Below are 57671 nucleotides of genomic sequence, written 5' to 3'. Positions count from 1 at the left end.
ACCGTGTTGGGCACGGATGCCGAAGGCCGATTGGTGCAGGCGGCTTCCGATTACGTCCGCGTGTTGTCCGAGACGTTTTCCGAGGAATCGGTGTCGGTTGGGCCGGGGGTTTCGGAGTAGCCTTATTGCGGGCTGCGTCGAGTCGCCCCAAAAGCGAGGCGAGGCGACGTCCGTTGGGACCGCAACAGGCAAGATCACGCGTGCTTCCGGTGGCGCGTGCCGTTGGTCCGTTCGGTGGTTGAAAGTCCGGCCAGCGGAGGATTGGCTTTCGGCCATCCGCCTTTCTGGTCAAACCGCAAATCCGCCCCTGGTCGCTGTTTGGCACCTAAAATTATGCTTTGATCCGTTGACCGTATTCATCGTGAAGGGCGATTCGAATTTGTGGCGAAAAAGAAGAACATCACCATCTCGTCTCATGTGAGTTTCAAGAATTCGCAGGGCGTCGCTGCGGAAGGGTCGCTGGTTCGATTGTCACGGCAGGCGGTCGTCTTTGAGGTCTACAATCCGTATTCGATTGTCCAACTGTCAGAGGTTCTGACGGAATTGACGATTCATCAGGGCGATCGTGCGACCTACAACGGTCGAGCCGTGATCACCGGTCTGCTGAACACGGGTTTGATCCTGATTGTCTCGGCATCCCTGGTGGATCCCTGGAGCGACCTGAACAATTTGGGGCCCGGCCACTTGCTGCGCTCTTTCGTGCGAGATTTTGTGCAGGATTGGGAGGACGCCAATGCGCGTGTGGGAGCCCCGTTTCGGTTGGCCGTTACCAGTCTGAGAAATTACTTGCAGGAGCTTCGACGCTGGTTGGAACATTGGGAAACCGAAGCCTCGATCAGTGCAGAATCGGATGTCAATCGGGTGTTGGACTTCGTCCAGGACGTTGACCAGGAGATTGCCCCGCGGTTCGCCGAGCTGAACGGTGAATTCGAGCGGGTCAGCCGTGAAGTCTCACGCCGCGACCTGCCGTTTCACCGGGCGTTTGCCCAGCGCGAATTGCACCCGTTGTTGATGGCGTCGCCGTTCATGAATCGGGCTTTCAACAAACCGCTCGGTTATGCCGGCGACTACGAAATGGTTCGGATGATGTTGACCGAGCCCTGGGAAGGAGCCAACACGTTTGCCAAACTGGTCAACGCCTCGGCGTTGCGGCACGATGCTCCGGCGGCGCACCGTAATCGCATCGAAATGTTGCACAACGCATTGGCACGAGAAGCCTACCGGGTGCTCGCTCTTCGCCAGCGAGAGCAGTCCGGTGACGGTCGCGGCGCAAATCGACTGCGGGTCCGCGTCTTGAATATCGGTTGTGGTCCCGCCGTGGAGATCGATCGATTCGCCAAATCAGATCCGGCTTCGGCGCACATGGATTTTCGCCTGGTGGATTTCAACGACGAGACGTTGCAGTTTGTGCAAAGGCATCTGATCCCGGAGGTCAAACGGGTGCGTCCTGAAATCGAGATCGCAACCGAGCAGCGCAGCGTTCACGAGATTCTGAAAATGTCTCACGAAGGAGGTCATGAAGGCGCCTTTGCCACCCAGTACGACGTGGTCTACTGTGCCGGACTGTTTGATTATTTGCGGGATGCGACCTGTGGATACCTGCTGGAACTGTTCTATTCTTGGGTCGCTCCGGGAGGCATGGTGTTGGTGACCAACGTGACCCCATCGCATTCCTCGGTCGCCATGATGGGGATGGTTCTGGACTGGAATCTGGAGCTGCGAACGATGGACGACATGCGGGCACTGGCGCCGGACATCGGTGAGCAAAACGCCTACGTCGACGCGACGGGTGTGAATGTGTTTCTTGAGATTCGCAAGCCCGCGTCCTGACGAGTCGAAGCTGCATGAAGACCGAAGTCGCTCACCGACGAGACTACGGCCGACCGGATGACAACCCGGAGTTTGTGCTGCAGGAGCGCGATCGGCGATGCCGAATCGCTGACATCGCGTTGGCCCTGGGCGTCTTGCTGATGCCGCTGGGGGCCGTGTTGGACTGGAACCTGTATCCGGATCAATTCCTGCCCCTGCTGGCAAGTCGTTTCCTGGTGACCGCGATGTTGGCGATCGGTTTGGCGACTCGACGCTACTGGTCCTCCGGCCGACTGTTTGAACCGGTCAGTTTCTTTTTGATTCTGGTCCCCGGCCTGTTCATCTGCTGGATGATGTACCTGACCGACGGCAGCCAGTCCCATTACTATTTTGGGCTGATTCTGCTGATGATCATTGTCCAAATGCTGGGTTTCCGGACCGGCGAAGCTCTGGCCTACTGCGGGATTTCGATCGCCGCTTACCTGGTCGCGGTCTACGCGGCCGAAGGATTCCAGGATCCGATCAGCGGCGAAGTCATCCAGGCGGTTTTTTTCCTGATCGTCTGCGGGACGGCCTGTGTCGCCGTGTGTTGGGCCAACCGTCGGAACCGGTTCGAAGCCTACTGTTTGAACCGCGATCTGGCGTACGAGCAAGAGTTGCTGCGGAAATCAATGACCCAGTTGCGGGAAACCGAACAGCGGCTTGTGCACAGCGAAAAGATGCGGGCCATCGCGGGCGTCGCGGCGGGTTTGCTGCACGAAATCAACAATCCGGTCAACTACGCGTTGATGGCGATCAAGGTCTTGAAACGTCGGATCGTCAGCGATCCCGATGCCCAGGAGACGCTGTCCGACGTCGAATCGGGAGTCGCCCGCATCGGGAACATTGTTTCAGATCTGCAGTCCTTCGCTCATCCCGAGCAATTGACCGTGCAGGCACCTTTCCGCTTGCGTGATGCCGCCAACACGGCGATCCGCTTCTTAACGCACGAACTTCCGGACGGCCGGGTGGTGTTGGACGAAAACACGCAGATGGATGCCATGGTCCACGGAGCGCAAAGCCAGATCGTGCAGGTGTTGCTGAACCTGATCTTGAACGCGGAGAAATCGATGCAGCCGGTACCCGGGCGGCCAACCGCAACGCCGCGGCCGGATCCAGCCAAACCGCAGTCGATCATCATCCGGGCGGTGCCGCGCGACGAGCGTCTCTTTATTTCGGTGGTCGACTACGGGATCGGAATGGACGAAGACCATCTGAAGATGGTGAAGCAGCCCTTTTTTACGACCCGTTCCGGGGAAGGACTGGGGCTGGGTTTGGGGATTTGCGAGACGATCGTTCGCTCCCACGGCGGAACCATGCAGATCGAAAGCGAAGTCGGCGTCGGGACGACCGTGACATTCGACTTGCCTTTGGTCTCCGAACCTTCGGATTCCCATCCCGAACGTGAGGCCCAAGATTCTTCGGGTGGGAACGCGGAAAATGTGTTTCAATCGCGTGCCCAAACGGGGACCACCCCTACCGGATGGATTTGATCCGCCGGTATGGTGCTGGCCGTGTGGCGACCTGACTTGCATCGCCGATGCATGACGGGAAGAAGCGATTCCAAACTCCAGAGCCGATCGATGCTGCCCAACGACGAGAAAGAAATCTTGTACGTCGACGACGAGGCGACGGCGCTCAAATACTTTGGCCAACTGTTTGGCACCGAATTTCGGATCAGCCGTGCCGCCTCGGGGGAGGAAGCCTGGGACTACATCCGGCAAAACCCCGATCGGATTGCCGTGCTGATCACCGATCAGCGGATGGGCCCCGTCAGCGGCGTGCAGCTGATGGAACGGGTCAGGACGTGTTATCCGCGGATCGTGCGTATCCTGATCACCGCCTACACGCAGTTGGATTACGCGGTCAAAGCCGTCAATGAGGGCGGTGCCTTTCGGTATTTGACCAAGCCGTTTGACGAACAGGAAATGATCGGCACGCTGACGCGGGCGTGTGAGTTTCACCAGTTGATGGTGCAGCGTGATCGTTTGATGGAAGAGAAGCTGAGCGTGCTGCACCGTTTGGTGGTGATGGATCGCATCCGCGGGCTGGTTGCCGCGGTCACGGGGATGAACGGACGCGTCCGCGGTGCCTGGCCGGCTCTAGCCAGCTACATGGCCCAGTCGCCGGTCAAAGAACGCATCAAGGTGCAATTGGACGAGATCGCGGAGTTGGATCTGTCCGCCCTGGCAAAGCGGGAAACCAGGGAGATGGTCGATGCGATCACGACATTGCTGAAAGAAACCGTTGGCGTCTCCACCGGGGACGCCCCGAACGTGGACGCCGCGTCGATCGCGCGCGAAGTCGCTGAGGCAAAAAAGATCGAGCTGTTGCAGGATGACTTGGACCTCGCGGTGACTGCCAAATCCCCGTGCCCGATCGAATCGGATGCCGGCATGCTGAAGCAACTGTACGAGATCCTGTTGCGTCGGCTCTCGGACGTGCAGGATCAGCCGTCGAAAATCGATTTCTCGGTCCACGAGCGTGCGGACGATGTGGTCATCGAAGCTCGAGGAAGCTTCCGGTCATTGAACGAAGACCAATTTGCATCATTGTTCGCGGCGGCGATTCCGATTCACAAATGGCCGATCGGATTGGACATGGACCTGTTGAGCGCTTTCCTGATCGCTCACCACCTGGGCGGCCGGCTCCGCGTCGAACCGCAACCTCCGTCCGGACCTGGCATCAAGGTCACCCTGCCGAAGACAATCCCGGTGGTGTTGAAAGCCGCTCAAATCCCGACGGTCCAGGCGGAGTGGTTTGATGCCGTCTACACCTGCATGGAAGCTTGGGAACAAGAAATCGCAGAATAGGGTTCTATGAAAGTCGCGTTTTTCAGTGTCAAGAGCTACGACGAGTCGTCTTTCGAAGCGGCCAATCGCGAGTTCCCGCACCAGATCCGGTTTTTCGAAACCCGGTTGACCCTGGACACGGTAGCGGTGGCCGATGGATGCCAAGCCGTTTGCGTTTTTGTCAATGACGTCGTTGACCGGGACGTGCTCAAGGCCCTCAAAGAACGCGGCGTAAGCATCATCGCGCTTCGCTGTGCCGGTTTCAATAATGTCGACCTGCATGCCGCGTCCGAATTGTCGATGCGCGTCGTGCGCGTCCCCGAATATTCACCGCACGCTGTGGCCGAGCACGCCGTCGCGCTGTTACTGGCACTCAATCGCCACCTGCACCGGGCCTACAATCGGGTGCGCAACGGTGATTTCCGTCTGGCCGGACTTCTCGGTTTTGACCTGCACGGCCGAACCGTTGGCGTGGTCGGGACGGGAAAGATCGGGTGTTGCGTTTGTCGGATCCTGCAGGGATTCGGATGCCAAGTGCTCGCCAGCGACCCGCACCAGAATCCCGAATGTGTTGAGATGGGGGTCCGCTACGTCAGCAACGACGAACTGTTTCGCCAGTCTTCGGTGATCATGTTGCAGTGCCCTCTGGTTCCCCAGACCCATCACCTGATTGATGCCGATGCGATCGAAAAGATGCCGTGGGGCGTGATGTTGATCAACACGTCACGTGGCGCCGTCATCGACACGGGGGCCGTGATCGAGGGGCTCAAAAGTGGGAAAGTCGGATCGCTGGGGATCGACGTCTATGAAGAGGAAGCGGCATTGTTCTTTGAGGACCTTTCCACTCAAGTGATCACCGACGACGTGTTCGCGAGGTTGTTGACCTTTCCCAATGTGTTGATCACGGGGCATCAAGCGTTCTTCACCGCCGAAGCGCTGAAGACGATCGCGGAAGTCACGCTTCGCAATCTAAGCGACCTGGAATCCGGCGAAGAATGCGACAACGAAGTCACCGTCGAGAGCTGATCGGTGATCGCTCTCCTTCTCGGCAATGCGATCGGCAATGGTGCAAACAAATTCGAGAAAAAACTTCACCCTCCCGCAAGGAGGTCGTGCAGCTTTCTGAGTCGGCAAAAGACGTGTTTTTTGAGATCACCCTCCCTCCGGGAGGGTCAAAGGCGAGGCACGAGCCTTTGGGGAGGGTGTCGTCAAGAATTCGCCTGAAATACAACGACCCCGGACGAGCCCTCCCCGCGTCGTCGCGGAGCTCCTCCGCGACCCTCCCGGAGGGAGGGTGAAGTAGTAAAGCTGCACGACCTCCTTGCGGGAGGGTCGGAGGCGAGGAACGAGGCTCCGGGGAGGGTGTCTTCGTGAACCCGCTGAAATCAATCGTGCCGGACAGCCCTCCCCGCGTCGTCGCAAGCTCCTCCGCGACCCTCCCGGAGGGAGGGTGATTCAAAGCTGCACGACCTCCAAGCGGGAGGGTAGATTTCAGAAGGACTCCCCTCGACGGAATCGACGTGCAAGAGCAGCGCCGTTGAAGCACCAGGGCAAAAAAAAAACGGGACAGATCCTCAAACGAGAATCTGCCCCTCGTCGGTGCAGCGGAGCGCTTCGCTGCAGCCAACATCTCGGGATGGGAACTTAGAGCCTGCCAACCTTGGGGAAGGGCTCCATCAGTATCTCGATGGGTCAGAGCGGCCAACGTGGTCGGCCGAACGACCGGGGCCCGTAGGATGCTCGGAAGACTGGTCCGAGCATCAAGGGTTGCCTCGGTCGTTGGTTCAACAGGCGAGAGGGATCACTCTTCCGCTGCGGGGCGTTCGGCCCCGCGATCGCCACCGCCACGGCCACCACGACCGCGTCCACCCGGGCCGCCAGGACCACCGGGGCCGCCCGGTCCACGGCCGCCGAATCCGCCGCGTCCTCGTTCGGGGAAATCAAAGGGCTCGCCCTTCATCTCTTCGAACTCTTTCTTTTGGTCCGGGGTCAGGACCGCCATCATCGCCTTTTCGACTTCCTTCTGGTTGGATTCGAACAGTTCGCGGATCTTGTCGCGGTCGCCGGACTGAAACAGTTCCTGCATCTTTTCACGCATTTTCGCACGAGTTTCTTCGCCGGCGTTTTGCAGATCTTCTTTCTGCGCCGCGGTCAGATTCAACTCCTTTGCGACACGGTCGTTCATCAGGGCGCCGATGCCTTGGGATTGGACCGACAGCTCTTTCAGACGATCCATTTGGGGCGGCAACAGGACTTCTTCCAGCTGTGCGTTGACCTTTTCTTCGGCCTCTTCACGCTGTTTCCGCATGTCCTCCATCCAGGCCTGGATCTTTTCGCGGTTCTCTTCACTTTGATCGCGGAAGTCAAAGTCGGGGCGCTCGGGTCGCGGCATCTCTTCAGCCACCTTGGTGAGCGCTTCCTTCTGGTCGGGCATCAGCTCGAGTTCTTCTTGGACTTCTTCCATCCGAAGCAGTCCGATCAAGCTGCCGCCGCCGCCACGCATGCCGAATCCGCCGGGACCGCCAGGACCACCGAAGCCGCCCGGTCGGCCTCCGCCGGGACGCCCACGTCCGGGACCGCCGCGCTGTGCCATCACGTCGCCAGCGACCATCGCCATGGCCGCCGCGAACACCAACACCAAGGGGGTGCGAGAGATTTTCATGAAACTATGTTCCCAACAAATCGAATAGAGGAGGGAGCGGTCGTCTGTTGGACCGCCTTGCTGCCGGCACGGATTGAAACACCAGTCTGCCGGATCGCCATTACCTTAATGAAACCACGCTGCCGTCGCAGGGTTTCACCGTTAGATGGGATTTTTAAGCAAAAATTAGCCGCCCGGGCCCCGCCCCGTTGGCTGGCTGGACGGCGTCGCCCGTCCACGGAATGCTGGTGAATCGCGAATCCGAGGTCATGACGGACTTACCAGAAAGTGCCTGGCTGGACCGCGAGCCTTTTAATCCAGAACACCGCGATTTGCGGTGCAATGAGCGGCAAGGCGCTCGCCGCCGGTTGATGCGAGAAAACCCGCGGCTAACGCCGCGCGGCTCACGCAAAGAGTCGCTGTCCGGCTAGCGGACCACCGGATTCCGCTGCAGCTCCTGTTGGGCTCGCTGCAAGAACTGCAGCGCATCGATGGGCGTGATCTTGTCCAGGTCCAGTCGCTGGATCTGGCTGAGCACCGGGTGATCGGCGAACCCGAACAGCGTCAGTTGGTAGTTTCCGCCGGACTTTTGGTGCCCTCGGGGCGGCGAAATCGTGGGCCGGTCCAGGGCGTCGCGATGATCCAATTCCAGCTGCGCCAGAACGTCCTTGGCACGTTCGTTGACTTCGCCTGGAACCCCCGCCAACCGAGCCACGTGGATCCCGTAACTCTTGTCCGCCCCGCCGGGAACGATCCGGTGCAGAAACACCACTTCGTCGTTCCATTCCTTGACCGCAACGTTCAGGTTGGCGACCCGCGGCAGGGACTCCTGCAGCTGCGTCAACTCGTGGTAGTGGGTGGCAAACATCGTGCGACAGCCGATCTGCTCATGCAGGTGTTCGGTGATCGCCCACGCCAGGGACAGTCCATCGTAGGTGCTGGTACCACGGCCGATCTCGTCCAGGATGACCAGCGACCGGGAGGTCGCGGTGTTCAGGATTCGTGCCGTTTCCACCATCTCCACCATGAACGTGCTCTGTCCCCGGCTGAGTTCGTCGCTGGCGCCGACTCGGGCGAACACCCGGTCCGCAATTCCGATCGTCGCCGACTGGGCCGGGACGAAGGAACCGGCTTGAGCCAGCAGCGTGATCAACGCGACCTGGCGAATGTACGTGCTTTTCCCGGCCATGTTGGGGCCCGTGATCAGCAAGATCATCCCGGTCTCAGGAGAGTGGACGCAGTCGTTGGGGACGAATTCACCTTGCGGCAGTGTCAGGTCCAGCACGGGGTGTCGCCCGGCTTCGATTCGCAAAACCGAATCTTCCGTCATCGACGGTCGCACCCAATTTCGCTGGGCGGCGACTTCGGCCAGCGCCGCCAGCACGTCCAACTCCGCCATCGCGTTGGCAACTTCCTGCAACACCGCCAGATGTTGATGCGTCAGGTTGCGCAGTTCGGCAAACAGCGATTGCTCACGCGACGAAGCCTGCTCATCGGCTGCCAGCACTTTTTCCTCGTACTCTTTCAGCTCCGGCGTGATGTACCGTTCGCAGTTCTTCAGCGTTTGCTTGCGAATGAAGTCTTGGGGGATGCGGTCCTTGTGCGCATTGGTGACCTCCAGGTAATACCCGAACACCTTGTTGTAGCCGACCTTCAAGTTCGGGATCCCGGTCTGGTCCATCTGACGCTGCTGGTACTGAGCGATCCACTGCTTGCCGCCGGCCGCCAGTTCTCTCAATTCGTCCAGTTGCTCGTCGAAGCCGGGACGGATGAAGTTCCCGTCGGCCGCGTTGAGCGGGCATTCGTCGGCCAGTGCTGACTGGAGCGTTTGCAACAGATCGGGACAGAGGTGAAGGTGCGACTCGATCACGGCCAGCCGTCGCGGCTTTCGGTTCTGCAGTTTGGCTTTCAACTCGGGTAGACCTGCGAGCGTCCGGGCGACCTGTTGAAGATCGCGGGGGCCGGTGCGTCCCGTGGCGATCCGCGCCAACAGCCGTGTGACATCGAAGGTCTGTTTCAACGTTGACCGCAGCTCGGATCGCAATGCGGCCTCGGCGACGAATTCTCCAATCGCATCGTGACGTTCTTCGATCCGCGGAATCTCGATCAGGGGAGCGGCGATCCAATCGGCCAACCACCGAGATCCGGCGGGGGTGCAGGTCAGATCGATCGCATCGACCAACGACCCCTCTCGCGCGGACGTGCGGAGCGTGCGGGTGATCTCCAAGCTGCGTCGCGTGGAGGCATCAATCTCCAACACTCCGCTGCGGTGGTGGGCGGCGATGGAGCGGAAATGGTCCAGCCCGCCGGGTTGCGTTTCCTGCAAGTAAGTCAGCGCGGCGCCGGCGGCACGCACCGCAGCCACGTCGTCGTCGCGAAAACCAAAACCCTCCAGCGACCCGACCGAAAACTGTTTGCACAGCGATTCCCGCGAAGTGTCTTCCGCAAAGCTCCATGCCGGCCGAGCGGTCCAGGACCAGGGCGCCGTCGTGTCCGGTGAGAAGCTGGCGTCGTCTTCGCGGTAGATGACTTCCGCCGGGCCAATCCGCGCCAATTCGTCTTCGATTCGCGAAACCGGAAAGGTGCCCGCGCAGAAGCGACCGCTGGAAAGCTCCGCCCAGGCGATGCCGGCCATCGGTTCCCCGATCACCTTGGATCCTTTCCGCGGCGTGTGAATCACCACGGCGGCCAGATAGTTCGCCTCGCGGGGGTCCAGCAGCCCGTCGTCGGTCAGCGTGCCGGCGCTGACCAGCCGCGTGATCTCTCGTTTGACCAGACCCTTGGCCTGCTTGGGATCTTCGACCTGTTCACAAACCGCCGCGCGAAAACCCGCCTGGATCAATTTGCACAGGTATTGGTCCAGCTGATGGTAGGGAAACCCGGCCATCGCGGTCGGATTTGCGCTGTCCTTGTCCCGGCTGGTCAGGGTCAACCCCAGCACCCGGGCGGCCTGCTTGGCGTCGTCAAAGAACAGTTCGTAGAAATCACCCATGCGAAACAACAGCAACGCGTCGCCGCACGCTGCCTTCGCTTCGTGATACTGTTTCATCATCGGAGTCATGCGGCCAATCCTACCCGGCTGGCCGCCGAGGCAACAGCCTGGGCGGCGGCTTGTCGGCGGGCAACCTGGCAGCCGGTCGCGACACGCGGCTTCTGGTGCCGATTAGGGAAACCGTGCCGTCGACCGAGCCGTCCCACGCGGCCCCGCGGTGGTGCAAATGCATTACAATTCCCGCATGAGTGCTACCACCGAATCGCTTGCCCTGCTGTCGCCCGAACTGCTTGCCAAACTGGAGCGGTTGGAGCTGGTGTCCCGAAAGGTTTTTCGTGGGCGAATGAAGGGAGAACGGCGAAGCCGGCGCAAAGGTCAAAGCGTTGAGTTCGCCGATTTTCGCAACTATGTGGCCGGCGACGATTTGCGGCTGATCGATTGGAACCTGTACGCGCGATTGGACCAGCTGTTCTTGAAGCTGTTCCAAGAAGAGGAAGACCTGCACATCTACCCGCTGGTGGATGTCAGCGAGTCGATGAATTTCGGGACGCCCACCAAGTTGCACGTGGCCAAACAGCTTGCCGCGGCACTGGGTTACGTCGGCCTGTGTCGCGCGGATCGAGTCAGCGTGCAAGCTCTGGGAAACCAGGGACGCCGGGCTCCCGTGCTGCGAGGACGGAGCGGACTTTGGAAAATGTTGCAGTACCTGGACAGCGTGACCAGCGGGGACAACGTCTCCTTGCATGACGCGATCAAGGATTTCTCGTTGCGCAATTCTGGCACCGGCGTGGTGATCTTGATCAGCGACTTGATGGACAAGGGCGGTTATGAATCCGCCCTGCGAATGCTTGTCGGCCGCCGGATGGACGTGTTCGTGATGCACGTGCTGTCGCCCGAAGAAATCGATCCTCCGCTGCGTGGTGATCGTCGATTGATTGACGCCGAAGACGGGGACGAAACTGAAATCACCATCAACGCTTATGTGTTGAAGCGGTACCAGGAAACGCTTCAATCGTTCATTTCATCGGTGAAAACGTTTTGCTCGCGACGGAGCATCGTGTACCTGCCGGTGCGGACCGATCAGCCGGTTGACGACGTGATGACCCGCTACCTGCGGCAGCGGGGGGTGGTTCGATGAGCTGGATTTCGACCTTGGATCGCTGGCAGTGGGCGCTGTTCGCCGCGGTGCCGATCGGCATCATCCTGCTGTATTTCCTGAAATTGCGTCGCGAGCCGGTGGAGATTCCCAGCACGTACCTGTGGAGCCGCACCGTCGAGGACTTGCACGTCAACAGCTTGTTCCAACGCATCCGTCGCAACCTGCTGTTGTTCTTGCAACTGCTGGCGGTGGCGCTGGCGGCTTTCGCCCTGTTGCGGCCCGGAATCCGCGGCCAAACCTCCGCCCAGCCGCGATCGATTTTCCTGCTGGATGCATCGGCCAGCATGATGGCGCGCGATACCGAGGGGCGGCAGAACCGTTTTGAGACCGCGCGGAAGATGATCCGCGACCGCATCGATGCGATGGATGACCGCGAGACGGCGATGTTGATCACCTTCAGCGACCGTGCCGAAGTCCTGCAATCCTTCACGTCCGATCGCAATCGCCTGCGAGCTGCGTTGGATCAGGCCCAAGTCACCAATCGGCCGACCGACATCATTGGTGCCCTGGAAGCGGCCGACGGGCTGGCCAATCCACGCCGCAGCAGCACCACCGGTGACGAAAACGATGTTCAGGTCGCCGATCCGCAGCCCGCCGATCTGCTGGTTTACTCCGACGGCGGCTTTCGCGATGTCGAAGGCTTCGACGTCGGTAACTTGAAACCCGTGTACCGCAAGATCGGTTCGGATCAGGCGCGAAACCTGGCCATCACCGCATTCAACGCCGACCGCAACGTCGAACAGGCCGGGGCCGCCAAAGCCTTTGGGACGATCAACAACTTCGGTGCCTCGGAAGAAACCTGCAACGTGTCCCTGTACGTCAACGGTCAATGGCGGGATTCCGCATCGGTGACGTTGGGCAGTGGCGAGGAAACCGGACTGTCGTTCTCGTTGGCCGACCAGGAGGACGCAGCGACGCTGGAAGTGCGGCTGGAATCCTCCACCGGCGGTAGCGACCAGCCGTTTGAAGACGACCTGTTGATCGACAATTACGCCTACGCCGGGCTGCGTCCGCTGCGCACGGTCTCGGTCTTGGTGATCACGACCGGCAACAAACCGTTGCGGCTGGGGCTGTCGACCGATAACGCCGCAAAGATCTGTGTCCCCACGTTCAAATCGCCGGACTACCTGCAAACGCCGGAGTATGCGGGCCGGGCCGAAGCTGGTTTGGACGACTTGATCATTTACGACCGTTGTCGCCCGGAAGCCTTGCCGAACACCAACACGTTTTTTATCGGCGCGCTTCCCAGCGATCAGTGGTCCTGGGCCAGTGAGCCGGGGCAAACCATCCTGGTCGATGTCGATCGGACTCACCCGATGATGCAGTACCTGGAACTGTTTTCGCTGCTGATCTTTCAAGGTCGAGCGGTCGAGGGCCCACCGGGGACGCGCGAGCTGGTCGGCGGCGACGCCGGGACCGTGCTTGCCCTGGCGCCGCGGGACGGATACCAGGATCTGGTGCTGGGGTTCGAACTGATCACCACGGGTGAAGACGGGTCACCGCAAACGAACACCAACTGGTACGCGGAGCGATCGTGGCCGGTGTTCCTGTTGAATGTCCTGCGCTATTTGGCTGGGGCAGCCGACGCAACGTCGGCCCCCTCGTTCTTGCCCGGCGACACAATTCGTTTGCGCGTCGAAAGCCAGCTGGAATCGGTCGACATTGCCCGCGGCAACGGGACGCCGGAAACCGTCCCCACCGGTGCGTCGGGAAGCGTGGAGTACGTGGATTCGGATGTGCCGGGAGCTTACAAGGTGATCGCCAATGGGAAACTGGTCGATCTGTTCTGCATCAACTTGTTCGGCGGACGCGAAAGCGACATCCTGCCGCGCGAATCCTTTGACCTCGGTTACGAAACGGTCGAGACCGCCGGCACCGTCGAAACGCGAAAGGAATATTGGCGGTGGCTGTTATTGGGGATGCTGGCGTTGATCGCCGTCGAGTGGTGGCTCTACAACCGGCGGATCGCCTAGCTAGGCAGCGTCAGCTTTGTGCGTTGTTGCCGACACAAGTCACTTCACCCTCCCGCTTGGAGGTCGTGCAGCTTTTAATCACCCTCCCTCCGGGAGGGTCGCGGAGGAGCTTGCGACGACGCGGGGAGGGTTGTCACCTCGAGCCCGATCGTTTCAGCCCAATCGGTCCGTCGCCACGTGATACTGCGGGTCTTCGGATAGGTTGACTTCGACCAGGTCACCCGCCTTATCCAGCAACCGTCGACACTCATCGCTCAAATGCGTCAGGTGCAGGCGTTTCCCCGCAGCCTCGTATTTCTCAGCCAACGCGTTGATCGCTTCCAGACCGGATTGGTCATACACGCGGGTGTAGTAGAAATCGATCACGACGTCTTCGGGATCCTTACGCACGTCGAACATCTCTTTGAAGCTGGTCGCGGAGGCGAAGAACAACGGGCCGTGCAATTGGTAGATCTTGCTGCCGTGCTCGTCGATTCGCGTGTCAGCGCCCATGTGCGTGGCGTGGTTCCAAGCGAAGACGCAGGCCGAAACAATCACGCCCAAGATCACGGCCGTCGCCAGGTCATGCATCACCACCGTGTAACCGGCGACCAGGACCATCACGGCAAAATCAGCCGGCGGGACGCGACGCACCATTTTCAGCGACGCCCATTCGAACGTCCCGATGACGACCATGAACATCACTCCGACCAGTGCGGCCATCGGAATCTGTTCGATCAGTGGAGCCAGGAACAAGATGAACATCAGCAGGCACACTGCCGCCGTGATCCCACTCAATCGACCACGGCCGCCTGAATTCACGTTGATCAAAGATTGACCGATCATCGCGCAGCCGCCCATGCCGCCGAATAGACCACACAGGACGTTCGCGACACCCTGGCCGACGCACTCCCGATTGCCGCGGCCGCGGGTCTCCGTGATTTCATCAATCAGCGTCAACGTCATCAGGGATTCGATCAGCCCCACGCCGGCGAGCGTCAGTGAGAACGGCAGGATGATCCACAGCGTTTCCCAATTCATTGGCGGCAAGCTGTACTGCAGGAAAAACAGTGTCGGCAACCCGCCGCTGATGGAGGAGTCCGCTTCGCTAACCGGAGGCTTTTCGCCCCGGTCGGTCCCGTCACGCAACACCGGTCCGACGATCGAGTCGTTGCGCATCGCGGTCAACGTGACTTCGGTGTCGGTTCCGTCGGACACGTGTTCGACGGCGACAAAATGCGGTGTCGCCGCTGACCCGGCCAGTTCGCTGTCGACCGACGCATGATTCTTTTCGGCGATCCGGCTTGCCACCGCGTTGGTCCGCAGCATGTCGCCGACGGTGGCGACCGCGTTGGGTGACAATTCGCCCGCGGGCAGCACACCACTGCGATTGATCGCGACCGACAGCAGCGTGACGGACAGGATTGCGACCAGGGAAGCCGGCAGAGCTCGCGTCAGTTTGGGGAGCAAGTAAATGATGCCCATGGTCAACGCCACCAAGCCCAGCATCACGTACAAACGGGGACCGGATAGGAAAACCAGACGACCGCTGGTCACGTCCAGTGTTTTGAAGCTGCCCAATTGTGCCATGCCGATCACAATTGCCAGGCCGTTGACGAATCCCAACATGACCGAGTGGGGCACCATCCGAATCAATTTCCCCAGGCGGGCAATCCCTACGGTGACCTGAATCAGACCGCACAGCATGACAGCGGGAAACAGGTATTCGATGCCGTGGAGAGCCACCAGGCCCACGACGACGACAGCCATCGCGCCGGTAGCGCCGGAGATCATTCCGGGGCGGCCGCCAACCGCGGCAGTGATCAATCCGATGAAGAACGCCGAATAGAGTCCGATCAGGGGAGAAACTCCGGCGACGAAGGCAAATGCGACTGCTTCGGGAACCAGCGCCAGGGCGACGGTCAAACCGGACAGCAAATCATCCTTGGCACTTGCGGTGCCCGCGCGAAAGAAATTCAGCATAAAATGGGTGGTCAAAGAATCGCGTACGTAGAAACAAGCTGCGGATCCTAGTTTCCGCACCCCTCCGGTCAATATCAGGTCACCCCACCACCCGCCGGCCCCCTGGATCGGTGCGCACCACAAATCGGTGCGAGGTGAGAATCAACCACCTTCGCGCCCGTTAGCACCAGCGATCGCCACGCAATTTGCCTGGACGGGCGGGATGACGCCGCAAAGAAAGAAACGCAAGAAAGGAAACATTTTTCGCTTGTTGAACCTCATCCGTTCCCCCCACGGTTGGACGTCACGAACGTCGCTGACCTTCGCCTCGTTCTTGATCGGTTTCATCGGAGTCTCCGCGGTCGGAGTGCCCACGGTCTTCGGTCCGAACCAGGCCCGCTGCGCCCAGCCGCCGTCGCCTGACCGCCAAACGGACGATGCGGCCACCGACGCCGTTGATCGTCTGCTGCAGATGCAGCGTTTCGACGATGCGATCTGGTTGTGCAAGCAGCTGCGAGACAACGGACCTCCGGAAGGTCGTGACAGTGCCCGCTGGACTGCCAGGCTTTCGGAAGTGCTGACCGAACAAGCCGCGATTGAAATCTTGCGTGTCAATCCTTCGGTCCTGATGACGCGGCTGGAGCCGGCGATCGAAGCCGCGTGCGCCCCGGTGGATCAACTGCTGTCGGCCTATCCCGAAGCCCAGTCAGCCAGTTTTTTGCAAGCCGCCAGGCTGTCTTGCCGGCAACGCCTGCTTCGTTCGGCAATACTCGCCGCTTCGGTTTCTCCGCTCAGCCCGGCCATGACCGACCAATTGCTGCAGCGGATCGCTCGCCTGCAACAAGACACGGCCCGACTGCAGGATCAGGTCGCGGGAACCTTGGCGGTCCTGCGATCCGGCGAGAATGCCGGCGGCACGCTGGTCGACGATGTCGTCCGGCTGAGCCAGGAATTGGCATTGCAGCGAATCTCCCTGGCGATCCTGCAAACCGAACTGTTTCCCGAAGGCAGTGACGACTACCGCACCGCGGCGGCCGAGGCGGCGCTGCTTGCCGAAAAGACGCTCCCGCAATTGCCCACGGAAACGCTCTCGCGTCAGACCGCCCAACGCTGGTGGGCCGACGCACGGTTGCGAAGTGGCAACTCGCAGGCGGCGGAGCAGATCATTCAGGAGCATCGTCGTTCCAATGTTTGGGATGCCGAGACGCCGCGATGGGACGCGCTGGAAGTCCGGCGACGGTTGGCCGACGACCAGGTTGCCGATGCGAAGCGATTGGTCGACACCTACTTCACCGGCGCAGGCAGCGGGGGCGGAGCAGCGCGGAGCACCGAAATGGATTTCGCGCGGCTTCGGGTCTTACTGGCCGAAGGCGCCGACTCGCGGCGGATCTCGTCCTGGTTGGACCAAATCGAACGTCGCGGCGGTCCGTTCGCCCGGCGACGCGCCGAGACGATTGCCTTGGCCCGCATGCGGCGCGACTCCGATGCCGCCGATCCGATCGCCCGGAATTCGAACCCGGGGAACGCGATGTCCGGAGTCGCTCCCGGACTGATCGCCGCCCAAGGCGAAGACTGGCTCCGACGAGGAGAACCGCTGCGGGCCGCGGCGTTGTTGAAGCAAGCGGCTTTGGCGGAAACGACGCCGGACAAGTCGATCGAGATGGCGACCAAAAGTGCGGCTGCGGCGGTTGCCGGTCAGGAGTTTTCTGCGGCCGTGGACGTTCTGCGGCAGGTGGCACAAAAGCACGCTCAAGAATCGGCGGCGCCTCAGTTGATGCTGCAAGCGGCGGTGCTGGTCAGCAAGTCTCCGGAAGCCTCCAAGAATCCGGCAGCCGGCTTGGAGCAATTGGAAGAACTGTTGACCGAGCTTTCACAGCGTTGGCCGGCGAGTGAGTCCGCGGTCCGCGGAAACCGTTGGCTAGGTGACTTGTTGGTTGCGGCGGGCCGACGCGAGGATGCCGCGACCGCGGCGCTCCAGCAACTGTTACTCGCAAACGATCCGGCGCAGCTCGATCGCGTCGCCGGACTTTGGTACGACTGGCTGTCCGACCTGGAAACCGCTCAGGCGACGGAGCCGTTGGACACCCTTTCGAATGCCCTGGAGGAAATTGCCGAAAGCAATCCGGAGTTTCGTTCGGCGGTGGACAGGCTATCGGTTTGGATGTTTGACCGGGGGCGGCTCAGCATCGAACCTGGTTTGACGATCGACCAGGACGCGACGGCGTCGGGGCCGCCCTTCCGATTGTTGGCTGATCTGCGCGCTTCTGAAGCCGCCGGGGACATTGGCGAGCAAGTCGAACGGTTGCGGGATGTGGTGCTTGACGACGGTTCGGCGATCGCACCGGAATGGTTGCAGCGTTTCAGTTGGCGGCTGTTTCGCGATGCGGCCTTGCAGCCAACCTTGCGGTCACAGCTCGGGCCTCTGCTGGCGGCATGGCCACAGCTGACCGAATGGCAACGGGCGCAGGCAAAGCTGTGGGAAGGTGTGGATGCGGATTCGATTGGGCGCGTCAAGGAAATCGCGCTGGATGGAAAAGATCCGCGGGAATCCTTGCGAAAAGCGATCGCACTGCTCGGAAACTCGGATTCGCAGGCCGCGTTGGAAGCTGCGTTGGAACTTTCCGATCGGCTGGCTGCCGGCGTCAAAATGGGAACGACGGATTGGCACCAGGCGAAGTTGCAGTCGATCGGAATGCTGCGCCGGTTGGGACGCGATGAGGAGGCACGCAAACGGGCGGCGTATATCTTATTGACGCGGCCGCCCGAAGACGACGCGTTGAAACAACGTTACCGAGACCGATAGCCGTCTCACGACAGCGTCCCGCCGTAGCCACGTTCGCCAGAACGTGGAAGGTGTACTGATTCTGCGCTTCGGTAGGTCATGCTGTGCATGACAGTACCAGCTTGCCTCCAGTCGCAAAGCGACGATAGCTCCCTGCAGTCGGCGCAAGCCGACGGAAACGGCTGCCCAAAAAAACTCAGCCACGAAGCGGCGAAAGCAATCCGATTCGCGAGAGGCGAGCCAATGCTCCCCTTGCTGCGCTCGACCTTCCTCGGAAAGAAGTTGAAAAAAACCGCACGCCCTGCAGCAGAAGGATGAAGCTGGTGTCATGCACAGCATGACCTACCGAGGTGAAGCTTGCTTTCGAGTGCGAACAAGATTCCGGCCCGGACTTAGCCGTCCAGAGACTTTCGCAACGCCTTCATGCCCCGGTGCAGCAGGCCGGCGACGGCGCCGGTGGACTTGCCCAATTCGTCGGCAACTTCCTTCAGCTTCATCCCTTCCAGGTAGTGCAAGCGAACGGCGTCGGCTTGGGGTTCGGGCAATTCGGCGATTGCTTGACTGATCCTCACGATGTTTTCGCCAAAGGCCACGTTTTGGCTGGGCGTCGGTCCATCGCCTGCCAGCAATCCCTCCAACCGCATCGAGGAAGCGGCCAGCTTTTGTTCCATCGACTGTTCACGGCGGATGTCCCGTTTGTCGCGGTGCAGATCACGATCCAAATGGCACAGATGGTGAGCAAGGATTTGTCGGAGCCATGCCAGCAACTCCGCTTCCGTGTTGCCGCGAAACCCGTCGAATCCTTGGACGGCCTGCAACATCGCTTGTTGGACCATGTCGGAGGCACCAATTTTGGCCTGGTAGGCGCGACGCATCCGGGTCCGAGCCAACATCCGCAGGTAGGGCTCGTACTGGGCGATGATTGCGGGGTCGCTCGCGTCGATCGGTTTCGACGACGCGGAGGAGTCGGATATTTCGGTCATTTTGGAGGAGGCGCCGGGAGACGGAAGGACTTCAGGAAAAGGCCGGAACAAGACGAGCGGGCGGCAACCCCTTCAATTTAGCCGGAAATTTCCTGGCAAACCACGCGCCGACTCAATTCGCAAGATCGGGTAAAACAGGGGTCGCGAGGGCGTTACCCGTCTGCAATCCGGACGCCGCGCATCACTCACCACGGATGAAAATCGATGGCGCGAGAAGCAGTTTACCAGCAATCCAATCCGCAACCCCCGGGCGACCTGCCACCGGGCGACCTGCCACCGGGGAGCGATTCCGGGGACGGGTTCTCCGGCGGAGACTCCGCCGGTGAACGCGATGTCCAACTGCGGCCACGACGCCTGGATGAAATGGTCGGCCAGCGCGACGTGATCGAACGGTTGAAGATCGCGATTGACGCGGCCCGCGGTCGGGACGAACCGTTGGGGCACATCCTGTTTGACGGTCCGCCGGGGCTTGGCAAAACGACCTTTGCGACCGTCATCCCCGCGGAGATGGGGACCACGGTCCAAATGGCCAACGGCGCCGGTTTGTCGGCGCCCAAAGACCTGCTGCCCTACCTGACCAACGTGTCCGAAAAGTCCGTGTTGTTCATTGACGAGATCCACCGGGTGCCCAAGAGCGTTGAAGAGTACCTGTACACGGCGATGGAGGACTTTCGGATCGACATCGTGCTGGGTGAGGGCGTGAACGCGCGGACGTTGAATTTCGAACTGCAACCATTCACCCTGATCGGTGCGACGACGCGCGCCGGGATGCTCAGCGCGCCATTGCGAGACCGTTTTCAAATCCGCGAGCATCTCGGCTGGTACAGCAAGGACCAACTTCGGGAACTGGTGCAGCGCAACGCCAGGAAGCTGACGATCAAGATCGACGAGGCGGCAGCGGGCGAAATCGCGAAACGCAGTCGCAGCACGCCGCGGTTGGCCAACAACCGGCTGCACTGGGTGCGTGACTACGCCCAGATCAAAGCAAAAGGTGACGTCACCCTGGGCGTCGCTCGCGACTCGTTGGACATGATCGGGATCGATTCGCTGGGACTGGACAAGCAGGACCGGAATTACTTGGACACCCTGATTCGAGTCTTTGCCGGCGGCCCGAGCGGGCTGGAAGCGATCGCCCATACCATGAACGTCAGCAGTGACACCTTGGAAGACGAAGTGGAACCGTTTTTGTTGCGGAGCGAATTGATCGTCCGCACGCGCCGAGGACGCATGGCAACGGCCAAAGCCTTTGAACACCTGAAGCTGCCACTGCAACCCTAGCCTGACCGTCTTTGGATCCGCTTTCCGGGTCGGATTGGTGTTTCGGGAGCGGAGCGACTCCAGTCGCAAAGCGACGACAGCGCCCTGCCGTCGGCGCGAGCCGACGGAACCGGTCGCCGAAAACACCACCAGTCGCAAAGCGGCGACAGCAACTCCGCCCCAGCGAGAAGCAAAGCGATCGCACCCTTGCTGCGTTCACCCCTCTATGACTCGGGAGATCTAACTCCCGCCAATTCACCTCCTGTTACCCTTTCCCTGCAATTGCCTTTTCCGTGCTGAAGACAGAACGTGCCGCGATCATCCTGGAACGCCTCAACGAGCTCTACCCGGATCCTCCGATCCCGTTGGATCACACCGACGATTTCACCTTGCTCGTTGCCGTGGTGTTGAGTGCGCAGTGCACCGACAAGAAGGTGAATGAAGTCACGCCGGAGCTTTTCCGCGTGGCGGGCACGCCGGAGAAAATGGCGGCGTTGGGCAAAGACAAGGTGCTGGACATCATTCGCCCCTTGGGGCTCTCCAAACAAAAGGCGAAGAACCTGGTGCTGTTGTCCAAACAGCTGCTTGCCGAACATCACGGCCAGGTGCCTCAGACCTTTTCCGAATTGGAAGCGTTGCCCGGGGTCGGTCACAAGACCGCGAGCGTGGTGATGGCACAAGCGTTCGGCAAACCTGCCTTCCCGGTCGACACGCACATCCATCGTCTGGCCCAGCGATGGGGGCTGACCAACGGCAAGAGCGTGACGCAAACCGAGGCGGACTTGAAAAAGCTGTTTCCGCGTGACACTTGGATTCGGTTGCACCTGCAGATCATTCTGTACGGACGCGAGCACTGCACCGCCCGGGGCTGTGACGGAACCAAGTGCGAACTGTGCCGGACGCTGTACCCCAACCGCAAAAAACCGTTTCAAGCAAAAAAGCCCTGATCACAACGTCGCCTTTCGCTCCGCGAAAGTTGCGTCACGCAAGGCACGCCCTACCTGATCTCGCGAAGCGGTGGCGTCACCGGCAAAGCGCTAGCCGCCGGTCTCCGGGAACCGGCGGACTAGTCAGCGGCAAGGCGCTAGCCGCCGGTCTGTGGAACTTCAGCCGCCGGTCTGTAGAACTTCAAGTCAAGCGTCACGTCTGCCAAGTCCAATTGGCGATCACCTTTCTTTCGCGCACACCCAACGACGACGATTTGAAGTATCAGTTCCATTCGTAATCGCCTTCTAAGGGCGGCGGTCCGGCGAAATTCCGTTTCGCTTTCGGCCCCCCGGTTTGCGAACGAGGCCGCTTCGGCGAAACTGCTGGAACCGCTTCCCCCGCATTTTTGCCCCAAAGACGCAGCGTTCATCATGTCCATCGCATCGAATTGGGAATCCGTCCAGTCCAAGCTCGCCCAGGCCGGATCGCCCGACATCGTCGTGCGGTTGTTCAAACGGCACTACGAAAACCTGTGCAGCGGCGACGAGTCGTACCTGCGTGAGAGCGAGATCGAACCGGCGAAGGATGTCACCGACGCGGAGCAACTGGACGAATCCCTTGCTCAAGTTGGCAAAGACCATCTCAGCTCCGTCGCCGTGCTGAAGTTGAACGGCGGGTTGGGCACCAGCATGGGGCTGGCGGGACCGAAATCGTTGTTGCCGGTGCGGGGGGACGACACGTTTTTGGATTTGATTCTCCGCCAAGCGAACCAGCTTTCGGTTCCGTTGGTGTTGATGAACAGTTTTTCGACGCAGGAGCAGACCGACCAGGCGATCCAGGCTAGCGGACAGGACTCGGTGGAGGTGCTGACGTTTCTGCAGCACCAAGTCCCCAAAATCGATGCCCAAACAATGCTACCGGTCGAGTGGTCAGCCGATCCGGATTTGCAATGGTGCCCGCCGGGGCACGGGGACATCTACGCGGCATTGGTCACCAGCGGAACGCTGGAGCGTTTGCTCTCTCAAGGCCGTCGTTACGTGTTCGTGTCCAACGCGGACAACCTGGGGGCCACATTGGACCTGTCGATCCTGGGCCACTTCGTCAAAAGCGGCAAATCCTTTTTGATGGAAGTCGCCGACCGGACGGCGGCCGATCGCAAAGGCGGACACTTGGCGCGTTCCAAAAGCGGCGGATTGCTGTTGCGTGAAAAGGCCCAGTGTCACCCCGAGGAAGAACAGCAGTTTCAGGACGTGACGCGCTACCGCTACTTCAACACCAACAACTTGTGGTTGGACTTGCAAGCCATTTCGGAGTTCATGGATGCCAACGACGGTGTGATTTCATTGCCGACGATCACCAACCGCAAGACGGTCGATCCGAAGGATTCCGATTCCACGCCGGTGTACCAGTTGGAGACCGCGATGGGGGCGGCGATCGAAGCGTTGCCCAACACCGATGCGATCCGTGTTCCCCGGTCGCGGTTCGCGCCGGTCAAGACGACGGGAGACCTGTTGGCGGTTCGTTCCGACGCCTACGAAGTCCGCCAGGACGCGTCGGTGGGATTGATCGCCGAGCGAGAATCGGTGCCACCGACGGTGAAGCTGGACGACCGGTACTTCAAGAAGATCGCCGATCTGGAAGCCCGGGTGGAAGCGGCACCTTCGCTGCGGCAGTGTGACAGTTTGACGGTGACGGGGAATTTAAAGTTAGCTTCGGGGATCGCCTGCGTCGGTGACGTGACGTTCACCGGTGACGACTCGGAGGACGCGGCCCCGCGGACGGTCCCCGCCGGCACGTACGAGGGGGAAAACCCGTTTTAAATTGGCATCGTTCAGGAAAGTGTCAAGCCGGCCGAAGGAAGCGACCGAACAAGCACAATCCGAGAGAAACCGGGCGAACCTGACCGAGCCGCGACGAGTCTCAATCAGCCCTTGCAGCACGCGTCGCCACTGCTACACTGTCCGATCTCACCCAAGCACCCCTAGCTCAACTGGATAGAGCATCGGTCTACGGAACCGAAGGTTAGAGGTTCGAATCCTCTGGGGTGTACTTACTTAAAGCCTTTCAAGCAAAGCCTTTAGCTTCAAAAGCTCCTCAGCATTCAGCTCGGGAGCTTTTTCTTTTCGACCCACTAATCGACCCACTAATGCATCCGTAGGTGCTTCAGCGGTCATCTTTTGACGTACTTCGCTGGCGGCAGCCTGAGCCGACCGCGTCGCGCCGTAGTACTTCTCGGTGGTGGCAAAGTCTGCGTGCCGCATCACGACCTTGAGCGTCTCTGCTGATACCCCTGCGTTGATGAGACGCTGGGCACAGCCGCGACGAATGTCGTGAGCACTGGCGTCCTTTACCCGCGTACTGGTTCGTTCATCCTCTGTCCGAACCACCACACCCGCTTCCTCGCCGATTAAAGCGATGATGCGGCCCACTCGGTCTTTGGTCAGTCGCTGTGATCGTGGCGTCACAACACTTCCCGTGCCTCGTTCGGAACGACTCCTGGCTTCGGCAATCGCCTCTGCTGGAATCGAGCCGGTGGACACTTTGAATTCACGGCTCCGCCGGATTTTCATTCTCTTAAGCCAATTGCGAACCGTCGTCTCGGTCACGCCGCACGCGGCGGCGATCTCAAGGTTGCTGTATCGCTTGGCCCACGCCCGCAAGTCATCACGGCACGGCTGAAACCAGACAGCGACACCCTTAACCTGACAATGCAAGGGTGAAGGATCGACAATCCAGCCCGTTCGCTGGCCCTCGGGAACTTGGCTCAAGAATTCGTCCAGCTCGGGAAGCATGGGGATTTCTTGAACCTTACCGTTCTTCTGAGAAGAGGGAACCGTGATGGTAGGAAACACTCCTGACTGTTTCGGCCAGACCGGTCGAATATGCCGTTCATCTTCCCAGTGAAAATCCATCAGGTCACCGACACGGAATCCGCTAAACCAAACAACTCGCAATGCAAATTGCCAAGCCGCTGTTTCATCCTTACCGACGACTTTGTGGGTCACGGCAAGCATGCGATCAAACTCCTCCCCAGTGATGGGGCGACCTTTCATCACGTCGTCGACGCTTAGTCGTTCAACATCGGGCACCCGGTCGATCCATTCCCGCTTGGCGTAAAAGCGAACAAACGCCATCACGCTAGCAGTCATGCTGTTGACCGTATTGGGAGAACGCGAGTCATAGCGACATTCGTCTCCGGCCAACAATCGCTCTTGCAGGTACTCGACCATTTCCAGCGTCATCACGTCTTTTACAAGAAGCTTTCCGTTACCACCCCGATCATCGAAGTAGCCCTGAAAGATCCGTTCGGCAATTCCCAATCGCGACCGAGAATGCTTGAAGGTGTCTTTCTTGGTTCGCGAGGTGCGAAAGTGACGGTACTTTTGGTAACACCACTCCCAAGACTTCTCGTCTGTTTCACAATTTGGCCCCGATGAAATCGCCGCGTCAGCCACGGTCGGCCGCGACTGTTCATCGAGCGCGGTTATCGCTCCGCCAGACCGAACGTAACTGCCATCAAGCAATCGCCTGCTGCATTCACGCATCACGCTGCGAGCTTCTCTGCGGTCACGAGTACCGCAGCTTCGACGAATCCGCTTGCCACGGATCGGACAATAAAACTGCAAGACGTATCCCGTTGTATCCCTCTCGGTGAGAGGACGATTGGGATAGACCTGCACGTTGCCAAGTTCCGGTTTTCTGGGCATGGCGTTCTCCTTTCGCTAATTTTCAAAGATCAATGGGTTCTCCTTTCTTTTCTGCGTTCCGATTGAGATGCTCGATGAGAGCTTGCCCGGTCACCCAACGCGAGTGACCAACAATGGTGTAGGGCAGTCCATCGTCCAATAGCTTATCTCAGAACTTCTGAGAAATCCCTAGACGTTGGAGCACCATTTGTTTGCTGTATGCTTCGTGGGCATGGATCACGCCCGAAGTGATGTGAGGCATTGCGAGAATCCAGGCAAGAAATGAGGAAGTGGAATGAGATGCCGTGGGAATCGTGGCAGATGACCACGGCATCGGTTGGGCAGAAAACAAGTAACTCAGTTAGCTTTCTTTCGTCGCCTCAGTAGCACTCGCGTCGGATTCATTCGTCTCGGCCTGCTGACCCTGTGACTGCACCCGCACAACCGTTGCCAAACACTTCCAGCAAAGAAGTGCATTCGTAAGAATGCGGTCCTGGAAACTGCTCTTCACCACTTCCTTCTCGCGTTGGCACCACACGCAGGAGCCTTTCTTTTGCCAACCATGTATGACGACCTTCATCGTTATCACTCTCTTTTTTAATGGATAGAATGTGACCGGCAGAGGCTCGGTCACGCAAAAAACGAGAGAACACTCCGGGAGAAAGGGAATGTTCTGAAAGAGAGCTTCAACCAGGTGGCCGAAACGAATTACGACTGCGGACAACGACGTCCATTGCACGGGGCAAGTGGTGCGGTCGAATACACACAGCTTCAGACGCGGAAGACTCCGCCCAGCAATTGCGGTCGCTGGACTGAAGCATTCCAACGTCTTAGTAGGCAGTTACGACAAGACCACGTGAGCTTCTAGTTGCTCAAATCGCGAGAACTTGTCGCCATCGTTCATTCCGAAAAACTGAAGTCCGCGGCTCGCCACCTTCCAGCGGCCAGCATCGTACAAGTACACGAACTCGCATCCCATATTCGCTGCTGCTTTGAGCAACGCTTGCAGTTTGCGGTAGTACTTGGTCTGAATACCAGGTCCAGTTTCGCCTCGGTCTCGCCCATAAAACGTCGTGGATCCGAAATCGTCACGCTGGTCGAAATCATGTTGCCAGCCGATATTCGGTCCCAAGGATGATATATCACCGAAGCTAAGTAGGTAGGTGAGCTTGCCTTCATCTAGGTAATGTTCAGCAAGTGTTTTACCAACACCTTCGGGATAACCATCCCAGTGACAGTAGCAGCCTTCATAGCCGTTACTTGTTTTTCGAGCGATAAATGATCGTGTTGCCATTTTGGGTTAGGGGAAAGAAATGAAAAACGGTTGCGATCCGATCGCAACCAACCACCGTGCGTGACTCTCGCCCTCGGCTGTCCGCAACCAAGCGAGCAGCGAGAGAAACACAGGTGAGCGGGCACGCGAACTAGAAGTCCGCGTCGAAGTCATCGTTTTGGGACGCAACGGAGGCTTCGGCATTGGCCACGTAGCCAAGCGATAATCGCAGCACCTCAATTGCTTGGGGTAACTCATTGAGCCCAAACGACGAACTGAACTTATAGCCTTCGCCGTCGCGGTAGCGTTTCTGAAGATTCACGCTGCGAACGATCCGATCTGGCTCTCCGGCCTTCTCAATCTTGCGAGCGAAAATGCTGCCGCTGACTGCGCCGATACGAAAGACTTGTTCTGGTTTCTGACGATTCATGACGACCCTTTGCTTCAATAAGAGAAACTGACCATGTATTGGTCAGGTGAAACTCATCCAAGATCGGGCAGGCACAAAATGGGTGCTGCTCGATGAAACAATGGGTGTTGATCCGGCAAGGCAATCCGACGGGCACTGCTGCGATGAGCAGGCACAGTCACTCTGTTCAATGCCATTTGGTGATACGCTCGCTGAGCGAGCCTCGGTCAGGGACGAGACTCGCTCACATACTCGACTTACTTCTCCGCTGGTGCCTTCGCATCTTCTTCCAAGTCGCTGGCAAACGCCCAGGCACGGTGAAGCAACAAGATCAACTGAGGCAGTTCGCCGACGGAGAAACTGTTACTGGTGCGAAACTTGTTATCGCCGCCGCGATAAATACGCTGTGCCGTTAACTTGTAGAACGTGCGACCATCGTCTGCCGTGTTGGCAAAAACTGCGACGCTCATGCCAGTGGCACGAAAGACTTTGATCGGTTCAGTAGACGGTTTGTTGGATGATGTGTCAGCCATAGTTAAAGGGGGAATGAAATTGAAACGATCGCAAGTGCGATCACGAAGTTCCACACGCATGACTCGCTTTCGACTGCCCCCTGACGGCAATCGATTGAGAGTGACAAGCATCATGTGGTCGGTTGGCTGCTTCGTTCGAAGCAACAATATTCGGTAAGCCAGTGAGTAACGGCCCATACTCGCCGGTGCTGTCCAGTGCATGCGGGCCGCTGAAAAAATCTCCAGCGGAAATGCGTCGTTGATTCATCATCAGCCACAGCTCGTTACCGGGCCTGCTGTTCATCTCTTCCGCAGTCTTACGGACGCGATAGTCGTTGGTTGTTAGAAACAGAACGCGGAATTGATCCAGTGTCGTGTCCGGAAATTGCGTTCGATGGACGCGCAAGTTTGACGCCGCGTAGTAGCCTTCACTGTTCACCTGACCTGAGTATGCGAGGTACGTTTCTAAGCTCTCGCTGAAATCATCTGGATAGATAAACTGTTTGCCCGTGTTATATGGCGGATCAATGTAGATCATCTTAATCGATCCATAATAAGCTTTTTGCAGCAGCTTTAAGACTTCAAGATTATCACCTTCGACAAACACGTTCTGTGCAGTAAGAAAGTCAACGGACCTGTCCAGATCAGGCTGTAGCGTGCCCAATGCGGGGCGCTGCACACACCTCATTGCTTCTTTTTTGCCTGGCCAATCCATGCCGTACCGCTCGCGTCGGTTCTCAAAGATGTCGCTGAATGTTCCCAGTTCCGCCTTCAGTTTCTCAAAGTCGACGCTCTCAATGAGTTCGCCCGCTTCGTTTTTCGTCTCGGTGAATACGTTTGGAAACAACGCCTTAAGTTCATCACGACGTTGCGCGGCAATATCCATCGAAGTTAGGGGCAATTTTTCAGGTTCGGTCATGCTATGAATCCTGCCAGACTTGGCATGTTTGATCAAATTAACTTCCAACGAATGGTGAACAGCGTTTCTTCGTGCAGCTCTTGCTCAAGCCGCTGTTCCACTCGGTCTATCAAGGTGTCTTTCTGTCGCTCGATGTCGCGGGCCGCCTCGTCGTATTCCTTCCAGGCTTCATCGCGTTTCTTATCGAGCGAACGAATCTTCTTCTGCATCGCAAGCTTCTCAGGAAGATTGCGTGCCGTGCGAGCCTGCTTCTTCAATTCCGCAATCTCGCTGTCGTAGTCTTTCAGTTTGTTCTTCAGGGTCGCTCGTCGATCGGACGCCCAGCGGTTGAGCTTCTCAATCTCTTCTTCGAAGAAATCGGCGTTCCGCTCGGAAACTTCACCAAGGATCACTGACTTGGCTCGATCCAGACTTGCGTTGACTTGCGAAGCATCGATAGCGTCTGCTGCAACAACGCTGGCTGGCAAGCTGAACAGCCGCCGAACTTGCTCGGCTGTCAGTTCAGTTCCGTCGCCGGTCAAACCGGCGAACAGGAAATGATCTTCTGAATCGAGCGACGTAATCGTCAGTCGTCGAATGGCCAGCACACCTTCCGAACCGACCAGCGGGACCAATGAAGCGATATTCCGCGCTGTCGAGCTGTAATCAAATCGCAACTCACAGCCATCAGTTGCTAATTCCGAAGCCACCGACAATACGTGCTGTGCCAGCGGGTGCTGCAACCGATAGTGGTGCCCAAAGTCATCCCGTCTCGGCAAGGTATACCGGCCGCTTGGTGCCGATTCGACGGGTGTCTGGTCGAGCCAGAACGATAGACTGCTGGAATCAAACGTTGCCTTGCCATCGAGTACGAATCGCGTGGTGTCCCACAACAACGACTCGAACCGATTCAACGACGCGGCCGAATCTTCCTTGTAGACACGAAGCTTTTCGGCAACCTCTGCATCAAAGTTTTCCAGCAACTTGGTGCGGGTATCTTTCATGCTGACATCGATCTTGTCTGCCAGCTCGCGTTGCAATTCATCGAAAGAAGTTTGAATCTGGTCGCTGGTGCGGCAGGTTTGGTAGATCTCGGCGATTCGCTTTTCAAAATCGACGCCGGACTCGATGCTGCCCAAAACTTCGTCGCTCGCGCCGAAAACGCCGTCGAACAATTGAAACTTCTCGGCCAACAGCTCGTAGACTCGCTGGTCCGCCGCGTTGTTCTTGTTCAGGAAGTTGACGACCACCACGTCATGTTGCTGGCCATAGCGATGGCAACGTCCAATCCGTTGCTCGATCCGCTGCGGATTCCACGGGAGATCGTAATTCACCACAAGAGAACAGAATTGCAGGTTGATCCCTTCGGCTGCCGCCTCGGTGGCAATCATGATTTGGGCCGAGTCGCGGAAGTAGTCGACCAACGCGGCTCGTGTGTCGGCGGTGCGTGAACCAGTGACCTTGTCAGTGCCCGCATGGCGTTCTTTCCATGCTGCATAGATTTCGCGCGACTTGGGATCGGTGTTACTGCCGTTGAATAGAACGATGCGATCGGCGTAGCCGTTCTCAGACAGAAGACGCAGCAAATAGTTCTGGGTGCGTCGCGATTCCGTGAAGATGATCGCCTTTTCCGCCCCGCCGCGTTCCTTGGCCATGCGGAAGCCGATTTCCAAGCCACCCAGTAGCGCCATACCCTTCGCATTCTCGGAGATCTGCAGGGCGAGTTGCGAGAACTCGGTCAGTTCCTCGATTTCGCTCTCAATCGCCGCCCGTTGTTCTGGCGTGAGCGGCTCCGGCGTATCGTCTTCATCGGCTGAGAGTTCATCCGACAGTTCGTCGTAGGCGTCAAAGTCTTCTTCAATCTCTTCGGGCGGCTTCTTCTGCGAAGCGTTCTCTTGAAGCGATCTCCTCAACTTATTTGTAAGCGATTCCAAAGCGCCGGCGATGGCGAACGTGGACGATGCCAAGAGCTTGCGCAGCACCAACGTCATCAACGCCCGTTGACTAGATGGTAGCGCATTGAGTCCGTCGCGTTGCAGGTAGTCAGAGACAAGGTCGTAAAGCCGTTGCTCTTCCGCCGACGGCACGAATTCCTGCGTGTGTGCCTTGCGCTGCGTGTAGCGAATGTATTCCAGCACCTGACGACGCAGCGTGCGTTTGCAGACCAGGCTCAATCGTTCTTTCAGATCGTCGAAGCTGTCGCCGGGTGTGAGTCTGGCGAACTGAGCCCGAAAGCTTTTCAAATCGCCGAAGGTGTGTTCGTCGATGAAGCTGACTAGGCCATAGAGTTCCAATAGAGAGTTCTGTAGCGGTGTGGCTGTCAGCAAGAGCTTGGGAGCGTGAGATAGTGCCGAACGCAACTGGCGGGCGATCTTGTTGCCGGTCTTGTAGACATTTCGCAAGCGATGGGCCTCATCGATCACGACAACATCCCACTTGATCGCTTCCAGGTACTTCGCTTTGTTACGCGCGAATGGGTAGGAACAAAGAACGATTTCGTTCGTGTCGAAAGGGTTTCGTTTACCTTGCTTTTGTGCCTTGTTGAAGGAAGCTGATTCCAGGATTTGTGAGGGCAGATAGAACTTGTCGTACAGTTCCTGGTGCCACTGCTTGCGCAGGCTCGAGGGCAGAACGATCAGGATTTTGCGTTTGCCTTCAGCCCACTTTTGCGAAAGCACAATCCCCGCTTCGATGGTTTTGCCGAGACCAACTTCGTCAGCAAGAATAGCACCATGCGAGAGCGGTGATCGAAACGCAAATAGAGCCGCATCGACTTGATGTGGGTTTAGATCGACTTGGCTGTCCATCAGCGCGGCTGTGAATCGCTCGACGCTATCCGACGGACTACGTCGCAGCAGCTCGTGAGCGAATAGTTTCGCGTGATAGGCGGTGCAGCAATCACCACTGAGCGTGCCGCCCATTTGCAACATCGGACTACTGACGTGGCCCGTCGATGCGTTCATCGGCTCGTCGGCAAGGTTGCCAGCTTCAGTGTCGCCATCCAACGAGACTGAATCGAACGGATTGAACCAAACTGGCTGAGGCTGATTGTCTGGCTTCAGTGGCGTTTCAAGTCGCTTTGGGTTCGCTAATCGCCACTCAAAACCGGACTCCGTTTCATCGCAGCCGACGACATCGACGGTTCCAACGATGACGCCCTTGTCGAGTTGCTCCCATGGTTGACCAACAGCGTCTTGAACCTCGGCATCCGAAACGTCAGGTCGACCTTGTGCCGCATAGATGTAGATTGTCCCTCGAATCTTGGTGGCCTGAGAGCGATACTCCACGCACTTATCGCCCCGGAGGATCAATTCCGCCCAGGGTTGTCGAATGCTAAGTGCTTTGTATCGCTCGTGTTCCATAGATTGCCCCAAGTTAAAAATCAGTTACGGACATACGATACCGGAATGCTGGCAAAGAATCGCTCCCCTGAGGGGTTGGCATCCGAGCGTAGCGGATGTGTTTGACACGTTTGGTCACTGGCCATGCGGATTGGGCAAATTTCTTGGGCGACGAACCGCTGATTCTTCGTTGTTGGAAGTTTTGCAAAGTCACGCCTGCGCCTCCGAAGCAATTTGGCTCTTCACCGCTTTTCGAATCCGCTCGACCTCATCTCGGTTTACCAACACCAGTCGAGCAACCTTTGGGTCAAGCGCATCGTGCTCCGGGGCCAAACACAAGTGCCCCATCATGTAGTAGAGCAAAGAGACCCGAGTCTCGATCTTGCACTTGCCATCTTCCATTCGGTAGTCGAGTTCGACGGCGCGTTTGTCTCCCGGGGCTAGCTTTGGGTTCGGCTCAAGAACGAGTGTGACGGAGTGATTCCACTCAACGTCTTCCGCTCGATTGATCTTCTCTGGCTTGGAACCGTCGACCTCCACGATTCGCGTGAGAACGAAATCTCGAAACGATTTGCGGCGAAGGCACCAGGACCGCGCGTGCCAACCGAATCCGTCGTATCCAAATGCATGCGGGGCAATCCATCGCCACGTCGTTGTATTGGAGTAAGCGGACTGATACTTAACCTTCAAAGCGTGGGAGTCACGAGCCGCGCCAATTACCGCTCGCAAAATCTCCGGTCCAACGGGACGACGAAGGATCGGGACGACCGAGAAGTCGGGCATTTGCTGAGCCCACGTCTCACCCTCGGCAACATATCCAGATTCTTGCAATCGCAGCTGGGATAGATAGGCGTCCGCCGAAGGCCGTAGATGCACCGGCTTGAACCTTTCTGTAGGACGGTATGTCTTCAGATGGCTGTCGTAGCGAATGAAATCAGGGGCGGATTCCTGGTACCGCTTCAGATCCCCTGATGCCTGCGGAACGGAGACTCCGAATTGCTCGACGATATCCGACCGGTTGATTTGCCCCTCCCAGAACAAACGAAACTCGATGAATTCGAGTCTACGTTGGACACTATGGCGAATTTCTGACTTTTCCGGTTGTACCACGGTTGCGGGCTCGATTCTGATGCGTATACTTTCTGTACGGGTCAAGTAACTTGACCCACCAGGATCTTCATCGATCGCCAAGTGTCTGTCAATGCGGGGAGGGACCAGAAAACGAAGGTCTAGTCGTCAGATTCGCAGCTTTTCGGCGCAATCGTCGTAAGCGGCAAACCTTTACGGCTCCCAACGTTGGGCAGCCAACACCACTTCATTTTTTCATTGAGAAAGCCATGACCAAGAAGGATTACCACGTTGTCCCCGGGCAAAACGGCTGGGCAGTCAAGCGAGAAGGGGCTGAGCGGGCATCGTCCGTTCACCCAACTCAGCAACAAGCGATTGACGCTGGCAAAGAGCTCGCCAAGACGCACAAAACAGAACTCGTGATTCACCGCCCCAACGGCCAGATTCGCGATTCCGACAGCTACGGCAATGATCCGAACCCACCGAAGGATAAGAAGCACTAGCACCGAGATGTCAGTATCAAACGTTCCAGAACCGATTAGGCTTTGCCTTTGGGGCAGAGCTGCCGGTCGTTGTCAGTACGAGGGTTGTAATCGAGAGTTGTTCCGCGATCAGGCAACGAAGGCGGAGTTCAACCAGGCATACATTGCGCACATTATCGCTGATAAGCCCACGGGGCCGCGCGGCGATCCAGTGCTTTCAGAAAAGCTCAAGGCTGACCTTTCCAACTTGATGCTTCTTTGCGATGCGCATCATCGATTGATTGACAAGGTTGATGTCGCGGGGCATTCAGTTGCGCGTTTGCAAAAAATGAAACAAGCTCATGAGAGCCGCATTGAGCTTGTAACGGCCATTGATCAAGAGCGCCGCTCACACGTTCTTATGTATGGTGCGAGGATCGGCGAACACGGGACGCCGCTAACGATTCAAAATGCAAAATTGGCCCTGCTTCCAGATCGGTATCCCGCGAGCCACGAACCAATATCGCTGAGTCTTGGAAACGCCTCAATCGGAGATGACGAACAGCTCTATTGGACAATGGAGGTGGAACATCTTCGGCGTCAGTTTGCCGAACGTGTAAAGCCGCGTTTAACGGTTGATGCTGTGCACCTTTCGGTGTTTGCATTGGCCCCCATTCCTTTGTTGGTTGAGTTGGGAAGGTTGTTATCTGACATCCCAATGGCTGACGTGTATCAACTCCATCGGGAGCCTTCAACCTGGAGCTGGCTCGAACACAACAAGCCGTTTGAGTTCAAGGTGCTGCAAGATGGCAATGAATCCGCAACTGCCGTCGCAATCAATCTTGCGTTGAGTGCAAGTGTCACAAACGACCGCGTGCGTTCTGTGTTAGGCGACGACTGCTGCATCTATACCGTCACTCCAACCGAACCTGGAAACGACTTTCTCAAGAGTAGAGCTCAGTTGCAACTCTTCCGCGAAACCATGAGGAAGCTATTTGATCAAATCAAGCTTCGGCATGGCGAATCGTGTGAGCTGTCGGTTTTTCCAGCAATTCCGGTTGCCGCTGCGGTCGAGCTCGGTCGTATTTGGATGCCAAAAGCAGATCTTCCCTTCCGCGTGTACGACCAAAACCGCAAGAGCGGTGGATTCATACGAACCATAACCATTTCCCAGGTCTAGGCATGCATCACTCAGTCATCGACAACCGAACCTTGATCGTGAACTCGATCCTTCGCCAGCTTGCTGAAGAACTTGACATTCCCCCAAGCAAGTACAAGCAAGCTGTAGAGCGATATACTTCGGTGGGGCGGTGGCTGAATGATGGGCACTATCCAGGTGCGCACGGTGAGCCTTCTATTTATCCGCAGGGTTCATTTCGTTTGGGCACAGTTGTTCGCCCAATTCGCGATGGCAAAGAAACCAACTACGACATCGATCTCGCATGTGTGCTGCCATACCCCAAGCAAAACACCACAGCAAAGACGATTCGTCATCTGGTAGGCAACCGATTAAAAGAGCACGGCACTTATTCAGAAATGCTCGACGGGGAAGGACGCCGCTGCTGGACGTTAAACTACGCGGAGCAAGATGGAGCTGGCTTTCACATAGACATACTTCCGTGTATCCCGGATCCGCAGCGGTTTTCAAACGTCTCGGAACACCATTCGGTTCAATCGGTTGCTCTAACCGATCTCAACAAGGTAAGCTGCGTCTACTCGTGGGGCTTCACGAATCCAGCGGGATATGCGGATTGGTTTAGGGAGCGACAGCGGGCGATCTTCGAAGAACTCTCGCCTTTGCGTAAACGCGAAATCTACCTTGAGAATATGGAGATTTTCGCAAGTGTAGATGACGTCCCAGATCAACTTGTAAGAACGCCCCTGCAGCGGTCAATCCAAGTCTTGAAACGTCACCGCGACGTCAGATTTAATGGATTGAAGAATTGGGAAGATCGTCCAATCTCCATCATCATTAACACCTTGGCTGCTCTGGCGTACCAAGGAGAGCCGGATGTGTACTCAACGCTAGCCAACTTGGTCGATCGAATCCAAAGATATCAAGAAACTGGGTTGATAAAGTGTGAAAACGACAAGTGGGTTATTTGGAATCCCGTGAACCCGAACGAGAACTTCGCTGACCGATGGAATGACGAAGGTAGCGAAAAAGCGGACGCGTTCTTCCAGTGGATCGGATGGCTTCAAGAGGATATTGACGACATCCTGAACGCGTCGACGCCCAAAGGGCTTGAGCGAACGCTCGTCGAGTCGTTCGGTGGTGACATAGGAAGACGCGTTGCAGATACATACGCGCCCCAACTGGTTGCTAACAACGCGATTGTTGAATCCGCGTTTGGTCGCACGTTAGGGAAGTATCTGCGTTTTGACGTGGCTCATCGCGAGCCACCTCGTTGGCACATGTCACCGACGAGGTACCAAACTCAAATTAAGGCCAAATACATGCGCAATGGATTCCGACCAACTGTTTTCAGGAGCAACAGCTCGGCATTGCCGAAGAATGTGGGGTTGGTTTTTGAAGCGATCACGGATGTTCCAAAACCTTACAGCGTGCACTGGCAAATCGTGAATAGCGGTCGAGAAGCAGGCAGTGCAAATGACCTGCGAGGGGGTTTCTACGATGGGAAGCGATCGGGCAAAGTCAAAGACGATGAGTCCACGAAGTATTCAGGGATGCACTGGGCAGAGTGCTTCATTGTCAAGGATGGTATTTGCGTTTCGAGAAGTGGTGAGTTTGTGGTGAATGTTCGATAGATGATCGCTACCGCATCCCCGAGAGACTGCAGCCAGGAATCGAAACGATCCTGTCGCGCAAAGCCTTCTCGTAGTCGTTTCCGAGCCCAAACATGAAGCCAATCAAGAGGTCGTTACAGCCGGCGCCGTCAATCTCCTGCATCGCGGTCGTTCCGAGAAATTTTGCGCAAGTTGCGTCACACTCTTGTTGCCACGGATAGTCTTTGCCTGTAGTCGTTTTACGCACCATGTCGATGGCCGGGGACACTCCGTTGTCTGGCACGAGTGCCGTGTAGGCATACACGGCGGCCGAAAGCAAAACAGCAACCGTGGAAACATCGAGAACAGTTTTTAGCTTCATGCTGACACTGTGCAGCATCGCTATCCGGCTTGCAAGCGTTACACGCAAACGAGCTTGACGCTATTGCCCGTCCAGTGTGTCAGTGTTAACGACGATCAGATTCTCGACGCAATAGTCGGACAGAATGTCGTTGAGGAAACCTGTGGTGAAGTCACTGGATCCTTTGAGGGCGTAGGCGAACAGTTCGCGGCAATCGTCATCGGACATCTGTTGATGAAAATCGTCTGATCGAAAGAATTCCATGAACTGCTCAGGCGTGACGTGCAGTTCGCTATCGATCGCAATCGACGAGTCGTGAATAGCTTCGACGGCCGACTGGCACTGACAAACACTGCAATTTCGAAAGTCGCTGTCGCACAAGCAATCGCGATGCTCCAGCACGCTTTGGCAGGCTCGATACAATGCCGTCGCTTGATCGTGTGTTATTTGGGTAGGAATGTGTTCGGATGTGTGATCCATGATGTGATTTGGGAAAGAATAGAATGCTGCGGCACCGGCGGTTTCTGAGGGCGGTTCAAGGTGGAGTTCGCAGAAAGCACCTTGACCGTGCGAACGAAGCAACTGCTACTCTGCCGCAGGGCTGTTTTTCCAAGCCGCGACTTGGTTTTGAATGCGAAGCGTCGTTCGGTACGACAAATGAGACGACTTCGTAGGACGGCCAAGCCTCAAGCTTGTCGGCGATCCGTTCTACCTGGTTCGCATTCCTGCCTGACTGATTCGTGAGTGATGGCCCCCTCGCGACCTGCCTCTGCCCGAACCGCTGCATCTCGCCAGCGAACCAACGTTTGCATTTGCCGCCTGAAGGGTGTACGGTCCACCAGTGAACGGAGTTGATTCCAAGAGTTTCGGGCTCGTGATCGCCTACCTTCTTCCAGGGTTCGTTCTACTGGCAGGCCTTGGACAGGTAAGCGATATCGCTTGGAACTGGCTATACGGTGAAGCCGCGTCGCAATTTCTTAGTGTGGGCGGGTTTCTGTACTCGACCGTTGCGGCATTGACCCTCGGTCTGCTCGCCAGCACTGTTCGATGGTTGCTTATTGATTCGCTGCATCACGCAACGGGACTTCGTCGTCCATCATGGAACTTTGGCCGTTTGGAGGTTAGCCTTGGAGCCTACATGACGCTCGTCGAGAACCACTACCGGTATTACCAGTTCTACGCGAACGGAGCAATTGCCTGGTTGGCGGGTTATTGCTGCTGGCGGTGGAGCGTCGCGGAACGTGTTCCGATTGGTTTTGATGTGGCGGCAATTTGCTTAACGGCTTTGCTTCTCGCAGCATCTCGCAATACGCTGAGGAACTTCCCCTCCTCTGCTAAGTAATTCTTGAACGCATCTTCATCGTCATCGTCGCTGATGCGAACTTCTCTTTGGCGGGCAAATTCCAGACGACGCAACTCACGCCACCAGTCAGGCGGCGTCGTTTTACGTTCATGAGCTAATTTTAAGTGATACATAAAAAATGCCTCCGGCGATTGGTTGATCCGTTTCTGCTCAATTGCACTGAGGGTAATGTCGGTCCATTCTTGCAGCAGTCGCGGAGGGTAAGCCTCAACCAAACGCTTGATGGTGGCCGCATCAAACCCTAGGGACGCAAGCGGTTCAAAAAGTGGTGAGTCTTCGGCAGTGAATGTCACGCGATAGGGCTGCCCGTCGAAGTAGGAGCCGCGGTGAAAGGTCACCGTAAACACCCCTTTACTTTGTTTTGCGAACAGGTCGCGAACTGATTTGGCGGCTGGTGGCAAGACGATCGCCTTCAGGTCCAGCAATGTGGTAGCTATGCGAATCAACTTTTGCCGAATAGCCTTCGTCTCGAGTGTCGGGCTAAAGCCGAGTGTCTGAACCCCGAGGCTTCGTAGTTCTAGCGGTGGCGTTGCGTCCAAGCGATGGAACGTTTTCTGCAATAACAAGAACAAGCGTCGCGAAGCAAAGTCGAGCTGGCGGTACGTCTGAAAGTCGAACGAGAAGCTCCCTTGAACAGCCTGGCAAAACTCAAACCACTGCGCGTCGTGAATAAAGTGCCAGGCGCGACTGCTGGCCGGATCAATTGGCAACGAGTACTTCAAGAAGCCAAAGGCCACGTCGCGATGCTCCCCACGAATCGGATCGTAGAATCGGTCGTTCGTGTAGACGACTCCGGCAAGACGACGAATTGCACTGCGGAAAATTTGAAACCGTTTTGCTTGATCCTGTCCCTCGTCGACAACGCCCAGCTGTTTGAGACACCAGTAGGGAGTGGCATAAAAATCAACGCTTGGCTGTGTCTGAGCAAAATTCAGCGACATCAGGCCGTAGAGGTAAAGCTCATCATTCGGTGAAAATCCAAACGGTGCGGCCACTTGGGCGTGCGCCGTCTTACGATTGCGGTGCTTGTCGGTGAATTGGTAACTGGCATCATGAAGGAGTCCCGGTTGAATCCCCTCTCGCGTATCGAGCGGGCAGAGTGCGTGTTCAACGAGCGTGTGCTGCGCCAGTCCGCAATACCGGGAGGTTCGGGGCCGAGTATTGGCGGGCCGTTTCTGATCTGAGGAAGGGGTCAAGTGCTCTTGGGATGAATGATGGTGGGATGACTCCCCTATTTCGCTTTTCGGAACAAGCCGCCAAATAGTGGCCGCTTTTCTTTAGACGTGTTCGGCTTCGCGACATCGGACGTATCGTCAATGACAACGACATCGTTGGGAGCCGGTGTTAAGGCTAATCGCTTTTGCAGGTCTTGCATTAGAACATGCGTTTCACGCATGCGCTCGTCTTGTCTCATGATCTGGTCATCCTTGCGGTCCAGTTGTATTTCAAGTTTCCGAATCTGTTCATCTTTGCTTTCTAACTGGTTCCGGAGAATTTCCAGTACGAGCTCTGATGCTTCGCCAGTGCTACTCCCCTTCTTCGCATCGTCAATTGAACCGAACTGCTCCAGGACTAACGCTTTAGCAATCTTCCAACGGTATGGCTCCTTTGCTTTCTGCGCTCGCTTGAGCTCTTCAGGAGACGGTTCAATTTGGTGGCGGCTCGGATGATCTTCAGCCGCAACGACATCGCGAATAAAACGCTTGATCGTACTTGCCGAGACGGTGGTGAGTTTTGCGGCCTCAACCGCTGATAGAAATTCAGACATAGGAATGAGAATGAACAATATCAGAAGGGTAGCGCAGACGGTTTTCCAACGCAAGTAAATGGCCGACAGTCTGGACGACCAGTTCACCATTGAAAAAACGGTCGACTTTTTAACGTTCACGAACGGTCTCTTGATCTGTTCAATAAATGTATTCGCCGTTAATTTGCCGTTTGGTATCGTTCCTCACCATTCATTTGGCCGTATGAAGAACGATCCGTGGATCGTTCATACAGTTGCTTGCGTGAGTACAAAGTACAGAGAAAAGAACGAGTCGACTAACGACTTGTTCAAGATATTTTTGACCGACTCTTGAATCGTTTATGGTCGGTTCTAGAACGATGCGTGAGTCGTTCAAAGTCCGAAACACCGCTTTTGGACTGCTGGGAATGAACGGGTAACTATTTCAAAATTGCCAAGGTGGATCGTTTATGACTCGTTCAAAAAGCAGCAATGTTCCTTGAAAGCGAACGACTCGATCAGATGAACGACTAGCGATCAGGTCATGGATGATTCATGACTCAATCAGGATTGAATAAAGGGGAAGTAAGTGACAATATTGAAGGGCTGAATCGAGGTTTTCTAAAAGATTCAGCCGTTTGAAATGGATCGATCATAGATCGGTCATTCGTAGTGATTGAACAAGTTCGAATTAACGATTGCCAAACAATAATTATGTTGAGTCGCAAACGGTCCGAGGAGGGGACTGGTCGGAGGGTTCTTTAATTGGTTTTGTGCGTCGGGGGAGTTGCCTGTTTCAAAATCCCAGACGAAACCAGAAGTCACCGCAGAAGTGGCAACGTTCGTACCAAATGTCTGTCGCCGGTCAGCATCTTGCACGACGCCGCTGGTCGTACCGGTATCCAGGACAAGCTCAACTGTCCAGTGTCTCTGCAGCCGCGTTGTTGAAAATCCTTGCTGTCGTGCGGTATCAAGTGCCCCTCGATGAATACCGCGCCAGTCGTCAAGGCTATGGGGATGCGACGCGACGGTCGTTGCGCGTCATAAGCCAACAATAGAGAGGTAATGGTGACGTGCGATTTTATCAACCTTTATGAAAAGGATTGCAAGAAGAAGCGTCGGTGCAAAGTTTCCCGGGGAAACCTGGACTAGACAGCGTTTGCACTCGCGCGGACCAAGTCTACTTGTCTAGCAGACGCTGTTTCACTTCATGCAAGGCATCTAACATCATTTCGACAGTAGGGGAGTCATCCTCGAATTGCATGGTGATCAAAGCATGCGTCGTACGGAACTTCTCGGTTCGTCGTCTTGCCTTGTTCTTCGGGGGCAGGGGAGTCGACTTGCGCTGCGCACGCTGTTCGACAGATTCAGTGGTATGGTGTCCTTGCTGGATTTCGTGCAGCAATTCAAGCTGCTCAGAGACGGGTAAATCACGCATGGCATAGAGATGCCGGCGTGCGATACGTCCGCTTGCGTCTTGGCGAGCGACCTGCTGAACTTCAGGATCTAATTCAAGCAATCGCAAGATACGGCTGATTTCTCCTTTGCTTTTTCCCGTGATATTCGCCAGTTCTTGCTGGGAATACCCATTCGCATCGCGCAGGATTCCCAGGCTATCTGCGATCTCAAACGGAGAGAGGTCACTCCGCTGCCAGTTCTCGACAACCTGTTCCAGCAGCACTTTCTTCTGTTCGGGTGTGCGTATCCAAGCGGGAATCTCGGTCAGGCCAGCCTGTTTGGCAGCGCGATAGCGGCATTCCCCAGCCACGATGCGATACCGGTCTGCTCCCGGTACTTCTCGCACGGTAATCGGCTGCAGCACGCCGAGGGCGGCAATCGACTGTGCGAGCTCCTCGATGTGCGATGGCTCAACCTGTTTACGTGGTTGATCGGGGTCGGGCTCAATCCGTTCCAGCGAAATCATGAAGGCACCGCTCAGTCGTCGCTGATCGGGCTTGGACGTTGGCGCAATGGGTGAAAGCGAAGAGGGGAGTGCTGGTTTGGATGTAAAGGCATTTCCTGCCGCCATGGCGGCGGACTCACGCGAGTTTTTGCGCGCGGGCTTGGACTTCGGCGAGGAGTTCGTTGGCAATTTTGTTGGCACGGGAGGAAGGGGAATGATTGGAAAGCAAGTTTCGGTCGGTGACAGCCTTTTCGTATTCCGCTAGGTCAGGAATAACGGTCTCAAAAGCCAAATCTCCAAAATGTTTGCGTAGCTCGGCCAGATACGTCTGCTGGTACGAACGCCGCGTCTTGTATCGACTGACCAAATAGCCCATCAAACGCAACCGCGGGTTATAGTGCTGCTGCACAAGTTCGATCGCAGCGGCAATGTGCTGCGTTCCCAGGGCGCCCCACCGAGCCGCTTCGAGGGGAATGACAACATGCTGCGAAGCGCAAAGCGCGGCATAGCTCACAAGCGACAAGCTCGGCGGACAATCAAATAAAATGTAGTCGTAGCGATTGGACACTTGGTGAAGTGCCTCCGCTAACGACAGGTGCAGATCAGAATCATGCCAGTTGTCGCTAATATTGAGGGGTTCCAGACGCGATGAGCTCGGGAGCAAATCGACGCCTTCAAACTCCGTGGACACGATCAACGATTCGACATCTGGCTCCGTGCTCGGGTCAAACAGCTGTTCAACCGATCGGGTGACGTCATCTTCCGCTAAGAAACTCCCTGTCAGATTCGCTTGCGGATCTAGATCCACTATCAGAATCCGTAATCCTGCCGCATGACATGCCGACGCCATCAGCCAACAGAAGTGTGTCTTGCCAACGCCCCCTTTTCGATTCAGCGATGTAATTGCCGTTGTTGTATTCGCTGAATCCACCGAAGCCACGCTACCACGATGAAGGTGGCAGATGCAAATGACTCGTGTCAATTGTGACGGAGCAGCAATGTTCGGGATTTAGCACTCGCTGAATCAGAGGACCTTCGATGCGATTTGCTTCATCGGAACTGAATCGCCTATGTGAGTTCGAAGTACAACTCAGCTATCTTCCGCGATCAGGGTCGCCTCGATTGGGGGCACCACGGTCGGGCTCCCCACGATTCGGTACACCTCGGTTAGGTGCAGCAGAATGGCGAGTCGCGATCTCGTTTTGAAAGATCGCTACTTCATCGTTGATTAGTTTCGCGACGGCTGGAGCCCGCGATCCGACGAGCTGAACTACAGGCATAGAACGAGGTTGCTCAATCACGACCGTATCACCATCAACTCTAGCGGTGGTGTCGCACATAATCAGTATCGAAGGACAAGAAGGAATTTCGATCGTCTTGCAGGGTTCCACTTGACGTACTGGAATGCCCCCGTTTTTCGTCCAGGTGTTATGAGAGTATGGGTTGGGTAACAGGTTTGGTTTCGCTGTGCTGATGGAGCGGAGTTTGCGCAGCAAACGTAGCGGAATCAGCACAGCGACGCGCGTACTCATCAGGGGGTAGCCCGCCGAGCGAACTGTGCGGCCGATAGCCGTTGTAGTCCTCTCGCCAGGCCGCAGCGTGGGCACGGGCGTGTCGCACGCTGTCAAACTCCTCCGTGTTCAATAGCTCGTCTCGTAGACGGCTGTGAAAGCTCTCGGCGTATCCGTTTTGCCAAGGGCTGCCTGGTTCCACGTAGAGCGTCTTGACGTCCAACGACGTCAACCACTGCTGGATCGCCTTTGCAATGAACTCGGGGCCGTTGTCGCTCCGGATACACTCAGGAACTCCGTACATCACGAACAGCTCAGCCAAGCGATTGATCACATCTTCACTGGTCATACTTCGTCCGACATCCAAGGTGATGCATCGACGAGTGTATTCATCGACGATTGAAAGCCATTTCAAGGAGTGACCGTGTGTCGTTCGATCGAAGATAAAGTCCCAACTCCAAACGTGATTGATTCGCTCGGCTCGGAGTCGGTGGCAAGCATTCTTGGACTTGCCTTTCGCCCGCTTTTTCTTCGGTTTTTTACGCACTTTTAGCCCCTCGACTTTCCAGATTCGATGCACCCGTTTGAAGCTCACCCGAAAACCTTCCAGGCGAAGCAACCTAGTCATTTGGCGATAGCCGAACCGAGGACGTTGCCGCGCCAGTTCACGCAAACGCTTGCGAATCGCAGGTTCATCAGTCTTTGTACGACGGCAGTAGCGGATGCTGGTTCGGGAAAAACCAACTCCTTTACAAGCCCGACGCTCAGAGACCGAAAACTTCCGTCGTAGTCGCTTCACGGTCTCGCGTTTGTGTGTCGGGCTTAGTCGTTTCCCCGAAGAGCTTCCTTCAGCATCGCCTTGTCGAGCTCGGCTTCCGCCAACAGACGTTTCAATCGGGCGTTCTCTCCCTCAAGGTCTTTCAGTCTCTTGGCCTCTTCGCTCTTCATCCCTCCGTACTGGTTTCGCCAACGATTGAAAGTGGCCTCGCTGACTTCCAGCACCTTCAAGACTTCCTCCATGCTCTTACCGTTGTTGAGCATGACTTCAGCGTCTCGCAGTTTCTTGACGATCTGCTCGGGGCTATGTCGTCTACTTCGTTTCTTCATCCGAGAGTCTCCTTTGCCCGTCGTCGGGCTCTAGACTCTCATACCATCTGGATCAAGTTTTGGGGAGCACTCCAGTACTCCTAAAAGAAATCGGGCTTGAACTTTGATCCCCGCATCCCCATCCAAGTCTGTTTAGGACTGGCGTTTAAGGTCACGCGGGGAGTTGATAAAAGGAATGCTCGCAAAGCATGTCTCATGGCTGCTTAGTGGACAAGGCACTGAATCGCTCAAGTATTGTACTTTGATCCAAAAGGCGGCATCCGCCGTTCAGCCTCACGTTAGTTGTCGAACCAGAGAATACTTAAATCGCAGCAGTGAAGGAGATCGCCCCGCTGCAACCGCTTCAATGCCGCATTGAGGCCCGATCGGCAGCGGTGTGTCTGGACATTGCTTGCGGCTGTCGTCTCACGCAATCGAATCTACCGACCCAGATGGTGCAACATTTGGTCGTCATCTAAATTGACATTTGGAGTCTTAAACTGGATGTCGTCAATGGCGACTGTGTTTCTTTCGAATGGCAAATTGACATCTGTGTCACAAGGAGTGCGACTTTGGAACTTTGGACGATCCTGCGAGATGTCGTCGTGATGCTTGGGGCTTCGCTACTTGTTGGCGGTGTGTTTTCGCGTTTTGGCCAGAGTCCTATCGTTGGATACTTGCTGGCCGGGATGTTGCTTGGCGGACCTGGAAGCGTTCATGCCGTTAGTGGTCAACACGAAATTGAAGCCATTGCTGAATTGGGCGTCGCACTTCTGCTGTTCAGTTTAGGACTCGAGTTTTCGGTCAGCCGGCTGAAGAAACTTGGGGCGAAGCCGATTGTTGGTGGCGCAGCTCAGGTTGGACTAACGATCTTGTTAGGGTTTGGTGGTGCAACGTTATGTGGATTGCCCGTGCGTGAATCGATCGCGCTCGGTGCCATGATAGCGCTTAGCAGTACGGCGGTTGTCCTACGGATATTGATGGAACGTAGCGAAATCGAAATGCCACACGGGAATAATAGCCTCGGTGTGTTGTTGACGCAGGACATGGCCGTGGTTCCCCTCGCGTTACTTGTCACCATACTCGGCGGAGAAGGGGATTCAGGTGACATCGCTAAGAATGTGGCGAAACTCATGCTTATGGCAGGTGGACTCGTCATCGGCTTGCTCTTGCTAAATAAAATTGCTGTGTTAGCACTTGGGACGTTGACACTGCATCGCAATCGCGAACTGACTGTGATTTTTGCGGTGGTAACCGGACTCGGCGCAGCCTGGGCGTCTCACGCGGTCGGTATTTCACCTGCGCTCGGTGCCTTCGTAGCTGGGATGTTGTTGGGCAACTCCGCGTTTGCGACCCAAATTCGCGCGGACGTATCTCCGTTGCAAGTGATCTTGTTGACGCTCTTCTTTGGTGCCGCAGGCATGGTTGCAGACCCAGTTTGGATTATTAAGAACGTCCCTTTGGTTGCTGCGACAGTGGCGCTCATCACGATCGGAAAGTTTGTGATCATTTGGGTGATCTTTGCTGCCCTTGGACAAAGCACGCGTGTGGCCGTAGCAACAGGGCTTTGTCTGGCGCAAATTGGTGAGTTCGCTTTCGTGCTTGGAAGTATCGGTCGTGCCAGTGGCGTTCTATCGGAATCGACCTACGCCTTAGTTGTATCCGCCGCCATCGTGTCATTCTTTTTAAGTGCGATTCTGGTTCCGCTGGCTCCTCGCTTTGGTAACTGGGTAGCTGGGCGCATTGGTGACACGATTGTCCAGGAATCGACAGCACACCAAGGGGCTGAACCACCAGAAGTTGTGATCGTAGGCTTTGGTCCAGCCGGGCAAATCGCGGCTCGTGATTTAGTCGATCGATCCATTCGCGTGACGGTCTTAGAATTGAATCATGCTGGCGTGCAGAAGGCAAAACAGTTGGGGTTCCATGCTGAGGTCGGCGATGCGACACAGACCGAAGTGCTTGAGCACGCACGAGTGGCTGAAAGTCAAGTTGTCGTGATCACAATTCCGCACTACAAATCGGCCCTTGCCGTCCTCTCGCACATTCGTAGTCATGCTCCGCAAGTTCACACAATCGTTCGCGCTCGCTACGCGGTGTTTCAGGACGATTTCGTCATTGCGGGAGCCGACAAAATATCTGGTGACGAACAGCAAGTCGGCGAGAATCTCGCGGTTCACTTGAAGCAATGGCTGGCTTCTTGCGGGAAGTCCCAGCCATCCTCACGTGAAGATTGACTGGCATCCCCACCTGCTCGGACTTTCCAAGCAGAGTTGTTGATAACCTGACTTCCGATACAGCGAACCGAAGTCATTCAATCGATTGGACTTTGACGAAGAGCACGTTGTTTTCCTTGTGGATGTGTTGGTGCATATCGGCCTCCAGTCGAGCCAACGATTCCAACATCGCTCGATAAGTGTTGCACGCCCAGTCGGGTGGTGTGTAGCCATCCGTTGATTCCCTGAGGATTGCCAATGCCTCACCGGCAATATCATGCTCGTGCTCCATTTGTCGAATCGGGTTGGCAACGGTTCCACTGTGGAGTTGCGGGCGATCGGCCGAGGCTTCCAATTGACGCACAATCGGAAACAACACTCGTTCTTCTTTCATCATGTGCGGCTCAAGCTCAGCCTTCAGCGCCACGAAAGCATCTCGCATTCGATGAAGGTTTTCGTTTTTGTCGCCGTGCACTCGCGAAACCTTCTCGGTCATGAACTCCAATCGCGGTAGTTCTTCACGGAGGTAGGCATGATGTGTGGCTTCGATGTGATCGGCCAGTTCCGTTAGTGACATCGAGTCGACATCGATGAGGTTCTGGGCCTCATCGGAGGACTCGCAGACGTCAAGTTGCCGCATCACCTCGGCGATATCGATGCCACGTTTTTCGCATGCTTGGACAAGTGGCCGTTTTCCTCCGCAGCAATAATCGATTCCAAAGTTTTCAAATACGCGAGCCAGCTTGGGACTGCGCCGAACAAATTCGCCGACGGTGTCGGCAGGTGTGAGAGTTGTCATAGTTTAACTTTTCTTGTTTAGATTTGATGTTAAGGTGAAAGGTTTTGATCTCAATTAGGTCTCCACGAGCTCGCGCTCGCCAGATACACCTTGCGAACTTGATACCATGTGACCGTCATCATCGCTCAGTGGTGGACCGAACCCGTCGTCTTGCTTTGAGAAAGAATGGCCGGTCCAAAGTCCGCCGATAAACCACACCAATGCCACTGCTCCGAAGAAGAAAATGGTGTCACCAGGAACTCGCATCCATCGTAGAGTCTGCATCAAATCGGTTTGCATAAACTCACTGCTGCGAGCAAACCAATAGCCGTGCTCGACCGAAGCTTTGGTTTGTAGCAAACCCACCGGCAGCAGACTCAACAAACACATTGCCATCAGCCCCACGTTCATGCCCCAGAATCCAAGTCGCAACATGCCGTCCTTCCACGGTCGGCCAGGCAGCAAGACCCGCAAACACATTAACATCAATCCGATACCGAGCATTCCATATACACCGAACAGCGCGGCGTGTCCGTGCAGCGGTGTCGTGTTGAGTCCTTGCATGTAATACAATGCAATCGGTGGGTTGATCATGAAGCCGAAGAGCCCTGCGCCGATCATGTTCCAAAACGCGACAGACACGAAGAAATAGATTGGCCACTTGTAGCGTTGTACCCAAGGTGAGGCCTTGCTTCGGCGCAGGTCTTCCATTGCATCAAAGCTGACCAAAGTCAGTGGCACAACTTCCAATGCACTGAAAACAGATCCCCAAGCAAGCGCAACCGTCGGTGTGCCAGCGAAATACAAGTGGTGACAAGTGCCAATGATGCCGCCAGCCAAAAAGATCGTCGCCGAGAGCAGTGCGGCTGCTGCGGCGAGTCCTGGTCGAATCAAGTTCAACCGCATGAAGACGAACGCGATGACCGTTGTGGCGAAGACTTCGAAGAACCCTTCAACCCACAAGTGAACGACCCACCAACGCCAGTACTCGACCATCGTTAGATGGCTGTGTTGACCCCAAGTTAATCCAGCACCGTAGAAAAGCGCGATCGCTCCTGTTGCAACGGCCAAGAGAGTCACCAAGTGACGTTGCGAGTTGGCTTGGGAAGCACTTGATTCTGCCTTATGACGCAGTGCTGGCCAGAGCACTCGCAGCATTAACACTAGCCACAGCAATAGGCCTGCCATTAAGGCCAGTTGCCAAATTCGCCCCAATTCGACGTACTCGTAACCTTGATGCCCCAGGTAGAACGAGACTGTGTCCGACATATAATTCTTGACGCTCAGCCACTCACCGCTTAGCGAGCCGACGACGACTAGCAACAACGCTCCAAACAGCACGTTGACTCCGAGTCGCTGGTATTTTGGTTCGTGATTGCTAACCAATGGGCCAATGAACAATCCAGCGGCGAGCCAAGCCGTCGCGATCCAGAACAAGCCAACCTGCACATGCCAAGTCCGAGTCACACTGTACGGTAGGTACTCGCCTAACGGTATGCCATAGAAGCCTTCGCCTTCAACTCCGTAATGAGCGGTTACGACGCCAAGTGCCATTTGCACAAATATCAGGGCCGCGACGACCCAGAAATATTTGACAGTCGCTTTTTGCGAAGGCGTTGCCTCCCATCGAGCCAGCGGATCGTGAGTTGGGATGTCATCGGACTTCTCTTCTTCATCGCGCCGCGCGGCATACCACCAAGCCATCGCGGCAATTCCTGCCAGCAGCATGATCACACTGACACCGGTCCATACGATATTGTCGCCGGTCGGACGGTTACCAACCAATGGTTCGAAGGGCCAGTTGTTGGTGTAGCTGACAATGTCATCGGGACGTGTCGCGGTGGCGGCCCAGCTTGTCCAAAAAACAAACTTGGAAAACAGCCTCGCTCGCTCTTCGCTAGTTATCGAATTGGCGGGGATAGCGTAGTCCGCGTTTCCATCCATGAATACGCTTTGGTAGTGCGCCAGGTTGGCTTCAAATGCTTCCGCGCGAATCGGTTCAATGGTCACCGTGTTCGTCGCCGGATCGAAAGTGTTGGCGTGCATCAATTTGGACAAACGCCCTACGAGCTGTCCTTGATGTTCTTCGTCAAGCTCTGCGAACGGCTTGGAGAACTCGGCTCCCGACCACTTGTCCAAAATAAAGGTCGCCTCACGATGCAGATAGTCTGCCGTCCAGTCCGGCGCGACGTAGCTGCCGTGTCCCCAGATCGAACCGACTTGCATTCCGCCCATTGATTGCCACACATTCTGACCTTTGCCGATCTCACCGTCATCAATCAGCGTGATACCATCAGAGGTGACGACTTTGGCAGGAATTGGCGGCATCTGCTGAAAGATACGCGTCCCAATCCAACCGAGAACTAGGAAGGAGAGAACCATCACGGTCGCAAATGCGAACCAAAGCTTTTTCATTATGTTTACCTTGTTAGAAGTGATTGCAGATGACGAGTAGGATGCCCGTGAGCAATGTCGTCGAGACCAAGGTCCAGCCGACGCGCCGAAGGTGTTTAGCTGATGGAGGTTGCCACAGTAGCAGCCAACTGGCAACAATCATCGGCACTGTCGCCAAAGGCAACCAAGCTCCCGCGAACGCCAGCACGATCATGGACACGGTCGTTATCCCGATGCCAAGCCAATGCACGCTTCGAGATTGCCGCTTCTGCGCCGCAATGACTCCGCGTACCGCCAACGTGGTTGAAAGAAAGCCCAATATCCAAGCGATCCAAATCAACAGTGTTCGTTGCCATGAAACCCCACCGGCTAACAAGATTGGTAGACAGGGGACTGAGAGACTGACAACACCCAGCAATTGGCCGCCGAGCGTTCGATGGAATCGAGCGATTGATAGTGCAAAGCTGACGATCGCCAGCAGTAGGCAGCCGGCCAGCGATACTTGAACCGCTGCCGAGCCAAACCACATCGCCGTCGTACCCGCACCAACACACAGCAAGATTAAACTGGTCGCCCGATACCGAGCCCAGGTAGCAGCACGTTGAGCACGTTGGCCGCGGTGCCCCAGTGCAATCAACAGAGGCTCATGCGCAAAGAAGCCTGCCAGCGAAGCCACGACGACTGCGAGGCTGACAATTCCCATCCCGCTCATCGCCAACGCAGCAACCATCGGCAGTGTTACAATCGCGTAAGCACCATGTTCCTTCGGCTTCATGCTCACTGCACGCTGCGGCGTTCCAGTTTCGCTTTGCAATTGCCTTGCTTGCAGGACGGTTCCAATTGTTGTTGTGCTAGGCATTTCGATGGTTTCGGGAGTGGGTTCATGCAACCTTGGCGGCCTCCGCTGGACAGACGGAAACCGCCGCAGTAATACTGCACCCAAATGTATACATTTCAACTTACACGTCAAGGTGTATATTTAAGGCGTCGCAGCAGCGGGTGTTTGCTAACGCATGTTCCACAGCGTGGAGATACAAACGAAAATGCTCTCGAAAACAGCGGAATATGCACTTCGAGCGGTTATGTTCTTGGCCGAACAAGATAAGGCGTGCGACAAAAGGTCATCGTCGGCTGATGAAATTGCTCGAGGAACGCAAGTGCCGCGCCGCTATCTGAACCGAGTGTTGCAGGGCCTCGTGTCTGCGCAGTTAGCCGAGTCTCGTTGCGGGCCGCGCGGTGGTTATGAGCTTGGTATGCCAGCCAATGAGATCACCATCCTTGACGTGGTGAATGCCGTGACACCATTGCAGCGCATAACGTCCTGTCCGTTGGGTCTGAAATCGCACACGTCGCTTTGCCGCTGCACGCAGAGCTCGATCGCACATACGCCGCGATGGAAGTCTCCCTCGCGGGAGTAACGATCCAGCAATTGCTCGACTCGACCAGCCCGATCATTCCCTTAGTCGAGTCATCGTGAATTGCCACAACGTCAACTCCAAGGCTCGGAATTCCGATCCACGTCAAATTCGCTTACGATCCGGCATAGTTGCTTTCAATTGTTCCTTCGAACGCTCCCTAACTCCGGGACATTCATTAAATGCAACAACCGATTATTGGCTACCACATCGACGATCATGGCCACTGGGTAGCCCAGCTTGTGTGTGGCCACAACCAGCACGTTCGACACGACCCACCTTGGGTGAATCGCGAATGGGTCGTCTCCAAGTGTGGTCGAGATTCGATGCTTGGTTACGAGTTAGATTGCAAGAAATGCGATGAAAACTCACCGATCGACCATCGGCCCTGAGGCTATACCGTGCGTGGCCTGAATTGATGCTGCCACATCTTAATGAAGCGAATCACATCATTTTCGACCACCCGACGTATAAAGAGCAGCAAACCCCGTGTTGGCCTGAGCCATTCCAGAAGCCTCACGTTTACGAAAATAAACCTAGCCAGCAGCTTTCTGCATTCGAATCAACGGGACGATTGCCATTCCGTTTCGCTCGACAATTGCGAGAACTGCCGGGTTAACAGCAGCATGACCAGAGGATTTCCAGCGGTCGAACTCCATTTCGATTTCTGGATCACAGGCATCAACAAACGCGTGAATTCTCTTCTCGACTTCCTGCGGGCACATTCCAGATCGGACTATGGCCTCAAAGTGTAAGATTCTTCCATCGGACGCAGTTGCGTACGTGTCGTAGACGTCGATTTTCATTTAACGCTCTCGATTTGTTGCTTTCACAAGCTGGGTCAAATCTTCATGGATACCGCCAATTGATGCACGGCGGGTACATGTTTCTTGTCGGCAACGATGATCTAATTCATGAGCTGAGTTTCCTGAAACGGCGAAGTTGAAAACACCTGGGGAAAGCACCCAAGGTTGGGCACTTTAACCTTTGCGGAAAGATTGCAAATTATTGGCCTGGCGACCGACACTCAATATGCCAGGTTCGCCGCAAGCCATCGCTCAATTTCGTCAATCGGCTTTCCTTTTCGCATCGCATAGTTTTCGATTTGATCGCGGGTCATCCTTTCAACTGTGAAATAACGTGCCTCTGGATGGCCGAAGTACAGCCCACTGACACTCGCGCCGGGAATCATTGCGTAGCTGCTGGTGAGTTCAATGCCGGTGTTTTCCTCTGCATCGAGCAGATCGAATAGCGTTCGCTTTTCAGTGTGGTCAGGGCAGGCGGGGTAGCCGGCGGCCGGGCGAATTCCTCGGTACTTTTCCGCGATCAAATCTTCCTTGGATAATCCTTCCTGCCCGCCAAAGCCCCAATCGCAACGTGCCCGCTGATGCAGCATCTCGGCGAGCGCTTCGGCGAGGCGATCGGCGATGGCTTGCACCATGATCGCTTTGTAATCATCAAGTTGATCCTTGTGCTGCATGGCGAATTCGTTGACACCGATACCCGCCGTGACCGCAAAGCCGCCGATATAATCTTCGCGTCCGCTTTCGATCGGGGCGATGTAATCGGCCAACGAGCGGTAGTCCTTTTGCCCTTTTCGTTCCCATTGCTGTCGCAGGAAATGCAATCGTGTGAGTTCGGTGGTCCGTGCCTTGTCTGTGAAAAGAATCACGTCGTCACGGTCGCTCGCGGCAGGCCAGAAACCGTAGACGGCGTTGGCCGACAGGGAACGGTTCATGATTATTTCATCCAGCATCGCGTTTGCGTCGTCGTAGAGCTCCTTCGCATGCGTGCCAACGACTTTGTCGCTAAGTATCTTCGGGTATTTTCCCTTGAGTTCCCAGGTGCTAAAGAACGGCGACCAGTCGATGTAGGGGCGGATTTCGTCGAGCGGGATGTCCTTCAACACTCGCGTCCCCGTGAAGCACGGCTGGTCGATTGGCACCGTCGTCCAATCGGTCGTAAACCGCTTCTGCAGTGCCTCGGAATATGGCACTAACTTCTGTGTGCGACTTCGGAAACTCTCGGCGAGTCGCGTTTGCGTTTCGGTGTTGGAAGCGATGAATTCGTCGCGCTCGTCACTGAGCAGTCGTTCGACCACGTTCACGCTGCGACTGGCGTCCAGCACATGCACGACCGGCCCTTTGTAGCCGGGCGCAATCTTGACGGCGGTGTGCTTGGCACTTGTGGTTGCCCCGCCAATCAGCAGCGGCATGGTCATTCCAGTGCGTTGCATTTCTCGAGCGACGTGCGCCATTTCATCGAGTGACGGTGTGATCAGGCCGCTCAGCCCAATCATATCGACGCCCTGTTTGGCCGCTTCCTCAAGGATGGTTTCTGAAGACACCATCACGCCCAGGTCAATCACTTCGTAGTTGTTGCACTGCAAAACCACGCCGACAATATTCTTGCCGATGTCATGCACGTCCCCTTTGACCGTCGCAATCAGGAACTTGCCGCGTGCAGATTCGCGGAGCGTTCCAGCGACTCGCTTTTCTTCCTCCATGAATGGTTCCAAGTAGGCGACCGCCTTCTTCATAACCCGCGCTGACTTGACCACCTGGGGCAGGAACATCTTCCCGGCCCCGAACAGATCGCCGACTACTTTCATGCCATCCATCAAAGGCCCTTCGATGACTTGGATGCAACGATCAAAATGCTGGCGTGCCTCCTCGGTGTCCTCGACGATGAATTTATCGACTCCTTTGACCAACGCATGTTTTATTCGCTCGGCAACCGGCGTGCTCCGCCACGCCAAGTCTTCTTTCGACTTCCTTTTGCCGTCACCTTTGACGGTTTCGGCAAACTCCAGCATCCGTTCGGTGGCGTCGGGACGGCGATTAAGCAGGACGTCTTCGACTCGCTCAAGCAATTCCTTAGGAATCTCCTCATAGACTTCCAACTGACCGGCATTGACGATCCCCATGTCGAGTCCAGCAGCCACCGCGTGGAACAAGAACGCGCTGTGAAATGCCTCGCGGACCGGATCGTTGCCGCGAAAGCTAAAGCTAATATTGCTGACGCCGCCGCTGGTTCTTGCACCGGGACATTCGGCCTTGATCCGTCGAACCGCGTTGATGAAATCAACGGCGTAGTTGTTGTGCTCCTCCATCCCAGTGGCGACGGTTAGAATGTTCGGGTCGAAGATGATGTCTTCGGTGGGGAAATTCAATTTGCTGGTCAACAAATCGTAGGCACGTTTGCAGATTCGCAGCTTGCTGTTTTCATCCGCTGCCTGGCCTTCTTCGTCGAACGCCATCACCACGGCGGCCGCACCGTACTGACGCACCAGCTTGGCTCGCCGTAAAAACTCCGCCTCGCCATCCTTGAGCGAAATCGAGTTGACAATCGCTTTGCCTTGCACGTTGCGGAGCCCAGCTTCCAGCACTTCCCATTTACTGCTGTCGATCATCACTGGAACCGACGCTGCAACATGGTCGCCGGCGATGAGCCGCAAGAAACGTGTCATTGCTTCGACACCGTCCAACATTCCTTCGTCGAAGTTGACGTCGATGATTGTCGCACCGTTCTCGACTTGTTCGCGGGCAATTTCAACGGCTTCGTCGTATTTTTCGTCGCGGATCAGGCGTGCGAACTTCTTGCTGCCCATCACATTGGTTCGCTCGCCCACCATCGTGAAAGGCACTTCGGGTCGCATCACCATCGGCATTTGGCCCGATAGTCGTGTGTACACGCGACCGGGCGTGTGTTGCTTCGGCTTGCATCCTTTCACCCGATCGGCCATCGCGCGGATGTGATCAGGTGTCGTGCCACAGCAACCGCCCAGGACGTTCACCCAGCCGTTGTCGGCGTACTCGCCCACTTTGTCGGCCATCGCCTTGGGGCTGAGATCGAACTCGCCCATCTCATTGGGTAAGCCAGCGTTGGGATGACAGGAGATCGGTATCTCAGCGACTTTGGCCAATTCTTCGATGTGTGTTCGCATCACGTCAGGGCCCAGGGCACAGTTCATCCCTACCGAGAGCAATGGGAAATGACTGATCGCGATCCAGAATGCCTCCACACTCTGAGCGCTGACAAAAGTTCGCCCGCCGTCACCAAATGTGCCGCTGGCCATCACGGGAACACGTCGACCGCCAGAGTCGAAAAAGTCGGAGATCGCAAACAAGCATGCCTTCAAGTTCAGCGTGTCGATGGCGGTTTCCGGCAGCAAGATATCGACGCCGGCGTCCACTAATGATTCAACTTGGGCACGATAGCTATCGACCAATTCCTCATACGTCGATCCGCGGAAGGCCGGATCGTCTTCGGTGCTAATTGCGAGTTGCTTGGTCGTCGGTCCGATAGAGCCGGCAACAAAACGCGGCCTATCAGGCGTTCGCTCCGTCCACTCGTCGGCAGCCTTGCGGGCACAAGCAACCGCAGCGATATTGATCTCGTCAACAAGTTCAAGAGGCAGGTCGAATTCCACCATTCCAACCGGCGAAGCGCCGAATGAATTGGTTTCGACAATATCACTGCCGGCCTCGAAGTACGCACGATGAATATCGGTGATCTTTTCCGGGTGCGTCAGACAAAGGATGTCGGAAAAGTTCTTGAGGTCTTTGTGGTGATTAGCAAACCTCTCACCGCGCACAGCAGCTTCATTAAGCCCCAGCCGCTGGATCATCGTTCCCATCGCGCCGTCAAGCAACAGGATTCGTTCGCGGATCAGGTCATTGAGGATGGAGGGAGATCTGGGACTAGTCATTCGACCGAGCTTCTGAAGTCAAATTGATGAATTGGCAGTCGTCGCGCGCAGTGGACAAGTTTATGACTCCAACGCCGCAGCTTAGCTGGAAAGGAATCGTGACCTTGTCCACTACATTTTGGTTGCACTCTTGACGTCAGTGCGTACGCCGCTTAAAACATGCACATAGCATACAGCTTTAGGCGTTTTGCGATACCCCGTCCCCAGGGAAGTCAATGATGGCGGAAGAAGAACCCAAGAAATCCAAAGTTGAGCTGATCAAGGAAGCAAGTGTCGGACTGCGCGGAACCATTGCGGCGGAACTCTCCGACAAGACGACCGATTGCGTTGAAGACGCCACCACAAAGTTGCTGAAGTTTCATGGGACATACCAACAGGACGACCGCGATCTGCGGAAATCCCGTCGCAAGGAAGGACTAGGGAAAGCCTATTCGTTCATGGTTCGCAACCGGATTCCGGGCGGAAAAATGACGGCTGCACAGTTCCTCGGAGAACTTGATATCGCCGATGAACTAGGCAACGGAACGATTCGAATCACGACTCGGCAAAGCATCCAATTGCACGGCGTCGTAAAGAACAATCTGTGGGATGCGATCCACCGTATCAACGAAATCAAGCTTTCCACTCAATCTGCCTGCGGCGATGTAACCAGAAACGTGTGCTGTTGTCCCGCGCCGCTCCGTCAAAACGGGCTGCGTGATCAGTTGCAACAGCTGGCCGACGAGATTGCGGTTCACGTCCGCCCCAAGACGGGGGCGTACCATGAAATATGGATCAGAGACCCGGACACGGGCGAGAGAGAGCAAATCGTCGGTCCGCCAAACGAAGCGGAACATGATCCGATCTACGGCAAGGCATACTTGCCACGCAAATTCAAAATTGCCTTATCGCTGTGCGAAGACAACTGTATCGACATCTACGACAACGACGTTGGATTGCTTGGCGTGACCGAAGGCGACAAGCTGGTCGGTTTCAATGTATTGGCTGGCGGCGGGATGGGCACAACGCCGAGCAAGAATAACTGCTTTCCGGCGTTAGCAAAACGATTGACGTTCGTAGAAGCTGAGCATCTATTGCCGATCATTACGGCGATCATCTTGGTGCAGCGTGACTTTGGCAATCGAGCTGATCGAAGTCAGGCCCGGCTAAAATACACGATCCACAACATGGGCTTGCCAGCCTTCAAGCAGAAAGTCGAAGAATACTTGAGTGAAGCGGAGTCGATCTGCGGCGTTCCCGATGGCACGCTACCGCGACCACTTCCCCAGCCGCACCCCGATGACGTGACCGGTCACGACGACCATATGGGCTGGCACGAGCAGGGAGACGGCAAATGGTTCTTGGGTTTGCCGATCGAAAACGGGCGAGTGAAGGACGAAGGCGATTTGCGGCTCAAGACTGCCTTTCGCGTGCTGTTCAGCAATCACGTGACGAATTGTCGGTTGACGGCTCAGCAGAACATCTTGTTATGCGACATTGAGCCGAGCCAGCGTGATGCGATCCAACAAGTACTGTCGGATCACGGCGTGGTAACGGTAGAGCAAATCAGCAACGCGCGTCGATTCTCGTTCGCCTGCCCGGCGTTGCCGACTTGCGGTTTGGCGGTAACCGAGAGCGAACGAGCGTTACCCGGCGTGATCGATGATATCGAAGTAGAGCTGAACGACCTCGGATTGGCTGACGAACAGTTCTCGATTCGGATGACTGGCTGCCCCAATGGATGCGCCCGGCCATACAACTCGGACGTTGGCTTGGTTGGACGCAGCATGGACGGCAAAACGGGCGAAGGACGCTACACGATCTTCTTAGGCGGAAATCTGCGTGGAAATCGAATGGCGGAGATCTACAAAGACCAGGTGCCTCGCAGCGAGATCGCCTCAGTTCTGCGGCCGGTTTTCCAGAAGTTCAAAGAACAACGAAACGCAGGTGAAAGCTTTGGCGAGTACTGCGAGCGAATCGGTGTCGGAGAACTCACTAATACGTGTGAGGCAACCACTTAGCAAAATAGCTGTAGCGGAGCTCGCCGAGAGTTTCCGTGCCGACGAGTCAAGATCATGAACATCATCCAACAATATGCTCGAACCTTATACGGCATCGAAACACGCATCGACGGCGATCCGGCCAGCCAAATCGGTGCGATGTGGGAACGTTTTCTCAGCGAAAACCTTGCCGAAGATTGCCCATCACGTCTGGATGACAATCTGATCGCCTTATACTGCGACTACGAAGGCGATCACACGCAGCCTTATACGTTTTTCCTCGGTTGCGAGGTCCTTGATGTTTGCTCGGCCGAAGAAGGATTCTCGATTCGATACACCCCTGCGGGCAAGTATGCAGAGTTTCATGCATTTGGCCAAATGCCCGATGCTGCGATCGAGAGGTGGCAGCAGATCTCGAAAATGAATTTGTCTCGCTGCCACATCGCAGACTTCGAAATTCACGATCCGAAGTCGCCAAATGAAGTAGCGATCTATGTTGGCGTAACTTAGTTGGATGTCACCGCAAGACTGTGTCTTTTGTTTAACCAAAGCTCGGAG

Annotated in this window: 42 protein-coding genes, 1 tRNA gene and 1 pseudogene (1 of these 44 running past the window's edge); 20 read left to right on the top strand and 24 right to left on the bottom strand. The window is 56.3% G+C overall.

Translation table 11 applies throughout. The features are described from left to right. The 5 genes from FYK55_RS26455 to FYK55_RS26435 form a co-directional block, all read left to right on the top strand. Positions 1-120, top strand: partial view of a helix-turn-helix domain-containing protein gene (locus FYK55_RS26455; protein ID WP_150079648.1) — the 3' portion only. 792 nt of this gene lie to the left of the window's left edge; only the last 120 of its 912 coding nucleotides appear in the window; its start codon lies off the left edge, out of view; its stop codon occupies positions 118-120. 261 nt (positions 121-381) lie between these two features. Continuing rightward, the gene (locus FYK55_RS26450) at positions 382-1830 is read left to right on the top strand and encodes a class I SAM-dependent methyltransferase (RefSeq protein ID WP_150079647.1); all 1449 of its coding nucleotides are present in this window, start codon (positions 382-384) and stop codon (positions 1828-1830) included. A 14-nt stretch (positions 1831-1844) separates the two neighbouring features. Beyond that, positions 1845-3341, top strand: a complete 1497-nt coding sequence (locus FYK55_RS26445) for a sensor histidine kinase (RefSeq protein WP_150079646.1) — start codon at positions 1845-1847, stop codon at positions 3339-3341. A 90-nt stretch (positions 3342-3431) separates the two neighbouring features. Next, positions 3432-4661 (top strand): response regulator, encoded by a 1230-nt coding sequence (locus FYK55_RS26440; RefSeq protein ID WP_161604768.1) that lies wholly within the window; start codon positions 3432-3434, stop codon positions 4659-4661. Between the two features lie 6 nt (positions 4662-4667). After that, complete coding sequence (locus FYK55_RS26435; RefSeq protein ID WP_150079644.1) at positions 4668-5666, top strand: 2-hydroxyacid dehydrogenase; 999 nt, start codon at positions 4668-4670, stop codon at positions 5664-5666. A 775-nt stretch (positions 5667-6441) separates the two neighbouring features. On the opposite strand, the gene FYK55_RS26430 is transcribed toward FYK55_RS26435, so the two are convergent. Both FYK55_RS26430 and mutS read right to left on the bottom strand, forming a co-directional pair. Next, positions 6442-7302: a hypothetical protein gene (locus tag FYK55_RS26430; protein WP_150079643.1), complete on the bottom strand. Its 861-nt coding sequence runs from the start codon at positions 7300-7302 to the stop codon at positions 6442-6444. A 406-nt stretch (positions 7303-7708) separates the two neighbouring features. Beyond that, entirely contained in the window at positions 7709-10342 is a 2634-nt protein-coding gene (mutS, locus tag FYK55_RS26425) for a DNA mismatch repair protein MutS (RefSeq protein WP_150079642.1), read from the bottom strand. A gap of 175 nt (positions 10343-10517) precedes the next feature. Between mutS and FYK55_RS26420 the strand changes: the two genes are divergently transcribed. Together FYK55_RS26420 and FYK55_RS26415 are read left to right on the top strand one after the other, a co-directional pair. Next, complete coding sequence (locus FYK55_RS26420; protein ID WP_150079641.1) at positions 10518-11411, top strand: DUF58 domain-containing protein; 894 nt, start codon at positions 10518-10520, stop codon at positions 11409-11411. Then, a complete protein-coding gene (locus FYK55_RS26415) occupies positions 11408-13405 on the top strand; it encodes a VWA domain-containing protein (protein WP_150079640.1) in 1998 nt (665 codons plus the stop codon). Before FYK55_RS26420 ends, FYK55_RS26415 begins: the two co-directional genes overlap by 4 nt. A 153-nt stretch (positions 13406-13558) precedes the next feature. Here the strand turns inward: FYK55_RS26415 and FYK55_RS26410 are convergent, their stop codons facing one another. Beyond that, positions 13559-15367 (bottom strand): SulP family inorganic anion transporter, encoded by a 1809-nt coding sequence (locus FYK55_RS26410; RefSeq protein WP_150079651.1) that lies wholly within the window; start codon positions 15365-15367, stop codon positions 13559-13561. A 202-nt stretch (positions 15368-15569) separates the two neighbouring features. Here FYK55_RS26410 and FYK55_RS26405 point away from each other — a divergent pair, with 202 nt between their 5' ends. Continuing rightward, entirely contained in the window at positions 15570-18149 is a 2580-nt protein-coding gene (locus FYK55_RS26405) for a hypothetical protein (RefSeq protein WP_150079639.1), read from the top strand. A 371-nt stretch (positions 18150-18520) separates the two neighbouring features. On the opposite strand, the gene FYK55_RS26400 is transcribed toward FYK55_RS26405, so the two are convergent. Then, positions 18521-19111, bottom strand: coding sequence for a sigma-70 family RNA polymerase sigma factor (locus tag FYK55_RS26400; protein ID WP_150079638.1), 591 nt, complete (start codon positions 19109-19111; stop codon positions 18521-18523). A gap of 204 nt (positions 19112-19315) precedes the next feature. Here FYK55_RS26400 and ruvB point away from each other — a divergent pair, with 204 nt between their 5' ends. Next, positions 19316-20389: a Holliday junction branch migration DNA helicase RuvB gene (gene ruvB / locus FYK55_RS26395; RefSeq protein WP_150079637.1), complete on the top strand. Its 1074-nt coding sequence runs from the start codon at positions 19316-19318 to the stop codon at positions 20387-20389. Between the two features lie 272 nt (positions 20390-20661). Continuing rightward, positions 20662-21315, top strand: coding sequence for an endonuclease III (gene nth, locus FYK55_RS26390; protein WP_150079636.1), 654 nt, complete (start codon positions 20662-20664; stop codon positions 21313-21315). Between the two features lie 137 nt (positions 21316-21452). On the opposite strand, the gene FYK55_RS30010 is transcribed toward nth, so the two are convergent. Then, a complete protein-coding gene (locus FYK55_RS30010; protein WP_261344970.1) occupies positions 21453-21587 on the bottom strand; it encodes a hypothetical protein in 135 nt (44 codons plus the stop codon). Between the two features lie 139 nt (positions 21588-21726). Between FYK55_RS30010 and FYK55_RS26385 the strand changes: the two genes are divergently transcribed. Beyond that, positions 21727-23115, top strand: a complete 1389-nt coding sequence (locus FYK55_RS26385; RefSeq protein WP_150079635.1) for a UTP--glucose-1-phosphate uridylyltransferase — start codon at positions 21727-21729, stop codon at positions 23113-23115. A gap of 155 nt (positions 23116-23270) precedes the next feature. After that, a tRNA-Arg gene (locus tag FYK55_RS26380) sits at positions 23271-23344 on the top strand. A gap of 5 nt (positions 23345-23349) precedes the next feature. On the opposite strand, the gene FYK55_RS26375 is transcribed toward FYK55_RS26380, so the two are convergent. The 7 genes from FYK55_RS26375 to FYK55_RS26345 all read right to left on the bottom strand — a co-directional run bounded on the left by FYK55_RS26375 (position 23350) and on the right by FYK55_RS26345 (position 32524). Next, positions 23350-24975, bottom strand: a complete 1626-nt coding sequence (locus tag FYK55_RS26375; RefSeq protein WP_161604767.1) for a tyrosine-type recombinase/integrase — start codon at positions 24973-24975, stop codon at positions 23350-23352. Positions 24976-25822: 847 nt separating this feature from the next. After that, a complete protein-coding gene (locus FYK55_RS26370) occupies positions 25823-26275 on the bottom strand; it encodes a hypothetical protein (protein ID WP_150079633.1) in 453 nt (150 codons plus the stop codon). A 130-nt stretch (positions 26276-26405) separates the two neighbouring features. Next, positions 26406-26684 (bottom strand): hypothetical protein, encoded by a 279-nt coding sequence (locus FYK55_RS26365; RefSeq protein ID WP_150079632.1) that lies wholly within the window; start codon positions 26682-26684, stop codon positions 26406-26408. A 236-nt stretch (positions 26685-26920) separates the two neighbouring features. Then, a complete protein-coding gene (locus tag FYK55_RS26360; protein WP_235908999.1) occupies positions 26921-27133 on the bottom strand; it encodes a hypothetical protein in 213 nt (70 codons plus the stop codon). Between the two features lie 103 nt (positions 27134-27236). After that, a complete protein-coding gene (locus tag FYK55_RS26355) occupies positions 27237-28094 on the bottom strand; it encodes a hypothetical protein (protein WP_150079630.1) in 858 nt (285 codons plus the stop codon). A gap of 32 nt (positions 28095-28126) precedes the next feature. Continuing rightward, positions 28127-31447 carry an SNF2-related protein gene (locus tag FYK55_RS26350; protein ID WP_161604766.1) on the bottom strand — a complete coding sequence of 1107 codons (3321 nt, stop codon included), beginning with the start codon at positions 31445-31447 and terminating at the stop codon, positions 28127-28129. 177 nt (positions 31448-31624) lie between these two features. Beyond that, a complete protein-coding gene (locus FYK55_RS26345) occupies positions 31625-32524 on the bottom strand; it encodes a WYL domain-containing protein (RefSeq protein WP_150079628.1) in 900 nt (299 codons plus the stop codon). Positions 32525-32751: 227 nt separating this feature from the next. On the opposite strand from FYK55_RS26345, the gene FYK55_RS26340 reads away from it, so the two are divergent. From FYK55_RS26340 to FYK55_RS26330, 3 genes are all read left to right on the top strand, one after another. After that, positions 32752-32985, top strand: a complete 234-nt coding sequence (locus FYK55_RS26340; RefSeq protein WP_150079627.1) for a DUF2188 domain-containing protein — start codon at positions 32752-32754, stop codon at positions 32983-32985. A gap of 97 nt (positions 32986-33082) precedes the next feature. Beyond that, positions 33083-34123, top strand: a complete 1041-nt coding sequence (locus tag FYK55_RS26335) for an SAVED domain-containing protein (RefSeq protein ID WP_235908998.1) — start codon at positions 33083-33085, stop codon at positions 34121-34123. A gap of 38 nt (positions 34124-34161) precedes the next feature. Beyond that, entirely contained in the window at positions 34162-35712 is a 1551-nt protein-coding gene (locus FYK55_RS26330; RefSeq protein WP_161604765.1) for a nucleotidyltransferase, read from the top strand. 7 nt (positions 35713-35719) lie between these two features. Here the strand turns inward: FYK55_RS26330 and FYK55_RS26325 are convergent, their stop codons facing one another. The 7 genes and pseudogenes from FYK55_RS26325 to FYK55_RS30180 all read right to left on the bottom strand — a co-directional run. Next, positions 35720-36070, bottom strand: a complete 351-nt coding sequence (locus FYK55_RS26325; protein WP_150079624.1) for a hypothetical protein — start codon at positions 36068-36070, stop codon at positions 35720-35722. A 42-nt stretch (positions 36071-36112) separates the two neighbouring features. Next, positions 36113-36511, bottom strand: a complete 399-nt coding sequence (locus tag FYK55_RS26320; RefSeq protein ID WP_150079623.1) for a hypothetical protein — start codon at positions 36509-36511, stop codon at positions 36113-36115. A gap of 729 nt (positions 36512-37240) precedes the next feature. After that, positions 37241-38590: a hypothetical protein gene (locus tag FYK55_RS26315; protein WP_235908997.1), complete on the bottom strand. Its 1350-nt coding sequence runs from the start codon at positions 38588-38590 to the stop codon at positions 37241-37243. Between the two features lie 35 nt (positions 38591-38625). Then, complete coding sequence (locus FYK55_RS26310; RefSeq protein ID WP_201743818.1) at positions 38626-39282, bottom strand: hypothetical protein; 657 nt, start codon at positions 39280-39282, stop codon at positions 38626-38628. Between the two features lie 1018 nt (positions 39283-40300). Beyond that, positions 40301-41149 carry a ParB/RepB/Spo0J family partition protein gene (locus FYK55_RS26305; protein WP_150079622.1) on the bottom strand — a complete coding sequence of 283 codons (849 nt, stop codon included), beginning with the start codon at positions 41147-41149 and terminating at the stop codon, positions 40301-40303. A 10-nt stretch (positions 41150-41159) separates the two neighbouring features. Further along, positions 41160-41954 (bottom strand): ParA family protein, encoded by a 795-nt coding sequence (locus FYK55_RS26300; RefSeq protein WP_161604764.1) that lies wholly within the window; start codon positions 41952-41954, stop codon positions 41160-41162. Positions 41955-42556: 602 nt separating this feature from the next. Then, positions 42557-43641: pseudogene (locus tag FYK55_RS30180) on the bottom strand (IS3 family transposase); the annotation flags it as partial. 551 nt (positions 43642-44192) lie between these two features. Between FYK55_RS30180 and FYK55_RS26290 the strand changes: the two are divergent. Next, a complete protein-coding gene (locus FYK55_RS26290) occupies positions 44193-45857 on the top strand; it encodes a cation:proton antiporter (protein ID WP_150079620.1) in 1665 nt (554 codons plus the stop codon). A gap of 73 nt (positions 45858-45930) precedes the next feature. On the opposite strand, the gene ric is transcribed toward FYK55_RS26290, so the two are convergent. Genes ric through FYK55_RS26275 form a run of 3 tightly spaced genes read right to left on the bottom strand, consistent with a single transcriptional unit; the run spans position 45931 to position 49867 of the window. Continuing rightward, the gene (ric, locus tag FYK55_RS26285; protein ID WP_150079619.1) at positions 45931-46635 is read right to left on the bottom strand and encodes an iron-sulfur cluster repair di-iron protein; all 705 of its coding nucleotides are present in this window, start codon (positions 46633-46635) and stop codon (positions 45931-45933) included. 54 nt (positions 46636-46689) lie between these two features. Beyond that, complete coding sequence (locus tag FYK55_RS26280; protein ID WP_150079618.1) at positions 46690-49029, bottom strand: nitric-oxide reductase large subunit; 2340 nt, start codon at positions 49027-49029, stop codon at positions 46690-46692. Between the two features lie 13 nt (positions 49030-49042). Then, positions 49043-49867, bottom strand: coding sequence for a YwiC-like family protein (locus FYK55_RS26275; protein WP_235908995.1), 825 nt, complete (start codon positions 49865-49867; stop codon positions 49043-49045). 154 nt (positions 49868-50021) lie between these two features. Between FYK55_RS26275 and FYK55_RS26270 the strand changes: the two genes are divergently transcribed. After that, a complete protein-coding gene (locus tag FYK55_RS26270; RefSeq protein ID WP_315854089.1) occupies positions 50022-50426 on the top strand; it encodes an Rrf2 family transcriptional regulator in 405 nt (134 codons plus the stop codon). A gap of 179 nt (positions 50427-50605) precedes the next feature. Next, positions 50606-50815, top strand: coding sequence for a DUF3565 domain-containing protein (locus FYK55_RS26265; RefSeq protein WP_150079617.1), 210 nt, complete (start codon positions 50606-50608; stop codon positions 50813-50815). A 144-nt stretch (positions 50816-50959) separates the two neighbouring features. Here FYK55_RS26265 and FYK55_RS26260 read toward each other — a convergent pair whose 3' ends face one another. After that, on the bottom strand, positions 50960-51229 hold the full coding sequence (locus FYK55_RS26260) for a DUF2024 family protein (RefSeq protein ID WP_150079616.1): 270 nt from the start codon (positions 51227-51229) through the stop codon (positions 50960-50962). 221 nt (positions 51230-51450) lie between these two features. After that, positions 51451-55134: a methionine synthase gene (metH, locus tag FYK55_RS26255; RefSeq protein ID WP_150079615.1), complete on the bottom strand. Its 3684-nt coding sequence runs from the start codon at positions 55132-55134 to the stop codon at positions 51451-51453. Positions 55135-55352: 218 nt separating this feature from the next. Between metH and FYK55_RS26250 the strand changes: the two genes are divergently transcribed. Together FYK55_RS26250 and FYK55_RS26245 are read left to right on the top strand one after the other, a co-directional pair. Beyond that, the gene (locus tag FYK55_RS26250; protein WP_150079614.1) at positions 55353-57134 is read left to right on the top strand and encodes an NADPH-dependent assimilatory sulfite reductase hemoprotein subunit; all 1782 of its coding nucleotides are present in this window, start codon (positions 55353-55355) and stop codon (positions 57132-57134) included. Positions 57135-57188: 54 nt separating this feature from the next. Further along, positions 57189-57623 carry a GyrI-like domain-containing protein gene (locus FYK55_RS26245; RefSeq protein WP_150079613.1) on the top strand — a complete coding sequence of 145 codons (435 nt, stop codon included), beginning with the start codon at positions 57189-57191 and terminating at the stop codon, positions 57621-57623. Positions 57624-57671 lie beyond the last annotated feature (48 nt).

Origin of the sequence: Roseiconus nitratireducens, assembly GCF_008629675.1 — a bacterium.
Taxonomy (GTDB): domain Bacteria; phylum Planctomycetota; class Planctomycetia; order Pirellulales; family Pirellulaceae; genus Stieleria; species Stieleria nitratireducens.
The sequence above is the reverse complement of the archived record's forward strand: the minus strand, read 5'-3'. Positions and strand labels throughout refer to the sequence as shown.

Coding starts and splice junctions, on each gene's coding strand:
- FYK55_RS26320 (WP_150079623.1), bottom strand. CDS start 36,511: ATGGATCACACATCCGAACACATTCCTACCCAAATAACACACGATCAA.
- FYK55_RS26435 (WP_150079644.1), top strand. CDS start 4,668: ATGAAAGTCGCGTTTTTCAGTGTCAAGAGCTACGACGAGTCGTCTTTC.
- FYK55_RS26370 (WP_150079633.1), bottom strand. CDS start 26,275: ATGGCAACACGATCATTTATCGCTCGAAAAACAAGTAACGGCTATGAA.
- mutS (WP_150079642.1), bottom strand. CDS start 10,342: ATGACTCCGATGATGAAACAGTATCACGAAGCGAAGGCAGCGTGCGGC.
- FYK55_RS26440 (WP_161604768.1), top strand. CDS start 3,432: ATGCTGCCCAACGACGAGAAAGAAATCTTGTACGTCGACGACGAGGCG.
- FYK55_RS26270 (WP_315854089.1), top strand. CDS start 50,022: ATGTTCCACAGCGTGGAGATACAAACGAAAATGCTCTCGAAAACAGCG.
- FYK55_RS26325 (WP_150079624.1), bottom strand. CDS start 36,070: ATGCTGCACAGTGTCAGCATGAAGCTAAAAACTGTTCTCGATGTTTCC.
- FYK55_RS26400 (WP_150079638.1), bottom strand. CDS start 19,111: ATGACCGAAATATCCGACTCCTCCGCGTCGTCGAAACCGATCGACGCG.
- FYK55_RS26275 (WP_235908995.1), bottom strand. CDS start 49,867: ATGCCTAGCACAACAACAATTGGAACCGTCCTGCAAGCAAGGCAATTG.
- FYK55_RS26305 (WP_150079622.1), bottom strand. CDS start 41,149: ATGGCGGCAGGAAATGCCTTTACATCCAAACCAGCACTCCCCTCTTCG.
- metH (WP_150079615.1), bottom strand. CDS start 55,134: ATGACTAGTCCCAGATCTCCCTCCATCCTCAATGACCTGATCCGCGAA.
- FYK55_RS26420 (WP_150079641.1), top strand. CDS start 10,518: ATGAGTGCTACCACCGAATCGCTTGCCCTGCTGTCGCCCGAACTGCTT.
- FYK55_RS26365 (WP_150079632.1), bottom strand. CDS start 26,684: ATGAATCGTCAGAAACCAGAACAAGTCTTTCGTATCGGCGCAGTCAGC.
- FYK55_RS26265 (WP_150079617.1), top strand. CDS start 50,606: ATGCAACAACCGATTATTGGCTACCACATCGACGATCATGGCCACTGG.
- ric (WP_150079619.1), bottom strand. CDS start 46,635: ATGACAACTCTCACACCTGCCGACACCGTCGGCGAATTTGTTCGGCGC.
- FYK55_RS26410 (WP_150079651.1), bottom strand. CDS start 15,367: ATGCTGAATTTCTTTCGCGCGGGCACCGCAAGTGCCAAGGATGATTTG.
- FYK55_RS26355 (WP_150079630.1), bottom strand. CDS start 28,094: ATGACCGAACCTGAAAAATTGCCCCTAACTTCGATGGATATTGCCGCG.
- FYK55_RS26430 (WP_150079643.1), bottom strand. CDS start 7,302: ATGAAAATCTCTCGCACCCCCTTGGTGTTGGTGTTCGCGGCGGCCATG.
- FYK55_RS26280 (WP_150079618.1), bottom strand. CDS start 49,029: ATGAAAAAGCTTTGGTTCGCATTTGCGACCGTGATGGTTCTCTCCTTC.
- FYK55_RS26245 (WP_150079613.1), top strand. CDS start 57,189: ATGAACATCATCCAACAATATGCTCGAACCTTATACGGCATCGAAACA.
- FYK55_RS26415 (WP_150079640.1), top strand. CDS start 11,408: ATGAGCTGGATTTCGACCTTGGATCGCTGGCAGTGGGCGCTGTTCGCC.
- FYK55_RS26360 (WP_235908999.1), bottom strand. CDS start 27,133: ATGAGCGTCGCAGTTTTTGCCAACACGGCAGACGATGGTCGCACGTTC.
- FYK55_RS26445 (WP_150079646.1), top strand. CDS start 1,845: ATGAAGACCGAAGTCGCTCACCGACGAGACTACGGCCGACCGGATGAC.
- FYK55_RS26250 (WP_150079614.1), top strand. CDS start 55,353: ATGGCGGAAGAAGAACCCAAGAAATCCAAAGTTGAGCTGATCAAGGAA.
- FYK55_RS30010 (WP_261344970.1), bottom strand. CDS start 21,587: ATGGAACTGATACTTCAAATCGTCGTCGTTGGGTGTGCGCGAAAGAAA.
- FYK55_RS26405 (WP_150079639.1), top strand. CDS start 15,570: ATGACGCCGCAAAGAAAGAAACGCAAGAAAGGAAACATTTTTCGCTTG.
- FYK55_RS26260 (WP_150079616.1), bottom strand. CDS start 51,229: ATGAAAATCGACGTCTACGACACGTACGCAACTGCGTCCGATGGAAGA.
- FYK55_RS26385 (WP_150079635.1), top strand. CDS start 21,727: ATGTCCATCGCATCGAATTGGGAATCCGTCCAGTCCAAGCTCGCCCAG.
- FYK55_RS26340 (WP_150079627.1), top strand. CDS start 32,752: ATGACCAAGAAGGATTACCACGTTGTCCCCGGGCAAAACGGCTGGGCA.
- ruvB (WP_150079637.1), top strand. CDS start 19,316: ATGGCGCGAGAAGCAGTTTACCAGCAATCCAATCCGCAACCCCCGGGC.